The organism is Ensifer sp. GW823-FHT05D09 (assembly GCF_058795755.1).
The window spans coordinates 449,067-504,013 of the sequence record NZ_JBXAIA010000003.1; the positions used below are offsets into that span (position 1 = coordinate 449,067).

Sequence of the window (54,947 nt, forward strand, 5' to 3'; positions counted from 1 at the left end):
TCGTATCTTCGATCTGCTCGGAGGTGACTTCTTCGGACGGCAGGACGGAGTTCAGCTCGTCCATCGTCACATAGCCGCGCTTCTTGGCGGCCTTGATCATCTTCTTGACAGCGTCATCGGAAAGATCGAGAAGCGGGCCGTCCGGAGCGCCTTCGCGTTCAACGTCAGCTTCTTCGTTTTCTTTGACTTTGGTTGCCATTTAGTTCGTCGCTTTCCTTGTCGCAACCGGCGTGAGCCCGGTGCAAATGCCGCTCGAAGGTCCGGGTGCGCCGCGCACCCGCCACCGAATCATTTCCCCTGACGTAACGGGATGATGTTTAATTCCTGATTAACCACGATAGCGATCGTGGCAAAGCGGACAAGCTTCGACAGTCCTGCCACTGAAGCACTACTGGCATGATATCCTAACCGCCGTGTCATTTCGCCATTTCTTGCTTGGAAATGGTGATTCCCAGAATTTTCGATCCCGTCAAGCATTTCCGCTGAAAAACCGCCTGATTCGGCAAAAATCGCCTCAGTTCACGTTTTCGGGTGTTTATCAGCTTCCGCTGAACATGTAGGCGTTGCCCATAAAAAGACAAGGGTCGATACTGCCTATCGGCAAGGCAAGATTGCGTCGCATCCGCACGCGCAACCATACCTATGCACAATACCGCCGGTCATACCGATAGCCCGTCGTATTTGACGATCTTCACCGCCTCGATATCGAACTCCGGCAGACAGCGCAGGTTGACGGCCGCCATCGGTCCGTTCGGACCGGCTCCTTCGCCGAAAGGCGCGATACCGCAATGGCTGCAGAAGTGATGTTTGATGACATGCCTGTTGAACTCATAGGTCGAGAGATCGGCTTCCGATGTCTTCAGGCTCAGACTGTCGCGTGGAACAAAGGCCAGCAGGCCGCCCCGCCGGCGACACATCGAACAATTGCAATCGATCGCCTCGGCGAAGTCTCCCTCGACCTCGAAAGCGATTTTGCCACAATGGCAACTTCCCTCGTAACGCATGCACTGGCTCCTTTGGCCGCCACAACCGTCGATCGCGGTCGCCCGCAACTGTCGGCAAAGATAGTGCGTGAACACGGGCGAACAAGCCGGATTGAACAACGCGTGCCAAGACGCAAAACAATTCCCGAAAACCCGAACTTCGCCCGCGTGTTCGCAACATTATTCCGGTTTTCCGCTTGCCCTCGACCCGATCTCGACTGACCTTCCGACCGAGAAAATGGAGGCACTCTTGAACATCAAGGAAACCGGCGCAATGCGCGTCATCAGCATTCAACGCAGGCTGACGATTCCCGACGTCAGACATGCAAGCGCAGAGCTTGCGCCGCTGATCGACGCGGAAATCGACCGCGCAGGGCTGAAGCCCTCAGGGCCATGGATCTTCATCGCGCAGAACCTGCCGAAAAACGCCAAGGCCGCATTTGACTGGCGCATCTGCCGGCCGGTGGAAGACGGTGAAGCCTATGACGGCACGCTCGACATGATCGAGCTGGAGCCGATCATGGTCGCCTCCACCCTGCATCAGGGGCCGATGCGAAGCCTCTTCACCCAGGGCTATGCGCCGCTCGTCGAAAAGATCGAGATGAGCCGGCACAATTTCTCCGGCGAAAGCCGCGAGATCTATCACCGCTGGGCTGGCCCCGGCTCTCGCTACCACGAGATCGAGATCCAGTTCGGCCTTGCCAATTGACAAAAAGACCGCGCATCGATGGCGATACGCGGCCTTGTGGATTTCAGCGTTCTGGCGAAGCGAGCCGCCTCGCCGGTCCCCGTTCACCAGTCCATGACGACCTTGCCGGAGTTACCGGAGCGCATGGCCTCGAAGCCGTCGCGGAAGTCGTCGATGCCGATGCGGTGGGTGATGACGGGCGAAAGGTCGAGCCCGCCCTGGACGAAGGCGATCATCTTGTACCAGGTCTCGAACATCTCGCGGCCGTAGATGCCCTTGAGGTTGAGCATCTTGAAGATCACCTTGTTCCAGTCGATCTCGAAGCCGGCCGGCGCAATGCCGAGAATGGCGATCTTGCCGCCATTGTTCATCTTGTCGATCATGTCGCGGAACGCCGGTGCCGCGCCCGACATCTCCAGCCCGACATCGAAACCCTCGGTCATGCCGATCGCCTTCATCACGTCGGCAAGGTTCTCCTTCGATGCGTCGACGACATGGTCGATGCCGAGGTTGCGGGCAAGTTCAAGCCGTGTCGGGTTGATATCGGTGATGACAACCTTGCGCGCGCCCGAGCGCTTGGCAACCAGCGCCCCCATGATGCCGATCGGGCCCGCACCGGTCACCAGCACGTCCTCGCCAACAAGATCGAAGGAAAGGGCGGTGTGCACTGCATTGCCGAAGGGGTCGAAGATCGCTGCGATCTCGTCGGGAACGTCTTCAGGGATCGGCACGACGTTGTATTCCGGCAGGCAGACGAATTCGCCGAACGAGCCCGGCCGGTTGACGCCAACGCCGAGCGTGTTGCGGCAGAGATGGCCGCGACCGGCGCGGCAGTTGCGGCACTTGCCGCAGACGATATGCCCCTCGCCCGAGACGCGCTCGCCGACGTGGTATTTCGTCACCGCCGAGCCGACCTCGGCGATCTCGCCCATGAACTCGTGACCGACGACCATCGGCACCGGAATGGTCTTTTGGGCCCACTGGTCCCAGTTCCAGATGTGCACGTCGGTGCCACAGATCGCCGACTTCTTCACCTTGATCAAAACGTCGTTCGGTCCGACCTCCGGCACCGGCACGCGCTCCATCCACAGCCCGACCTCAGGCTTCGTCTTCACCAGCGCCTTCATCATGTTCGTCATCGATCGCCTCCAAAATCATCGCCGTTCAGGCGCCGCGCCTCTCTCGGGCGCACAAACCTTGCCGTCGCGCCTTTAACCGCAGCCCCTCATCCGCCCGGTGAGGGTGCCCCTCATCCGGCTGCCGCCACCTTCTCCCTGCTCGCGGGGAGAAGGACGATGCCGCAAACTTCGCGTCCCTCTTCAACCACCGACCAGAGATAAGTCCCCTCTCCCCGCCTGCGGGGAGAGGGCTAGGGTGAGGGGCCGAATTGCCCTCAGATCACGCCAAGCTCGCGGCCGACCTCTTCGAAGGCGGCAATCGCCCGGCGCACGTCGTTCTCGCTGTGGGCCGCCGACATCTGCGTGCGGATGCGCGCCTGCCCCTTCGGCACCACCGGGAAGGAGAAGCCGATGACATAGACGCCCTTCTTCAGCATGCGCGCCGCCATCTCCTGGGCGAGTGCCGCATCCCCAAGCATCACCGGGATGATCGGGTGCCCCTCGCCGGCAAGGGTGAAGCCGAGCTTCGACATCTCGGTGCGAAACAACGCCGCATTGGCATAGAGCCGCTGACGCAACGCATCGCCGTTGTCGATCAGGTCGAAGACTTTCAGCGAGGCTGCGGCAATCACCGGCGCCAGCGTGTTGGAGAAGAGATAGGGGCGCGAGCGCTGTCTAAGCCACTCGACCACCTCGGCCTTGCCAGAGGTGTAGCCGCCCGAGGCGCCGCCGAGCGCCTTGCCGAGCGTGCCGGTGATGATGTCGACCCGGCCTTCGACGCCACAATGTTCGGCCGAGCCGCGACCATGTTTGCCGACGAAGCCAACCGCATGGCTGTCATCGACCATGACCATGGCGCCGTATTTCTCGGCGAGATCGCACACGCCGCCGAGATTGGCGATGATGCCGTCCATCGAGAACACGCCATCGGTGGCGATCAGCTTGAAGCGACTGCCTTCGGCCTTCTTCAGCTCTTCTTCAAGTGCTGCCATGTCGTTGTTGGCATAGCGGAAGCGCTTGGCCTTGGAGAGGCGCACGCCGTCGATGATCGAGGCGTGGTTCAAGGCATCGGAGATGATCGCATCCTCTTCGCCCAGCAGCGTCTCGAACAGGCCGCCGTTGGCATCGAAGCAGGAGGAATAGAGGATCGTGTCTTCCAGGCCGAGGAACGACGAAATGCGCGCCTCCAGCTGCTTGTGCTCTTCCTGCGTGCCGCAGATGAAGCGCACCGACGCCATGCCATAGCCATAGCGGTCGAGCGCTTTTTTTCCAGCCTCGGCCAGCTCCGCGTTGTCGGCAAGGCCAAGATAGTTGTTGGCGCAGAAGTTCAGCACCCGCTCGCCCGAGGCAACCTCGATCTCGCCCGCTTGCTTCGAGGTAATCACCCGCTCCGACTTGTAGAGACCGGATGACTTCAGGCCATCGAGTTCAGAACGAAGGTGGGACAAAAAGGCTGAGGTCATGGCTGGCCGCTTTCACTGTGAAAAGGACGTTTCGTGTCAAACGAGTACCACGCCAGCTTTCCCGTTGCAGCAAATTCCAGCGGATCCAAAGCTCCGGGCGGCATTCCCTAGGCAAAACGACAGGGCATTGCATGGCGAGACGGTTTGCTCGACATTTTATGTCGTAGCCTTCGTCGTGCAAGACAGATTGCTACGGTTGCCGTTAGGCTTGAGTGCGCGGTCGGCGAGGCTGGAACCGTGTGTCCACTTGGGCACCATCTATCGCGCCGCGTCGGCGGCGCGATAGATGCAACGGACGAATGCCGCTCCAGACAGCGCTCCGGCGGGCAGCGTCACCCCTCCAGATATCCGTCGATGACAGCGAGAAACGCCTCGCCGTAGCGCTCGCGTTTGCTTTCGCCGATGCCGGGAATATCGAGCAGTTCGTCGAAGCCGCGCGGGCGCTCCTTGGCGAGCGCGATCAGCGTCGCGTCCGGGAAGACGACATAGGGCGGCACGTTCAGGTCCTTGGCGATGGTAAAGCGCTCGGCACGCAGCCGTTCGAACAGCTCGAGATCGGAGCCGGCAAGGTCGGCGCGTTCGCGCTGGCTGCCGGATTTTGCCTGCCGTGCCGCCTTGCCCGTCTGCGGGCGGTCCTTGCGAAACAGCACCTGGCGCTCGCGCTTGAACACGGCGCGCGCTTCCGGCTCCAGCTTGATCGCGCCGAAGGCCGTGTGGTCGACACTGACGAGACCGGCGGCCAGCAACTGTCGAAACACCGATTGCCAGGTCCGAGCCGGCAGATCCTTGCCGGCACCGAAAACCGGCATGTCGACATGGCCAAAACGCTCGGTCTTTTCGTTGACGGTCCCCATCAACACATCGACGACATGCCCGGTGCCAAAACGCTCGCCCGTACGGTAGACGGCGGCAAGCGCCTTGATCGCAGCCTCGGTTCCGTCCCAGGTTTCCACTGGCTTCAGGCAGGTGTCGCAATGGCCGCAGCGCCCGGGATGGGCCTCGCCGAAATGCGCGAGGATCGCCTGGCGGCGGCAGCCGGCCGTCTCGCAGATCGCCAAGAGCGCGTTGAGCTTGCCGCGCTCGATGCGTTTGATGTCGTCGGCCGCACCGCCCTCGTCGATCATCCGGCGGCGTTGCAAGACGTCGGCCATGCCATAGGCCATCCAGACTTCGGACGGCTGACCATCGCGGCCGGCGCGACCGGTCTCCTGGTAATAGGCCTCGATCGAACCCGGCAGATCGAGATGGGCGACATAGCGCACGTCGGGCTTGTCGATGCCCATGCCGAAAGCGACGGTCGCGACCAGGCAGAGACTTTCTTCCTTCAGGAACGCGTCCTGATGAGCGTCGCGCAGCGTCCTGTCCATGCCGGCATGGTAGGGGAGCGCGCGGATCCCCTGCCCGTTCAGCCACTCCGCCGTGTCCTCGACCTTGGCGCGCGACAGGCAGTAGACGATGCCGGAGGAACCGCGAAAGCGGCTGAGGAACCGCAACAACTGCTGGCGTGGCTGGTCGCGCTCGACGATTTCATAGGCGATGTTTGGACGGTCGAAGCTGGTGGTGAAGACTTCAGCACCCTGCAGCGACAACCGCTCGATAATGTCTTCGCGGGTGTGCGGATCGGCCGTCGCCGTCAGCGCGATGCGCGGCACGCCGGGATAACGCTCGGCAAGCAGGCCGAGCGTGCGGTATTCCGGCCGGAAATCATGGCCCCACTGTGAAACGCAATGCGCCTCGTCGATGGCGAAAAGCGCAATGCGAGCATTGCCGATGAGGTCGGCGAAACCGTCGGTCACAATGCGCTCGGGCGTGACGTAAAGCAGCTCAAGCGTGCCGTCGGCAATCTGCCGGCGCACCGCGACCGCCTCTTCGCGTGTCAGCGACGAATTGAGCGCGGCCGCATTGACGCCAAGCTGCTTCAACGCCTCCACCTGATCGCGCATCAGCGCGATCAGCGGCGAAACGACGATACCAAGGCCGGGACGGCAGAGAGCAGGAATCTGGAAGCAGAGCGATTTACCGGCGCCGGTCGGAAACAGAACGACGGCATCGCCACCGCCGGCAACATGCTCGACCACTTCCTGCTGCCGGCCGCGAAAGGCCGAATAGCCGTAGACGCGCTTGAGCACATCGAGCGGCGCTCGGCCGGCGTCGTCGAAGAGTTGGCTGGCAGCACTTCTGTCGTGCTGCGCACGTTCGACGAACTCCATTGCATCTCCTTCGGGGAATCACACACTGCCATCATCGCCAGATGCGATGGCAATGCCATAGGCGTCACCCTATTTGAAGACGCAAGGGGGATATCCGGTAGGATCGGCAGGCGTTTTCGGTCGGGGATTGGCGCTTTTGACAGCGCGGCCTTATTGATGCATCGGTACTTTAGGGAACCGATATAACCGGAAGGGCATCATGGCGAACATTCTGGCGGCAAGCGGCGGCGTCAAGCAAGTGATCTGCATCAACTGGGGTACGAAATACGGCGTTCCGTTTATAAACCGGCTCTATGCCATGGTGGCGCGCAACATCACCCCACCCTTCACCTTCACCTGTTTTACCGACAATCGCGACGGACTGCGCGGCGAAATTCTCTGCGAGGATCTGCCGCCGCTCGACATTGAGAACATGCCCACAAAGACGCCGGGCATCTGGCAGAAATCGCGACTGTGGGGACCTAATCTCGGCAATCTCAAGGGACCGGTCCTTTTTCTCGATCTCGACATCGTCGTTGTCGGATCGCTCGACTGTTTCTTCGAGATGGAGGGACCTGACGATGTTGTCCTGGCGAGAAACCAGACGACGCCTTTCGAGCGCCTCGGTCAAACCTCGGTTTTCCGCTTCCCTGTGGGCAAGCTCGTGCCGCTTCAGGAAAAGTTCAGGGCCAACCCACAGGCTATCGCGGACGAATATCGTTTCGAGCAGCGCTTCGTGACACGCAATGCGCCGGGTGGCGTGAAGCTCTATCCCAGACGCTGGGTGCTGCATTTTCGACGGGACTGTCGCCACGTCTTTCCTCTGAATTACTTCCTGGAACCGCGCCTGCCGGCCGATGCGCGCGTCGTGCTCTTCCCTCGCAACCTGCTGCCGCAACATGCGATCGACGGGCAATATGGCGAACGCGGCCGCGTGGACACGCCGCTTGGGCACATTCGCCGGCTGTTTACCGGCGACTACCGCGAAAAGAGCCCGATCAGCCACCTGCGCCACTACATCCACCCGGCGCGATGGGTGGCCGAACACTGGCGCGAATAATCGGGATCCTGCCCGGATCAGGATCGGACCGGATCTCGACCTCGCTGAACGGCTTTTCGGCGGTTACACCGACCTGCGCCGATATTACCGGGCCGCCGGCCCCTTCACCCGGCCCGAAAGCACGCCAAAACCTTCGATGATCGCTTCCTGGTTCTCAAGCCGGGTCACCTCGAACTGAACCTCCTGCAGAGTGCGCAGCAGTTGAGGCACGGCGTCAAGGTCTCCCTCCTCCGTTGCGTGCGCCAACTCCCGCTCCAGTTCGCGCTTTTGCCAATGCAGCGCCTTGGAGCGCTGGTGCAGCGCCAGCGCCTGCAAATAGCCTTCGCGCGCATCTTCTGGTGCGGCAGCGGCGGTCGCCGTCCAAAGCCGGGCATAGCGGATCTGCTGGTCGATCGCCGCGATCAGATGGGCAAAGCCTTCGGCGTCGAGCTGCTCCACCAACCCCTCGCGCGTCAGGCGCGGGCCGTTGGAGGCAGCGGCGTTGAGCACCGCCGCCCAGCAGCGCTGCAGATCGCGGTGATCGAACTCGATGGTCGAGATCTCGTCGTATTCGTCGAACAGCAGCTGCGGGTGATTGACGATGGTCAGCGCCAGCACGCTTTCGCGCAGCGACGGCACGGCCTGCTGGCCGCTGACCAGCGACGAGCGCGCCAACCGATCCGAAATCGCCGTCGGGCCTGACGTGTTCTGCTGGCGCCCGCCCTGCCCGCCGCGCTGGCCACCACCCTGTCGGCCGCCGCGCTCGAACTGCCGCCGCTCGCCGCCGCGGCCGGGGCTTGCCGCCTGCAGGAAGGCGTGCAGCCGGTCGCGCATGTCTTGGCCATAGTGACGCCGCACGCTCTCGTCGGCGATGACGGCGGTGACCTGCTTCAGCTTCGCTTCGAGCTCGGCGCGTTTTTCCGGCGTGTCGAACGAACCGCCCTGGATTTCACGCTGCCAGACCATCTCGGCAAGCGAACGGGCATTGGCCAGCACCTGATCGAACGGCGCCCGCCCCTCCTGACGCACGAGGTCATCCGGGTCCTTGCCGTCGGGCAGCATGGCAAACCGCACGGAGCGTCCGGGCTTCAGATGCGGCAGCGCCAGATCGACGCCGCGGTTGGCGGCGCGAATGCCGGCCCCGTCGCCATCGAAGCAGAGCACGGGCTGCGACGTCATCTTCCAGAGCAAATCGAGCTGGTTTTCGGTGAGCGCAGTTCCGAGCGGTGCGACGGCATTCTCGACGCCCGCCTGGTGCAGCGCGATCACGTCCATGTAGCCTTCGACCGCGATGATCGTCGCGGCACCATTTTCGTTGTGCCCGGCGTCGCCGGGGCGGCTGGCTCCGGACATCGCCCGTCGCGCCCGGGCAAAGTTGTAAAGCACGTTGCCCTTGTGGAAGAGCTCGGTCTCGTTGGAATTGAGATATTTCGCCGGCGCATCGGGCGACATGGCGCGGCCGCCGAACGCGATGACCTTTTCGCGCGACGACAGGATCGGAAACATGATGCGGTCGCGGAAACGGTCGTAGGAAACAGGCACGTCGGGGCCATGCACCACCAGGCCACAGGCTTCGATCTGCTCCTTGCCGATGCCCTTGCCAGCGAGAAATTCCTTCAGCGCATTGCGGCTGTCGGGCGCAAATCCCAGCCGGAAGGTCTCGATCGTGCGGCCCGTCAGCCCGCGCTCGCGCAGATAGGCGCGCGCCTTGGCGCCATTGGCCTGCTGCAGCTGATCCTCGAAGAATTGCGTCGCCAGCTCCATCACGTCGAGCAGGCTGGTGCGCTCTTTCTCGCGCCTCTCGGCCTGCGGGTCGGGCTGCGGCATGGCAACACCCGCCATGTCGGCGATCTGCTGCACAGCCTCCGGGAAGCTCAGGCCTTCGAGATCGGTGAGGAAACGGAAATGATCGCCGGTGACGCCGCAGCCGAAGCAATGGTAGCGGCCCTTGCGGTCCTCGCAATGGAAGCTCGGCGACTTCTCGCCATGGAACGGGCAGCAGGCCCAGTAGTCGCCGCGCGAGACATTGGTCTTGCGCCGATCCCAGCTGACGCGCTTGGCGATCACGTCCGAAATCGGCACGCGGTCGCGTATCTCGTCAAGAAAGGTCTGTGAAAAGCGCATGAATACCTCTGGTCGATCCTCCATATAAGCGGGCAGACCGCCGGACGCCACAGGGCACAATCGCCATGCCCGCAATTCACAGGCCATGACAACGGCAATTGTAAACCCGGCTTGCTGTGCGCCGCGATCAACACACGTTAAACGAGAATTTATTTCTACACGCAGGCCGTGTCTCGACCTTGACTCCGGTCCGGCCCGATAGGATGAATTCGCCTCCTGCCCTCGGATCCCGCATCATGGCCCTCTCCGTAGACGCACTTGCATCCAGCGCCGGCTTCTTCAACGCCGTGCTCAGCTATGCGCGCGGCATGGTCGCGATGTATGGCGCAAACCCGCGGCTGGCTTCGATCTTCGCCTCGCAGCAGCGCTGGCTGATGGCACAGTCGGGCCTCGCGCTCTACCACGAGCGCAACCCGCAGGATCCGGCAAGCGGTCTCTATTCCGGACGGTTCATCGACTATATCGTCACAAACGAGATCGCCAGCCGCAACACGGCCGCCTCGTTCACGCAGGAGATGGTCGCCTATCGCTTTGCTCGCCATATCGCCGATCGGCCGGACAAGCGAGCCCGGCCGCTGGAGCCGACCGAGGCAGCCCTCGACTACGTCTGGAAATGGCTGCACGCCCATTTGACGATTTTGGACGCGCTCGACGGCGGCACAAGGACGGTTACGCTCGAGCAGACCCCTCACCTGTTTGCCCGGCTGCAGCCGGCCATCGCCCACGCCCTCGTCGGCAACGACCGGGTGCGCCGGCCCGGGCCGACCTTCGATCTCTTCACCTGGGTCAATTCCGGCGGCGTCGTCATGGACGACCTCTTCTCGCGCATCACGGCGTTTGATCCGGAGGCGGGAAGCGCCGATATCGGCGCCGTCTCATCGAGCGATCTCAGCGAGCGCTTCATGATCTCGAAGACGCATCTGAAGCGCATCTTCGGCAAGGCGTCGGAACTTGGCAGCATGGGGTGGGATGGCCTGCCCGGGCGTGGCAGCGTCTGGCTGTCCAAGGGCTTCATCCGGGAATATTGGGATTATCAGGCGGAGAAATTCGCGCTGATCGACCAAGCCTATGCAAGGCTTGCCGGCACGATCAGTGCCGCAACGGCGCCCGCTGCAGGTGAGCGGGCGCTGTCGATTACTTCAGCAGGTCCTTGACCAGGCCCGAAGCCTTGGCGAAGTCCATCTGGCCGGGATAGCGCTCCTTGAGAGCGTTCATGCACTTGCCCATGTCGCGCAGGCCATGCGCACCGGTTTCCTGGATGACGGAGGCACAGAGTTCGCGAACCTTGTCTTCCGGCAGCTGCGCCGGCAGGAACTGGTTGATGATGACGATTTCCTGGCGCTCCTGCTCGGCAAGCTCCGGCCGGCCGCCCTGATCGTAGATCCGGGCCGATTCCTCGCGCTGCTTGATCATCTTGGCGAGGATCTGCAGGATCTCTTCATCGCCGACCGGATCCTTGCCGAGACCGCGGTTGGCGATATCACGATCTTTGATTGCAGCCTGGATCAGTCGCACGGTCGAGGTGCGCCGCGTATCCTTGGCCTTCAGGGCTTCTTTCAGTACCTCAGCGAACTGGTCGCGCATGTCTTTCTCCATGTCGAAGCCGGCCCGCGGTGCTCATGCCCGGAACCGGTTCGATGCGTCAATGTTGTCGTCGTCTTAAACCAGTGTGGCAGGTGCAATCAAACGGATTACACAACCGCTTGAATTATAAGGAATTTTATTTCCGGACAATTCACGGCGGCCGGTTGACCGGGCTTTGCGCTTTGGCTATTTTCCCGCACCTGCACGACATCGGCATGTGAGCACTTTTCGCGGGGATTCCGCGCGTCCATGCCTGAGCACATGAAATGGCGATCAGCCGCCGGGCTTTCAAGCCCCGCGCTCCACGCCACAACGGGATAGGAACGATGACCGCGACACCCGCATGGACCACTGAAAAACCCACCGCTCTGCTCGTTCTTGCCGATGGCACCGTCATCGAAGGCAAGGGCATCGGCGCAACCGGCAAGGTGCAGGCGGAAGTCTGCTTCAACACCGCACTGACCGGCTACCAGGAAATCCTGACGGACCCTTCCTATCTCAGCCAGATCGTCACCTTCACCTTTCCCCATATCGGCAACATTGGCGCCAATGACGAGGACATCGAAGACCTGACGCCGGCAGCACGCCACGGCGCGGTCGGCGTCATCTTCAAGGCCGACATCACCGAACCGTCGAACTACCGTTCCGTCAAACACCTCGATGCCTGGCTGAAGGCTCGCGGCATCATCGGCCTTTGCGGCATCGACACCCGGGCATTGACCGCCTGGATCCGCGAAAACGGCATGCCCAACGCCGTCATCGCCCACGACCCCTCCGGCGTCTTCGACATCGAGACGCTGAAGGCGGAAGCCAAGGCCTGGAGCGGTCTCGAAGGCCTCGACCTTGCCAAGGTCGCCACGTCAGGCCAGTCGTCGCAGTGGACCGAGAAGCCCTGGGTCTGGGACGAAGGCTATTCCACGCTCGGCGAGACCGAGGCCGCCTATCACGTCGTCGCACTCGACTACGGCGTCAAGCGCAACATCCTGCGCCTCTTCACCGGCCTCAATGCCCGCGTCACCGTGATGCCGGCAACGACGAGCGCCGAAGAAGTGCTTGCCCAGAAGCCGGACGGCATCTTCCTCTCGAACGGCCCGGGCGACCCGGCGGCAACCGGCAAGTATGCCGTGCCGGTCATCCAGGACCTGTTGAAGAGCGACATTCCGGTGTTCGGCATCTGCCTCGGCCATCAGATGCTGGCGTTAGCGCTCGGCGGCAAGACCGAAAAGATGCACCAGGGTCACCATGGCGCCAACCACCCGGTCAAGGATCACACGACGGGCAAGGTCGAAATCGTCTCGATGAACCACGGCTTCGCGGTCGATTCGAAGTCGCTGCCGGAAGGCGTTGAAGAGACTCACATTTCGCTGTTCGACGGCACCAATTGCGGCCTGCGCGTCGCCGGCAAGCCGGTGTTCTCGGTGCAGCATCACCCGGAAGCCTCGCCGGGCCCGCAGGACAGCCACTATCTTTTCCGCCGGTTCATGAACCTCGTGCGCGAGAAGAAGGGCGAACCGGCGCTGGCCGAGCGCTAAACGCGCGACCGAGACAAGCTTTGAAGGCCCGCCACGCGCGGGCCTTTTTCATGATGGCGAGCCGTTGGCATGCCGAAAAAGCGTGAAGCTCGTTCAGTCCACCCTCATTCCGGCCTTGTGCCGGCCGCAACCGGGCTAATTGTGTCGGCCGTCTCAGGGTCTGTCTCGAACGGGACTTTTCGAGTAGGCGCCTTCACTGCCGCCCAACCTCACCCTTGCGGCACATGCGCGACAATAAAGTCGACCACGGCGCGCACAGATGGCAACTGCCCACGCCGGTGCGGCATCAACAGCGTCGTCGTCACGCTGCCCGCTTCCCAGTCCGCAAGCACGCGCACCAGCCTGCCCGCCTCGATTTCCGCCCGGCAGATCTTGCGCGGCAGCGCGGTGATGCCGAGACCTGACACGGCGGCCGACAGCAGCACATCGGATTCGTCGGCCACGAAGCGCGGCATGGGGCGAACCCGGACGACCACGCCTGCTTCGTTGCGCATCGTCCATCCCTCCGAGGTCAACGATACCAGGAGGCCGTCGTGACGGGAAAGGTCGCTGGGGTCGCGCGGGTGTCCGCGATTTTCCAGATAGGCCGGTGACGCCACCAAGAGGATCGCATCCGTCGCCACCCGCCGCTGCACCATGCCGGAATCGGGTAACGGCGCGAAGTGATCGCGCACGGCGATGTCGAACCCCTCCTGCACGACATCGACGAAGCGGTCGGTCGCGTGCAGCATCACCCGCATCTTGGGGTATGCGAGCGCCAGCGGCGGCAGGAGGTCCGCCAGCATCATCTGCGCCGTCGGCACCGAAGCGGTGATCCTGACCGTTCCGCTCGGCTCGGCAAGCCGCCCCTTGACGACGGCTTCGGCGGCTTCCGCCTCGATCAGCATCGCCGCGGCATGGCGATAGAAATCCTCGCCGATCTCCGTCACGGTAAAGCGACGCGACGTGCGGTTGATCAGCCGGACGCCAAGCGTCTTTTCCAGTTCGGCCACGCGCTTGCTGAGCGTCGATTTCGGCACATTCAGCGCCCGTGCCGCCGGCGCGAACCCCTTGTGGTCGACCACATGGGCAAAGACGATGAAGTCGTTGAGATTGAGCATTGCAGGCTCCGCTGTCTACAAACGTGGACGATACATCCACATTCGCGGAGCTTCCGCAATATCGTCCACGAATCTATCTCTTTCTCATCGAAACCGAAAATCGAAGGAAGAAAAGATGGGTATCTATCAGAACAAGAAAGCAGTCGTCATCGGCGGCACGCACGGCATGGGCCTGGCGACGGTCGAGCGCCTCGTCGACGGCGGCGCCGAGGTGCTTTTGACCGGCAACAACGAGGCCAACCTCGCCCGGATCCAGGAGCGCTTCGGCTCACGCGTCCATGCGGTCAAATCCGATATCTCCGATCTTGGCGCAATCGCCGTGCTCGGGGCGACTGTCGGGCAGAAGCTGGGCTCGATCGACCTTTTGCACGTCAACGCCGGTACATCACTGCTCGAGCCCTTCGATCAGGTAACGGAGGCCTCCTATGATCGCCAGTTCACCATCAACACCAAGGGCGCCTTCTTTACCGTCCAGCGGCTGACGCCGCTGATCCGCGACGGCGGCTCGATCGTCTTCACCTCGTCTGTCGCCGATGTCGGCGGCCATCCGGGCATGGCGGTCTACAGCGGCAGCAAGGCGGCGCTGATCTCGTTTGCCTCGGTCTTTGCCGCCGAACTGCTGCCGCGCGGCATAAGGGTGAATTCGGTCAGCCCCGGCTTCATCGATACGCCCACCAAGGGCGTGTCTGGCATCACCGACGCCGAGCGCGCCGAGTTCAAGGCATTGGGCGATGCGATCACGCCGATGGGCCGCAACGGCACAGCCGATGAAGTGGCTCGCGCGGTGCTGTTCCTTGCCTTCGACGCAACGTTCACCACCGGAGCAAGACTGACCGTCGATGGCGGCCTCGGCCAGCAACTCTCATCTGCGGCCTGAAACGCGCGGAAACGGAAAACAAGATGTTGAAGACCATCTCCATCATCGGCCTCGGCGCGATGGGCACGGCGCTTGCCAATGCCCTCATCGACGCCGGCAACCGGACGACCGTCTGGAACCGCACGGCAGCGCGAGCTGACGCTCTCGTTGCCCGCGGCGCCCACCGGGCCGAAACGGTCGGTGAGGCCATCGCAGCAAGCGATCTGATCGTCCTTTGCCTCACGGACTACGTCGCCGTCGAAGCCACGCTTGCCGAGGTCGCCCCCATGCTTGCCGGCAAGACCGTCATCAACCTCACCAATGGTCGTCCGGACGAAGTCCGGGCGGTCGCCACCCGACTAGGCGGACACGGCGCGCGCTATCTCGATGGCGGCATCATGGCGACGCCACCGATGATCGGGACGCCGGACGCCTTCATCCTCTATAGCGGCAGCAGCGATGCCTTCGAGACGGCACAGGAACAACTGGCTGCCTTCGGCCAGAGCCACTATCTCGGCGAAGACCCCATCCTTGCCGCGGTCAGCGACCTCGCTCTGCTGTCGGCGATGTACGGCCTCTTCGGCGGCTATCTGCACGCAACAGCGCTTGCCGGTAGCGTCGGCTTTACGGCAAGGCAGTTCCTGCCGCTGGTAGAGCCCTGGCTTGCCGCGATGATGACGGCGCTGCCCGACTATGCCGAGCGGATCGACAGCGGCGATCATGCCCGCGACGTCATGTCGAACCTCGCGATGCAATCGGTGGCAATCAGCAACATTGTCGCGACGAGCCGCAGCCAGGGTATCGATCCGGCATTCATGGAGCCGATCGAAAGGCTGGCGCAAAAGCGTCTTGCAGGCGGCTTCGGCAGCGACGAGATCTCCGGCATCATCGAGGCGATGAGAGGAAAAGAGGACGCTGGCCTCAGCCGGTAGCAAGGCACGGGCAAAAGTCCGCTTGGCCGATCACCGACAGACCGGCTCGGACAAACGGCGCAGCAAGGGCCCGCGGTCGAAACGCCGCGGCGCCCTTGCTTGCAGTTGACCCGCTGCAGCCCTTCGCGCATCCTCCCTGCAACTGGAGGTGACGATGATTACAGGTTCACAGTGCCGCGCCGCACGGGCGCTGATCGAGATTTCGCGCGAAATGCTGGCGAGCTTTTCAGGCGTCAACGAAGATACGATCCTGAAGTTCGAGCGCAAGCTGGAGACGCCCGCCGACACGGTGGTCCAGTCGCTAACCCATGCGCTCGAAAATGCTGGCGCCATGTTCCTGCCGGAAGGTGAGCGTGGCATTGGCGTCTGCCTGAAGTTCACCCGCTCCGAGGCCCGCCGCCTTTCCATCCTCGAAAGCGAAGGCGGTGTCGTTGGCGACGACGAAGTTCCGGGCGCGTAGAGCAAGTTCCGATTCAAAACTGATTTCAACGCCTTAACCGGTCGACCTGAATCAGTTTGCCCGTGTCTTGAATCCTTTTACCAACAAAAAAGCCCGCCGTCGCCGGCGGGCTTTTTCTATGTATTGCAGTGCCTCAAACTTACTTGCAGGCTGCGCAGAAACGCTGGATGCGGCGGCAGGCTTCCTCGAGCTGCGTTTCCGACGTCGCGTAGGAAATACGGAAGTTCGGGCCGAGGCCAAAAGCCGAGCCGTGCACGACGGCAACGCCTTCGGATTCGAGCAGCTCGGAGACGAAGTCTTCGTCTGTCTCGATCACCTTGCCCGAAGGCGCGGTCTTGCCGATCAGGCCGGCGCAGGACGGATAGACGTAGAAGGCGCCTTCCGGCGTCGGGCACGCGATGCCCTTGGCCTGGTTCAGCATCGACACCACGAGATCGCGACGACCTTCGAAGATCCTCTTGTTCTCGGGGATGAAGTCCTGCGTGCCGTTCAGCGCCTCGACGGCGGCCCACTGCGCGATAGAGGTCGCACCCGAAGTCTGCTGGCCCTGGATCATGTCCATGGCCTTGATGAGCTGAAGCGGGCCGGCGGCGTAGCCGATGCGCCAGCCGGTCATGGCATAGGCCTTGGAGACGCCGTTCATCGTCAGCGTGCGGTCATAGAGGCCGGGCTCGACTTCGACCGGGGTTGCGAACTTGAAGTCGCCGTAGGTCAGGTGCTCGTACATGTCGTCGGTCAGCACCCAGACATGCGGATGCTTCATCAACACGTCGGTCAGCGCCTTCAGTTCGGCATGGCTGTAGGCAGCGCCCGACGGGTTGGACGGCGAATTGAAGATGAACCACTTGGTCTTCGGCGTGATCGCCTTGTCGAGATCAGCCGGCTGGAGCTTGAAGTTGTTTTCCTGCGTCGTCGCAACGGTCACCGGCGTGCCGCCGCACAGCGCCACCATCTCCGGGTAGGAAACCCAGTAAGGTGCCGGGATGACGACTTCATCGCCAGCGTTGAGCGTCGCCATGAAGGCGTTGAAAAGAATCTGCTTTCCGCCGGTGCCGACGATCGTCTGGGCGGCGGTGTAGTCGAGGTTGTTCTCGCGCTTGAACTTCTTGGCGATCGCCTCGCGCAATTCCGGAATGCCCGAAACCGGCGTGTACTTCGTCTCGCCGCGGTTGATCGCGTCGATCGCCGCCTTCTTGATATTGTCAGGCGTATCGAAATCCGGCTCCCCTGCACCAAGGCCGATCACGTCGCGTCCCTTCGCTTTCAGCTCGCGGGCTTTCTGCGAAACGGCGATGGTGGCGGAAGGCTTTACACGGGAAAGAGCATCGGCAAGGAAGGCCATGATGAAAGGTCCTGATCGTTTCGAGACGCGGTGAGCGCTACGGAACGAAAAAGCCAGGCTCCATAGCGGTTAGGTCTATGTCGAAAGACGCCCGGTCTTGCAAGCGCCAGAGCCTGAAAAACCGCGCGAATGCGGGCAAAATGCGTCACCATGACAAAGTTTCATGAGTGTCATCAGGATTGTCGATGACCTGGACGGCGCACCACGAACCGCACACCCTACTCGTAGATCGCCGCTGCATGGAACATTCGAGCGACATCTCGCCAGGTCAAGGACACCGCTTCCTGTTTTCCCTGGCTCTGCTCGTAGTTCCCCATATCGTTGACCCACGCCTCCAGCGCTTCGAGAAAATCGTCCAGGTTAACGTTCTCCCAGCTCTCCGAGCCGTCACGCAGGCTTAGCCGCAACGCGCTGATGAAGTCGCAAAACTCCTGACGAGTCGTAATCTCACTGTAGTCGACGTCACTCATCTTTCACCTCACACGTATGACACTCTTCGGCAAGGACCGAAGGCAGCTGGCATTTTCAGTCGTCAACCGAGCATTGCCAAAGCGGAATTATGGCCGCTGGTTGAGAGACCACGAAACGTATCAGCCAGAAACGGTTCTTGATTGCGATTTATTCAAAAAAATCAGCGGAATTCTGCAATTTTAAGAATGCCATAATTTGGCCACGACAACTGTCGCGGTCCGCCGCAATTCCGTCCCGCAACAGCCGGTTTCCGGGCCTTTCCTCGCATGATCCGAACGCATGGCATCACGGGGGTATGCAATGTTTCTCGACGACGAAATCGCTGAATCACGAACACGACAAAACGAAGCACGCTGGGGCATGTATCTGGCGCTGGCAGCGCTTGCCGCCTGCATCGTGATGTTCCTCGGCCTGATGACCCAGGCCTCCGCCCAGACGGCTAATCCGCAGCCGCAGCAGATGGCCGGCTATGTCAGGCCTAACGACATGGGCACCGGCGCACTGCTCTTCCCATCGAAGGAGCCGGGCTATTTCGTCGAGGCGCCGCGCCTGGCGACCGACGTTCAGATCGACGTCAACGGCCCGATCATGCGCACCCGCGTGACGCAGCGGTTCGAAAACCCGAGCAAGGGCTGGGTCGAAGGCACCTATGTTTTCCCGCTTCCCGATGATTCCGCTGTCGACACCTTGAAGATGCAGATCGGCGACCGTTTCATCGAAGGCCAGATCAAGCCGCGCCAGGCCGCCAAGGAAATTTACGAACAGGCCAAGGCAGAGGGCAAGAAGGCCGCACTCCTCGAACAGCAGCGCCCAAACCTCTTCACCAACCAGGTCGCCAATATCGGGCCCGGTGAAACGGTGGTCGTACAGATCGAATATCAAAGCGGCGTGCACCAGTCGAACGACGCCTTTACCTTCCGTTTCCCGATGGTGGTGGCGCCGCGCTACAATCCGCAGCCGATCGTCCAGACCGTCGATCTCGACAGCCGCTCCGGCTATGCCGTCAGCGATCCGGTTCCCGATCGCCAGAAGATCGAGCCGCCGGTGCTCGACCCGCGCGAAAACGCCAAGATCAACCCGGTGACGCTGACGGTCAACCTCAAGGCCGGCTTCCCGATCGGCGAGGTGATCTCGGCCTTTCATGAGATCGATACGGTCACGATCGATCAGTTGACCCGCCGGATCACGCTGAAAGCCGGCAGCGTCCCGGCCGACCGGGACTTCGAACTGAGCTGGAAGGCGGTCGAAGGCAAGAGCCCCTATGCCGGCCTCTTCCGTGAGACCGTGGGTGGCAAGACCTATCTGCTGTCCTTCGTCACCCCTCCGGTCACAGCGACCGAGGCCGATAAGCCGGTCAAGCGCGAAGTGGTCTTCGTCATCGACAATTCCGGCTCGATGGCCGGCCCGTCGATGGAACAGGCGAAGGAAAGCCTGGCGCTGGCGATCTCACGGCTGAAACCGGAGGACCGTTTCAACGTCATCCGCTTCGACGACACGATGACCGTGCATTTCCCTGATCTGGTCGAAGCGACGCCCGACAAGCGCGAGAATGCCATCGCCTTCGTGCGCGGCCTGACGGCCGATGGCGGCACCGAAATGCTGCCGGCGCTGGAAGCGGCCCTGCGCACGCAGGGACCGGTCGCACCGGGGGCACTTCGCCAGGTGGTGTTCCTCACCGACGGCGCCATCGGCAACGAAGGCCAGCTGTTCCAGGAAATCCAGAGCAACCGCGGCGACGCCCGCGTCTTCACCGTCGGCATCGGTTCGGCCCCCAACAGCCACTTCATGACCAAGGCCGCCGAGTACGGTCGCGGCACCTTCACGCTGATCGGTTCGGAGAGCCAGGTGGCAGCCCGCATGGGCGAGCTTTTCACCAAGCTCGAAAGCCCCGTCATGACCGACATCTCCGCGACCTTCGAAGGTGCGGCCACAGGCGACATCACGCCCAACCCGATGCCCGATCTCTATCGCGGCGAACCGGTCGTGCTGACGGCCGAACTCGCAGGGACTGCACCGGAAGGCACGATCCGCATTGTCGGCAAGGCCGGCGACCAGCCCTTCCGTGTCGAGATGGATATCGCCAAGGCCGCAACCGGCGAAGGCATCGCCAAGCTCTGGGCCCGCCGCAAGATCGATGATCTCGAGGCAAGCGCCTCTGCCATCGCCGATCCAGCATCGCTCGACAGTCAGATCGAAACCGTGGCCCTTGCCCACCATCTGGTCTCGCGCGTCACCAGCCTCGTCGCCGTCGATGCGACGCCGTCGCGGCCCGCCGGTGCAGACCTGACGAAAACCGACGTGCCGCTCAACCTTCCGGCCGGCTGGGACTTCGGCAAGGTTTTTGGTGAGAAACCCGATCCAAACGGGACAGTCGACGAACGTGAGGCTTCGGCCGAAAGTCAGACGAAGCTGGCGATGGTGACCGCCGACCGAATGCTGGCGGCGCCGACCGCGCGCGCGGCCGGCCTGATTGCCGAGGCCAACAACCAGGTGAACCTGCCGCAGACGGCGACCGAGGCAGACAAGCAGATCCTCATCGGCCTGATGCTGCTCGCCTTTGCGCTTGTTGCCGGCAGCACCTTCGTCTTCTGGCGCGGCCAGATCGCCGCCCTCGTCATCGCAGGGGTTCGACGCCATGGCCGCTGACGACGACCTGCCCGGGCCACGCCCGGGCTTCCTCGCGCGTCTCTCGGCGATCGAGACCATCGTCGTCGCGATCATTGCCCTGATCGCCCTTGCCGGCCTGATGCTGGTCGGCAAGGGGTTTTACATGAAGGCCAAGGCCGAAGTTTCCCAGGTGCTGTTGAAGAAGAGTTTCGAGGCACAGTTGCACGGCGAGGCCGACGGCAAGCCCTGGCCCTGGGCCGATTTCGAAACCACCGCCGAAATCACGGCGCCGCGCATCAACCGTTCGGCGATCGTGCTGAAGGGAGCAAGCGGCCAGGCGCTTGCCTTCGGGCCTGCCTGGCTTGCCAACACTCCCCTTCCCGGCGACGAAGGCACCTCCGTTATCGCCGCCCACCGAGACACACATTTCCGCTGGCTGAAGGACGTATCCCCAGGCGATCTCCTGGTGCTGACCCGCAAGGACGGGCGGCGCTTTCTGTTTCGTGCCGGCGAGGGCCGGGTCGCGCGTTGGGACCAAAGCGGCATCAATTCTGCCGCCAGCGGCCACAAACTGGCGCTTGCCACCTGCTTCCCCTTCGATGCGATCGAGCCCGGACCGATGCGCTACATCGTGACCGCCGAACTGGTGGGCGAGCAGCATCCGGTGCCGCTGACCACAGGCTCGATCTCGAAATAAAGCCTTTTTGATCCGATGTGACTTGAACCAAGCGGACGACCGCTCCAGCTTGCCATGCAACGGCATGGCAAGATCGGAGATATCGAATGCGGCAAGCGCAGGCATCCAGGCTGAAAACGGCCCCGATGAAACGGACGGTTCTGCCACTGCTGGCTGGCCTGGCTTTCTTTGCCCCTCCATTTGCCGCCGGCGCGCAGGAAACACGCGAATTCCCCTCTCAGCACGGTGACGTGCTGGTCGAGACGCTGGCCGCCGGGCTCGAACACCCCTGGTCGGTCGAAGTCCTGCCGGATGGCGGCTACATCGTCAGCGAGCGTGCCGGCCGGCTGCGCATCATCCGCGACGGCAAGGCCTCGGCACCGCTGACGGGCGTGCCTGAAGTGGCAGAACAGGGTCAGGGCGGCCTGCTCGACATTGCGCTCGCCCCCGACTTTGCCACCAGCCGCACGCTCTACCTGACGCTTGCGGCCAATGGCGACGGCGGCTTTGGCACGGCGCTGGTAAGGGCGACATTGGCGGTTGATGACAAGAGCCTGACCGATATCAAGGAACTCTTCCGAATGAACAGGCTGACCCGCAAGGGCCAGCATTTCGGCTCACGCATCGCGTTCGCGCCTGATGGCAGCCTGTTCTTCGGCATCGGTGACCGCGGCGATCGAGACCGCGCCCAGGATCTGCACGATCATGCCGGCGCCATCCTGCACATCAACCCGGATGGCAGCATTCCCGCCGCCAACCCCTATCGCGGCGGCACCGAGGGCCTACCGGAAATCTGGTCGAAGGGGCATCGCAATCCCCAAGGGATCGCCACCGATCCGAAGGACGGCACGCTTCTGACCGTCGAACACGGCGCGCGCGGCGGCGACGAGATCAACAACCCGCAGCCCGGGCACAACTACGGCTGGCCAGTGATCACCTACGGCAAGGACTATTCCGGTGCCGAGATCGGCGAAGGCACGGCAAAGGACGGCTTCGACCAGCCGCTCTACTATTGGGACCCCTCGATTGCGCCGGGCGCGCTTGCGGTCTACCGCGGCAAGATGTTTCCGGAGTGGGACGGCAGCCTGCTGGTCGCAGCGTTGAAGTATCAGCTGCTCGCCCGGCTGGAACGGGACGACACCGGCGCAGTCATCGCCGAAGAGCGGCTGTTCGACGGCGAGTTCGGCCGCATCCGCGATGTCATCGTGGCGCCTGATGGCGCGCTGCTGATGGTCACCGACGAAGAGGATGGCGCGCTGCTCAGGGTCTCCAAGGCGCCGACGCAGTAAGAGCCTCGACCTCACAGGCCGGCGCGAACATTTTTGCGGAACATGAACTTCAGGCCGGACCAGACCGCGTCGACGGCACAGACCTTGGTATCGACAAGCCCGAGCGGCAGGAAGATCTCACGCAAGACGTCCTCCGTCAGCGTCGTCGGTACCTTCGACGCACGCTTCGGCCACGAGATCCACATCATGCCGTCAGGCTTCAGACTTGCGGAAAGACGCATCGCCGAGGCCTCCAAATCTGCCCTCTCCACGGCGAAGACGTGTATGTAGTCGTGCCTGCGTAAGGCCGGGCCGTCGATGGCGGTGTCGCAGATGGCGAACCCGGGAAAGCCGGCGATGTCGTTGAGGTTATCGGGAACGCAAAGCAACAACGCCGACTGGCCGTCCCTTAAGCCCAGCTTGCCGACAAGCGGTGTTCCGGAATAGCCGCTGTCGCCCATTTCCCCCTCCCCGTCATCGCGGGCGTTTCCGGCATCTCGCGCAGCCCGGTCAGCAACGATGAGCCTTGCCCGGAAAAATCGCAACTGATAGACGGCGATGCATCTGAGGAGATGCAATCATGACCCGCGTTCAGGCCAATCTGTTCCTGCTGTTTTCCGGTGCCATCTGGGGTGCCGGTTTCGTCGCCCAATCGACGGCGATGCAGGCGATCGGCCCGCTCTGGTTCATCACATTGCGTTTTGCGATCGCAACGCTGGTCGCGCTACCGCTTGCCATCGTCGAAACCCGGCGGGCACCGCAGCCTTTGACCGGCACGACAGTGCGCAATTTCGCGTTTGTCGGACTTGCGCTTTTCGCCGGCGCAGTCACCCAGCAATATGGGCTGCTGACCACCAGCGTCACCAATTCCGGTTTTCTGACCGGCCTTTATGTCGTTTTCGTTCCGGTGCTGACGGTGATCTTCCTCCGCCGCAAGCCGCACTGGATCATCTGGCCCGGCGCACTGATGGCGCTGTTCGGCATCTTCCTGCTGAGCGGCGGGGCGCTGTCGAGCCTGACCGGCGGTGACTATCTGACCATTGTGTGCGCGCTCTTCTGGGCACTGCAGATGATGCTGGTCGGCATTTTCGCAGCCGGCAGCGGCCGACCGATGATGCTATCCCTGACGCAGTTCGCCGTCGTGGCCGTGCTGTCCTGTGCCGTCGCTTTGGCAAGTGAACCCTTGAGCATGGAGGCGATCAAGGGCGCGCTGCCGGAAATACTCTATGCCGGTATCTTCTCCAGCGGTGTCGCCTTCATCTGCCAGGTCGTCGGCCAGCGCTATACCACGGCACCGCAGGCAGCGATCTTCCTGTCGAGCGAGGCGCTGTTTGCAGCCTTGTTCGGCGTGCTTTTGCTTGGAGAAATCATCACGCCCATCGGCTATGTCGGCTGCGCCATCATTTTTGCGGCAATGCTGGTGGTCGAACTCGTGCCGGAGCTGACAAGGAACCGGCGCGCGCAGGCTCCCGCCTAAGGCGAGACACGCCCTGGTCGGGAGATAGGCAGAACTATAACCGTTGAATTTGACGGGTACTGAACTGCTGCGTTACTTGTTGCTGCTCCCACCTAGAAAGCTGTTGCTTGACTTTGAAGGGCTTCCGCGCGCCGCAGAATTTTTCCATTATTACTTGCATGTTTTCTGCAGAGAAGACTGAAGACGCGAGTCGGGGCAGCGCGACAGCAAGAAGCTTCAAACATATCAGTCAGTTGCGAATTTATGCTGCGCACAGCGCGCCGATGGCGGTCACGACTCTTGCGGCAAAATTGGGCGCAAACCACTCAACTTCTCGATACATTCGTTCAAAAAGCTGTGATTTCAACAGCTTGCGATGCACCCTAGATATCACCTGAAAAAACCGCAACTGATCGATTTTTGAGCAATGGCAAGACGCAATACCACTTCTAAAAAGTTTTGCTTGCCAATTCAAAATAAACCCATCAATCTTACTCTGTTCGGGCAATCTACGAGCACGGGAAGATCTTGAAATAAAAGCGGGCCGGAGACGCAAAAACTCCGGGTGGCCAGACTGGGGGGACGCTTTTTGCAACCTTTCCGATGGCTGGCTGCGGTAACAGGAACCTTTCCTCAAATATCGAGAACTGCCTGCCCAACGCCCAACCGGGCAAACTGCAATGCTACCCGTCCGTCAAACGGGTGGAGAGAAAAGGACCTGACGCATGGCCGAAACTGGCACTGTAAAATTCTTCAACACCGACAAGGGCTTTGGTTTCATCAAGCCTGACAACGGTGGTGCGGATATCTTCGTACACATCTCTGCTGTCCAGGCTTCCGGCCTGAACGGCCTGTCGGAAAATCAGAAGGTAAGCTTCGACACCGAACCGGATCGCCGCGGCAAAGGCCCGAAGGCGGTCAACCTGCAGGTCTCCGGCTAACACCGGATACTGCTGAAAGATTCAAGTTGAAGCCCGGCAGCGATGCCGGGTTTTTTTTGTTCAGGCCCCGTTCAGTTTGGCGCGGTTAACCTTCTTTCATCATGAAGGCCGGAACCACTCCGGTCCATGCACAGGATTGAAGCCATGAACAAGTTCATCAAAGCGACGGTTCTCTCGGTCATCGCCGCCGCCTCGGTTCTCCCGACCCTCAGCACGGCTGAGGCTGGTGATTGGAACCGCCACCGGCACCATGACAACGGTGACGCCGTTGCACTCGGCGCACTTGGTCTGGCGACCGGCGTGATCATCGGTGGCGCGATCGCCTCGCAGCCACGCTACAGCGAACGCGTCTACGTCGACCCGGAACCCGATTACTATGAGCCGCGCCCGGTCTACCGTCCGCGCCCCGTCTATCGCCCGCGTCCCGTGGTCGTCGACAACTACGGCGGCGGTTACGGCTCGCTCGAGCCCTGGACCCCGTCCTGGTACCGTTACTGCTCGCAGCGTTACCGCTCGTTCAACCCTGACAACGGCACCTTCCGTGGCTACGACGGCCGCAGCTACTTCTGCAACGCTGGCTGATCGAACAGCCCGCTAAGCGGACAAATAAGAAAGCGCATGCCTTTCCCGGGCATGCGCTTTTTTCATTGCTGCCGGTCGATATCCTCGAAACAGGATCGCCGCCTTACTGCATAATTTACAGTGTTACAGCGCCGCGCGCCGTATTTGGCGCGCGGCGCTGTAAGGGGTCAGAGACCACGCAGATAGGGGTTGGTACGCCGCTCCTCGCCGATCTGGCCGCCGGGACCGTGCCCGCAGATGAAGCCGACGTGATCGCCAAGCGGCAGGATCTTGTCGCGGATCGAATCAAGCAGTTGCTGGTGATTGCCGCCGGGAAGATCGGTGCGGCCGATCGAACCGTGGAACAGCACGTCGCCGACATGAGCGAAGCCCTGCGCCCGATTGAAATAGACCACATGGCCAGGCGCATGGCCGGGGCAATGCAGCACCTCGAACACATGGTTGCCGAAAGAGACGGTATCGCCGTCCTCCAGCCACTGGTCGGGCACCACGTTTTCGACCTTCATCGCCAGACCGAATTTCTCGGCCTGCTCTTCCAGCCGCGACAGGAGCGGCAGATCGTCCTTGTGCGGACCGATGATCGAAAGCCCGAGCGCTTCCTTCAACTCCTTGGCGCCGCCGGCATGGTCAATATGGCCGTGTGTCAGCCAGATCGCCTTGAGCGCGATGCCGTTCTCCTTGATCGTCTGCAGGATCACGTCGACGTCGCCGCCAGGATCGACGATCACGCCTTCCTTGGTTTCTGCGTCGAAAAGAACCGTGCAGTTCTGCTGGAAATGGGTAACCGGGATGATGCCCGCCTGTAGCATGCCGTCAGCGCCTCGCTCAGATGTCGTTGCCACACCTATAGCGCCAAACGACAGAAGGCACAGTGCCCTTTAACGTAGGCTGGCAATTTCCGCTGAAGGGGATTGGGGTGTGGGCAGTTGGACGGTGGTGAGCAGCAAGGCTGCAACGAACACCTCGGCGGCAACGACGATCGCCACCACCGGGCGCAATCCGTTGACGGCGGGGTTTACCGGATTAACAGCTGAATTCGACATCGAACCTCCCTCTCCTGCCTCCGCTCATGGTCTTTTCGCGGGGCATATCGCTGATCATTTCCCTCGGGCACCCGCCCGACATGGACAGGAGAACACTTCGATCGCGAAACGGTTCCCTGCATCGAACGCCGGGTCGACCGTTGCAGCTTGAGTATGTCGCACCTTCACATTTCGTGACGTTCCCCAGGGAACATCCCCACCATCGCCGCGTTTGCCCCTCAGCCATAACGAAGGAGCATGATGATGAAGAACCTTACCCGCCCCCTGTTGCGAACTGCCGCGGCTGCGGGTTTCGTACTCGTAGCCGGCTCGGCCGCCTTCGCGGCCATGACCGCCACCACCGTCACCGACCTCAACGTCCGCGCTGGCCCCGGCCCGCAATATCCGACCGTTGGCTTGGCCACACGCGGCAGCACGGCCGTGCTTGACGGCTGCATCGAAGGCAGCAAGTGGTGCCGTATCGACGTCAACGGCCTTCGCGGCTGGGTTTATGCCCAGTATCTGACAACCGATCTCGGCGGATCGGCCGTCGTCGTTCAGGATCGGCGCTCCGATCTTGCCGTGCCCGTGGTGACCTATGAGGTGCAGGCAGGCGACCCGCCGATGCCCGCGCCCGGGGATGAGTTGCTTGGCCCTGTCGAAGACGTCGAACCGATCGTGCCACCGGACACCGTGCGCACCTATATCACCACCAATCCGGGCGATACCGTCTATCTCGACGGAGAAGTCGTGGTGGGCGCCGAGCTTCCGCAAGCTGTCGAAGTGCGCCGCGTGCCCGACTACACCTACGATTATGCCAGCATCAACGGCCAGCCGGTTCTGGTCGAGCCGGCGACGCGCCGTATCGTTTACGTCTATCGATAAGCAAGACGCGCCCTGGGTGGGCAATCACAATCAACTCCAGCGGCCCGCGCCGCTGGAGTTTTCGTTTGCACCGCAGCGAATCACCCGGATCTATAGCTGCGGTTGCCCGCGCCTCTACTCAAACCCTGTAGTAATTCTGTCACTTTTCGCGTGGAAGAACGCGAAATGCGCCATTTTCCGCGTGAAATCGCAACATTTTGGCGAGCAAAGCCTCCCCTGAAGACACCCGTGACTTCCCTAAATTGACAAGACTCAAGATTCGGCTTCAACCTGTCCTTGCCGGATCATCGGCATATGGCGGCTCGTCTTCGACGGGCCTCGATACGGAGGGATCAATGGAAGCATTAATGCCAATCATTACCCAATTGATCGCGGGGGCGGCCGGCGGAAACGCGGCCAGCGCAGTGTTGAAGCAAGGGGCATTCAGTGTCGTCGCACGCACGATCGTCGGCGCCATCGGCGGCCTCGGTGGGGGATTCCTGATCCAGATGCTCGGCGGCGAAGCGGCCGCGACCGGTCTTGCGATGCAGGCGCTTGGCAGCCTCGTCGGCGGCGGCGTGCTCAGCGGCATTGTCGGTCAGTTCCTCGGCAAACAAGCCTGACGCCTTCCGAACGATATCCGTAGCAAGACAAAAGGCGGCCAAGGGCCGCCTTTTCTGCACTTAAAGCGCGTCGCGATGGTTCAGATTCGCTTGGCTCGCTTTAAGTTCTTGTTTTTGCGCATGTCGTTATCGCAAAACCGCGGCACACTTTTGCGCGACATGCATTAGGTTATGACCGGTTATTCAGCCGCTGCTGCAACCGGATAGACTTCCTTCATGTAGTCGTTCATCAGCGTTTCGCAGATGGTGGCCGGCGTGAAGCGATAGGGGCCGATCTCGGAAACCGGCGTGACCTCGGCGGCAGAACCGGTGAGGAAGCACTCGCTGAAATCAGACAATTCTTCCGGCATGATCGCCCGCTCAACCACCTGGTAGCCGCGGCGCTTGGCAAGCTCGATCACCGTGCGGCGGGTGATGCCGTCGAGGAAGCAGTCCGGCACCGGCGTATGGATGACGCCGTCCTTGACGAAGAAGATGTTGGCGCCGGTCGCCTCGGCCACCTGGCCGCGGTAATCGAGCATCATCGCATCGGCATAGCCCTTGGCTTCTGCGGCGTGCTTGGAGATGGTGCAGATCATGTAGAGGCCGGCAGCCTTCGATTTCGACGGCGCCGTCTTCGGGTCCGGGCGGCGCCATTCGGCGATATCGAGGCGAATGCCCTTGAGCTTCTCAGTCGGGTTGAAATAGCTGCCCCACTGCCAGATGGCGATGGCCACGTTGATGCGGTTGTTCTGGGCGGAAACGCCCATCATCTCGCTGCCGCGCCAGGCGATCGGCCGGACATAGGCTTCGGAAAAGCCCTGGCGCTTCAGAAGCTCGACGCTTGCAGCATCCAGTTCCTCGACCGAATAGGGGATCTTGAAGCCCAGGATGTCGGCGGAGTTGTGAAGGCGCTGGTTGTGTTCCGTCAGCTTGAAGATCCGGCCGCCATAGGCGCGCTCGCCCTCGAACACCGCACTTGCATAGTGCAGCCCGTGGGTCAGCACATGAATCTTGGCATCCTTCCACGCGACGAACTCGCCATTGAACCAGATTTCGCCGTCCAACTGATCAAAAGGAACCGCTGCCATGATGTCGTCCTCCGGCGCTGGTGCGCCATTCTTGCTGTTGATTATCGTCCCGCTTTCAGTTTATCGGCAAACTGATTGTGGGAAAATTCAATTTCGAGATTTTGGATTTGCGATCAGTGCGGCGCGGCATATCCTCCTGAGGTGTTACCGCCGCCAAATGTCTCGCTTACCGAGCATGGACGCTACCAACGCCGTAAAAATATGTCAATAAGGCTGACATATTTTTACGATTGTTTCGTAAGTTGCAACTTGGCTGAAAGGAAATGACCGCGTGGCCGGCCAATCCAAAGAAAACACCCGATATGTGGGCGACACGGTCGCGCACGACGATGATACGATCGACTTCGAAATCATCGAGCTGCTTTTCTTCGCCTATCGCGACTTCACCTCCGACCCGGATGCGATCCTGGAAAAAGGCGGCTTTGGCCGCGCGCATCACCGCGTCCTGCACTTCGTCGACCGGGAACCCGGCATGACGGTCGCTAACCTGCTCGACACGCTGAAGATCACCAAGCAGAGCCTGGCCCGCGTGCTCAAGCAGTTGATCGATTCCGGCTACATCCGTCAGGTCACAGGGCCGGAGGATCGGCGGCAGCGCATGCTCTATACCACCGAGGAAGGCCAGGCGCTGGCCCGTGCGCTTGCCGAGCCACAGTCCCGCCGCATAGCCCATGCATTGGCAAAGACGGGTCCCGGCGCGCGCGAAACCGTCAAACGCTTCCTTGCCTGCATGAAGAACGGCGCCGGGGACTGAAATGTCGAAAGCCCGCGATCGGCGGGCGACGGGGGGAATGCTAGGCATGACAACAAAAGCGACAGTCTCCGACGATGCGGCCCATCTTCTGGTCGTCGATGACGACCGGCGTATCCGCGATCTGCTCAACCGCTATCTGGTCGAACAGGGTTTTCGCGTGACGACCGCTGCCGACGCGGATGAAGCGCGGCGCAAGCTGGTCGGTCTCGATTTCGACCTGTTGATCGTCGACGTGATGATGCCCGGCGAAAGCGGGATTTCGCTGACGCAGAGCCTGCGCCAGATCAAGACCGTGCCGATCCTGATGCTGACGGCACTGGCGGAATCGAATTCTCGCATCGAGGGCCTTGAGGCAGGCGCGGACGATTATCTGTCAAAACCCTTCGAGCCGCGCGAACTGGTTCTGCGCATCAGCAATATCCTCAGGCGCAACCAGCCGGCGCAGGCGCCCAAGGTCGACCAGGTGATCTTCGGCCCCTACACCTTTTCCGTGGTGCGCAAGGAGCTTCGGCGCGGCGCCGATCATATCCGCCTGACCGACCGGGAGCAGGAGATCATGACGCTGTTTTCCCAGCGCGCCGGCGAGACGATCCCGCGCCATGAACTGATCGGCGACGACGCCGAGGTCGGCGAGCGCACCATCGACGTCCAGATCAATCGCCTGCGGCGCAAGATCGAGGACGATCCGTCCAATCCCGTTTGGCTGCAGACGGTCCGCGGGATCGGCTATAGGTTGAGCGTGGACTAAAGCATGGCGCGCAAAAGTGCGCAGCGGTTTTGCGATAACGGCATGCGCGGAAAAAAGAAATTGAGGCGCATGGAGCGACCGCCAGCGGTCGCGGTGCGCTTTAGGGTGGTGATCTCCTAGATGAGCGTAGCGGAAACCGATGGCAAGCTTTGACAGCATCCGGCGCGAGACGGCAGGCCCGGCCGACAACCCGTGGAAGCGCTTCACCCGCTGGCTGCGCCGAAGGCTGCCGATGGGCCTTTATGCCCGCTCGCTGCTCATCGTCATCATCCCGATGGTTCTCCTTCAGTCGGTCGTCGCCTTCGTCTTCATGGAGCGGCACTGGCAACTGGTGACGCAGCGCCTGTCGGCCGCCGTCACCGGTGATGTCGCCGCGATCGTCGATCTCATCGCCACCTTCCCTGCCGATCGCGATATCTCGGAAATCGTCCGCATCGCCCGCGATCAGCTCGATCTCAGCATTTCGGTCGAACCGGGCGGCGAACTGCCGCCGCCGCGACCCAAACCCTTCTTCGAGATCCTCGATCAGATCCTGAGCGAGGAGATTTCCAACCAGATCCGCCGCCCCTTCTGGATCGATACCGTCGGCAATTCCAATCTCGTCGAAATCCGCATCAAGCTCGACGATGGCCGCATGCTGCGCGTCTATGCCCGCCGCAACCAGGCCTATGCTTCCAACACCCATATCTTCATCGTCTGGATGGTCGCCGCTTCTCTGGTGCTTCTGTCGATCGCCATCCTCTTCCTGCGTGGGCAGATCCGGCCGATCCTGGCGCTGACCAAAGCCGCGGAAGCCTTCGGCAAGGGCCAGAAGATCGACGATTTCGCCCCGCGCGGCGCCGTCGAAATCCGCCGCGCCGGCCTCGCCTTCATCCAGATGCGCGAGCGCATCGAACGCCAGATCGAGCAGCGCACCGCCATGCTCACCGGCGTCAGCCACGATCTGCGCACCATCCTCACCCGCTTCCGGCTGCAGCTGGCGCTTGCCGGCAACAACCCGGATCTCGACAGCCTCAACCAGGATGTCGACGATATGCAGAACATGCTCGAAGGCTATCTGGCGTTTGCCCGCGGAGAGGCGGAGGAAGACGTCGGGCAGTTGAAGCTCAGTGACCTGATGACGCGCCTTGCCGTCGAAGCGGAGCTGCACGGCAAGACGCTGACGACATCCATCGAGGGCGAGGACGAGGTCCGCGTCCGGCCGAACGCCTTCACGCGCCTTGTCGCCAATCTCGCCTCCAACGCCTATCGCTACGCCAACCGCGTCAACATCGACGCGCGCCACAGCGCCAAATGGGTGACGATCACCGTCGACGACGACGGCCCCGGCATTCCCGAACGCTCGCGCGAGGACGTGTTCAAGCCGTTCTTCCGCCTGGACGAGGCCCGCAATCTCGACAGTTCCGGAACCGGCCTGGGTCTCGCGATCGCCCGCGACATCGCCCGCAGTCACGGCGGCAATGTCACGCTCGGCGACAGCCCGCTTGGCGGTCTGAGAGCAATTGTGCGCGTGCCGGCGTGACCATCCCTGTTTCGGCAACAGCTTCGTTTACACATGCCAAGCCTGAGGAGACGCCGGACGTGCCCGACACTTTAGACTGGGACGATTGGGAGCAGCGGCTGGCCCTGCATTGGGCCGATTTCGGCCGCATCGATGCAGGAATGTTCGTCGAGCGGCTCGACGCGCTGGCGGTGGAGTTGCCTCACGGCGACCCTGTCGGCCTCTTCGAGCGCGCCTCGGCTCAGGATTCCCTCGGACACGAGGCGAATGCCGCCCCCCTCTACCGCCAGGCGCTTGCCGGCGGTCTCACGGGTATTCGCCGTCGCCGCGCGACCATTCAGCTTGCAAGCACACTTCGCAATCTCGGGCAGATCGACGAGAGCATAACCTTGTTGGAAGCCGAGCGCACGATGCCGTCGGACGATCTCGATGATGCCGTCGCCGCCTTTCTGGCGCTCTTGCTCGTCGATGCAGGGCGGGCGCGCGAAGCAGCAGGCTTGGCGCTCGGCCGGTTGGCGCGTCACCTGCCCCGCTACAATGGCTCGCTCAGGCGCTACGCCGACGCGTTGCTGCCGGACGCATGAGCGACACAGAGCGAACTCGGCTCGCTAGCGCGTATAGATGGAAACCAGGCCACGCCGCTCGTTGAAGCGATGCCACGCATCGATGCGACGCGGGTGCCGTGCGCGCATGGCATCGAGCGGAGCAAGCAGCCGGCCTTCGCGACCGAGCGATGCATCGAGGATTTCGATGATCCTACGGTTCGGCCAAGGCTTTCTGGTAATCGTCAGCAGCGCCCGGAAAGCCTCGTCCTCGCGGCCGGCACCGAGCTGGTGGGCGATCAGGCCGTAGGCAAAGGCGGTCGACCGGCTGACGCCGGCGTGGCAATGCACCAGAATGCGGCTCGACGCATCGTCGGCGGCCGGCCGCATCGCTTCGAACACTTCCAGCACCAAATTAGGGAAGTGCTGCGTGGCGACGGCGTTTTCCTGGTCGCGCATGCGCACGACGCGGTGGCTTGCGTCAGCGATGACAGGCACGTCTGTCTCGGGCAATTCCGGATCGAGCAGCGAGAGGACATGACTGGCACGCCAGTCGCGCGCCGCGTCGGATGCACGCCAAAGGCAGGAGACCTTCACGCGCTCGGGTATCAGATCAACATGGATTGTCATCGGGTCACATCAGCTTTCGGCCGTTGGGGATCGGCTTGTCGATGGCAGCCAGCACGATCGCGCCGGCCTCGTCTTCAAAGCCCAGCGTCAGGACCTCGGAACGGACAGGGCCGATCTGGCGTGGCGGAAAATTGACCACCGCCATGATCTGCCGGCCGATGAGATCCTCGGGCTGGTAGTGCACGGTGATCTGCGCTGATGACTTTTTTATGCCGATCTCGGGGCCGAAATCGATCTTCAGCTTGTAGGCCGGTTTGCGCGCCTCGGGGAAAGCCTCGGCTTCGATGATGGTACCGACACGAATGTCGACGCGTTCGAAATCTGGAAAAGTAATCGTTTCCGACATGACAATGCTCTGGAATTATCCGGCCAGTTCCTCGGCGCGCTGACGCGCAGCGGCGATGGCCTTATCGAAAAGCGGCTGCATGCCGTCATCGGCCATCAGCACCGCGAGGGCTGCGGCGGTTGTGCCACCGGGCGATGTTACGTTCTGGCGCAGCTTCGAAGCGTCGTCGGGGGACTGATGAAGCAGTTCACCAGCCCCCGCGACGGTTTCCCGCGCGAGCCGCATGGCGAGGTCCGCCTGGAGACCGGCCTTGCGCCCGGCCTCCGCCATGCACTCGACGAGGTAGAAGACATAGGCCGGGCCACTGCCGGAAACGGCGGTGACGGCATCGATATCGGCTTCGGTCTCGACCCACTCGACCGGGCCGCTGACCTTGAGGAGATCGTGCACCTGGCTGCGCTGTGCCGCGCTGACGCGGGCATTGGCAAAGGCGCCGGTGACACCGCGGCCGATCATGGCCGGCGTGTTGGGCATGGCACGCACCGTGGCGGCGGCACCCAGATGGCTTTCGATGAAGGCAAGCGTCTTGCCGGCCGCGACCGAGACGATGACCGTGCTCGCACCAACCAGCGTCTTCAGCGGCGGCAGCACCGCTTCCATGACCTGCGGCTTGACGGCAATGAAGATCACCGCAGCCTCGATGCCTTCAGGGGCAGAGGTCGCGTGGCGGACGCCATTGTCGGCGATCAGCTGTGCCATCGCCGGTGGCGGGCCGGGATCGATCACCAGAATGTCGGCGCCCTTGACGCCGCTCTTCAACCAGCCGCTGAGCATGGCGCCGCCCATGTTGCCGGCGCCGATGAGAACGATGGGACCGGAAGCGACGGCAGTCATGTCAGGCCTCCCCGACCGTTTCGAACAACACCGCGTCGACGGCGCGCTGCGCATCCATGCCAGACCAGACGACGAACTGGAATGCCTGGAAATAGGATTCGCAGGCATCGAGCGCGCTCGAGAGCAGAACCTCGACCTGCTGGTTGGTGGGCTCGGCACCACCGGCGAGCAGCAGCGACTGGCGGAAGATCACGACCTCCTCCTGACGCCACAGATCGAAATGCCCCATGAGCACCTGACCGTTGATGTGCGACAGCAGACGGATGACTTCGTTGACGCGGCTGTCGGGAACCTTGATGTCGAAGGCGCAGGCAAGATGCAGCGCCTCGAACTCTTCCATCCACGAGAAGGACACGTGGTAATCCGCCCACTTGCCTTCGACGGTCATGGCGATCTCGTCCTCGCCCGACCGTTCGAATGACCAGTCATTGGTGGCGGCCACAAACTCGATCATATCGACCGGGTTGGACTGACGCTCGATTTCCATTTCCAAAAGGCTCATGCATCACCCTAGTAGGCGCGACACAGGCGCGCGTTATCACGTTCACAAGACGCAACTCTGCAAACCTGGCACTGAATAAGAACACAATATGATTGCTGAACTCACATCCATCCTGGCTGACTTACCCTGCCTGGAGCTTGTGTGGTCCGTTTCGAATCATCATTTAAAATCAGTGTATAATGGCGGAGTCAGGCTGCCAGCCCCCCGACCCAAAAATAGCCGGGTACAACCGGTTGCGCGTTGTCATTTCCATTCAGCCCGGATGCTTAAGCGACTCTGGCATAAGGGTTTTTTGCCAGTGTCCACAGGTGGAAAACTTTTCAGGTTTTATTAACCTCCCTGTGCGGCGTTTCACACGGCCAAGCATATCGACAGCAAAACGCCCGCAGAATCGATCCGCGGGCGAAGTAAAAACGTTGAAAAGCCGTTATTTGGCAGGAATCGCGTTACTTGCCGCTTTCGGCGAAACGCGCTTCCAAAGCCTCGATACGCGCCAGCAGCGCGTCGTTTTCCTCGCGCGCCTTGATCGCCATTTCCTTCACCGCCTCGAATTCCTCGCGCTTGACGACATCGAGCGAATTCATCGCGCGTTCGGCCTGGGCGCGAAAGGCGGTCTCGACTTCGCGGCGCACACCCTGGGCTGCTCCTGCGGCATCGGTCATCAGCTTGGCAAAATCATCCATGATGCGGTTGGCGCCTGTGCTCATCGTCCTGATCTCCATGTTCAGCCGCCGCTTCGCATTGCGATGCGGTCCTGGTTTTCAGGTAGGGTCAGGCGCGGACGGATGCAAGAAAAATCACCAAACTGTGCCCGGCCACCAGTGGTAACCGGCCTTGACCCCGCCGGATTCGATCGCCATGTTCCGGCAAAACAACCGGTCCGGAACGAGAAGACATTTTGGAAACCATCGCGACCCGCCTCGCCATTCTCCCCTTCCCTGAAATCGACCCCGTGATCTTCCAGATCGGCCCGCTTGCCGTCCATTGGTACGGTCTTGCCTATGTCGCCGGTATCCTGATCGGCTGGTACTACGCCCGGCGCCTGGTTCAGAACACGCCACTCTGGCGCAATGGCGAACCGGCAGCGACGCTGGCGCAGCTCGACGACTTCCTGCTCTGGGCGGCCGGCGGCATCGTGCTTGGCGGCCGCATCGGCTACATTCTCTTCTACGATCTCGGCTCCGTCCTCGAAAACCCGATCCGGGCGCTGGAGATCTGGAACGGCGGCATGTCGTTCCACGGCGGCTTCATCGGCACGACGCTGGCGATGATCATCTTTGCGCGCCGCAATGGCATTGCCATCTGGAGCATGTTCGACATCGTCGCGGCCGTGGTGCCGATCGGCCTTTTCTTCGGCCGCATCGCCAACTTCATCAATGGCGAACTGTGGGGCCGGCTATCGTCGGCGCCCTGGGCCATGGTGTTTCCGACCGGCGGCCCCTTTGCCCGCCACCCGAGCCAGCTTTATGAGGCGGCCCTCGAAGGCTTGGTGCTGCTCGCCGTCATCGCCTGGTTCATCTATCGCCGCCATGCGCTGAAATCGCCGGGCCTTGTCACCGGCATCTTCGTGCTCGGTTATGCCGCGAGCCGCATTTTCGTCGAATTCTTCCGTGAACCGGACGCGCAGATCGGCTATCTTGCCGGCGGTTGGCTGACCATGGGCATGCTTTTATCGCTGCCGATGGCGCTTGCCGGCATCTGGGCGATTGCCCGGGCACGCCGGGCGGCCGTCGCCGCCGCATAACGGGACGGACGCATGACGACACCACTCGCGGACAAGATCAAGACGCTGATCCGGACCAACGGCCCGATCAGCGTTACCGACTATTTCTCGCTGTGCCTGGCGGACCCGGAGTACGGATATTACCGCGTCCGCGAACCCTTCGGCAAAGCGGGTGACTTCACCACGGCGCCGGAGATCAGCCAGCTTTTCGGCGAGATGATCGGCATCTTTCTGGTTCATGCCTGGCAACAGCACGGCACGCCGGAGCAAACAGTGATCGTCGAGATCGGCCCCGGCCGCGGCACGATGATGGCGGACGTCCTGCGGGTCGTCAGGCGCCTTTCACCCGAGCTCTATGCCGCCGCCAGCGTGCATCTGGTCGAGACGAGCGATCGGTTGCGCAAGGTCCAGGCGGAGACGCTGGTGGCCCATGGCGAGAAAGTGCAATGGCACGGCAGTTTCGACACCCTGCCGGAAGGTTTCCTGCTGCTGGCCGCCAACGAGCTTTTCGACGCCATTCCGATCCGCCAGTTCGTGCGCACACCGCAGGGGTTCCGCGAACGCATGGTCGGCCTTGATGCCGAGGATGAACTGGCGTTTGCGGCTGGCATCGCCGGCATCGACCCCACATTGTTGCCATCGCCCCCGCACGCGGCTGCCGAAGGCACGATCTTCGAGATCGCCCCAGCCCGCGACGCCGTCATGGCAGCCCTTTGCGAGCGGTTGAAGATCGGTGGTGGCACCGCCGTCATCATCGACTACGGATACCTGGCCACCAATTACGGTGACACGCTGCAGGCGCTGCTCGATCACCAGTATGACCCGCCACTCGCCAATCCCGGCCGCGCCGATCTCACCAGCCACGTCGATTTCGAGCAACTCGCACGCCGCGCGAAGAACGATGGCCTGCAGATCAACGGCCTTGTCCACCAGGGCGATTTCCTGATCGGCCTCGGCCTTCTTGAACGTGCCGCAGCACTCGGTCGCGATAAGGATGCCGTGACCCAGGAGGGCATCCGCCAGGATGTCGACAGGCTCGCCGGATCCGGCGAAGGCAAGATGGGCGAACTCTTCAAGGTGCTTGCCGTCAGCAGCCCGCCGATCGCGCTTCCGCCGTTCCGAAAACCCAAGAGCTGAATGCACCGGGCGCAGCCGGCCAGATGTAAATTCGCCGGCCGTCCTGGGGTATCCGCAGCACCCATTGTTCCAGGAGTTTGACGTTCGCCGCCACGGTCAAGGCGCCTCCTTCGGACGGCCCCCCTGTCGTTCGGCAATTGACAGCCCAGCCGTCGCGGGTCAACATCGCGCCGGCAAATCAGCCGCCATTCACCGGGCCGCACGTGCCCCCAACCCCATTTGAAACTCACGTCAAAGCAAAGGGCGAAGACACCGATGCAGCACGATGCCGCGCTTTCCCCCGTGCAGAGCTCGCTCTTCAGCGACAAAGCCGGTCCGGCGATCGCACATGGTTATTTCACCCGCCAAGGCGGCGTTTCCGAAGGGATCTATCGCGGTCTGAATGTCGGCCTCGGTTCGAACGACGACAAGGCCAGGGTCGGTGAAAACCGCGCCCGCGTCAGCCGCTGGTTCGGCGCCGATCCGGAACGGCTCGCCACCGTCCATCAGGTCCATTCTCCCGATGCGGTCGTCGTCGACGACAGCTACAACGGCAGCCGGCCGGATGCCGACGCGCTGGTGACGGCAACGCCCGGTGTGGTGCTTGGCGTGCTCTCGGCCGATTGCGGGCCGATCCTGTTTGCGGACGCCGACGCCGGCGTCATCGGCGCCGCCCATGCCGGCTGGAAGGGCGCGCTTGGCGGCGTGCTCGAAAGCACCATCGAGGCGATGCTGACGCTCGGTGCGCGTCGCAGCCACATCGTTGCTTGTCTCGGCCCCTCGATCAGCCGGCGCAACTACGAAGTCGGCGCCGAGTTCGTCGACCGGTTCCTCGCGACCGATGGCAGCTATGACAAGTTCTTCGGCCCATCGGAGCGCGATGGGCACGCGATGTTCGACTTGCCCGGCCTGACGATTGCGCGCCTGACGGCTGCCGGCGTTACCGCCGAAAACCTCGACATCTGCACCTATGCCGACGAGGACCGCTTCTTCTCCTACCGTCGCACCACGCATCGGCAGGAGCCGGACTACGGCCGGCAGATATCTGCAATTTGCATACGGGAGAGCTGACATGGCGCTGCAATTTGCCCAGGAGGAGTATGCCGCCCGCCTTGAGCGGCTGACCGCGAAGATGCGCGAAGACAAGCTCGACGCGGTCCTGCTCTTTGCCCAGGAAAGCATGTACTGGCTGACGGGCTACGACACCTTCGGCTACTGCTTCTTCCAGACCCTGGTGGTCAAGAAGGACGGCTCGATGGTGCTTCTGACGCGCTCGGCCGACCTGCGCCAGGCCCGCCACACCTCCAACATCGAGCGCATCGAGATCTGGGTCGACCGGGTCAACGCCGACCCGACGATGGACCTGAAGAACCTCTTGAGTGAAATGGATCTGCTCGGCAACCGCATCGGCGTCGAGTACGACACCCACGGCATGACCGGCCGCACCGCGCGCCTCGTCGACCACCAGCTTTCGACCTTCGGCGAGCTGATCGATGCCTCGTTGCTCGTCAGCCGCCTGCGCCTGATCAAGAGCCCGGCGGAAATCGCCCATGTGGAAAGGGCGGCAAGCCTTGCAGACGACGCGCTCGACGCGGCACTGCCGCTCATCGGCCCCGGGGGCAACGAGGCAAATATCCTCGCGGCAATGCAGGGTGCGATCCTTGCCGGCGGCGGCGACTACCCGGCCAACGACTTCATCATCGGCTCCGGCGCCGACGCGCTGCTCTGCCGCTACAAGGCCGGTCGCCGGCTGCTTGATAGCCAGGATCAGCTGACACTCGAATGGGCCGGCGTCAGCGCCCATTACCACGCCGCCATGATGCGCACTGTCGTCATCGGCGAGCCGACCAACCGCCACCGCGAGCTTTACAGCGCCTGCCGCGAAACCATCCAGGCGATAGAGATGGTGCTGCGCCCCGGCAACACCTTCGGCACCGTCTTCGACGTGCATGCCAAGATCATGGACGAGCGCGGCCTTGCCCGGCATCGGCTGAACGCCTGCGGCTATTCGCTCGGCGCGCGCTTTTCACCCTCGTGGATGGAGCACCAGATGTTCCATGTCGGCAACCCGCAGGAAATCGAGCCCGACATGTCGCTGTTCGTGCACATGATCATCATGGATTCCGACAGCGGCACCGCCATGACGCTTGGCCAGACCTACATCACAACCACCGATACGCCGCGCGCCCTTTCGCGTTATGGGCTGGACTTCATTTCTGCTTAGGGAAATCCGCCTACACTGCCGCTGAAATGGCAGACAACAGGAGATGACTTCACAGGCCTGCCGCGAAGGAAAGACGGACGGTTTGAACGATGCGAAAGCTTCTCACGCCCATTGCAAGCCTCAGCCTTGTCATCGCCCTGGCAAGCTGCAACAGCACGGACGCGCTGATACCGCAGGTCGACGTCGGCGGAGGAACGTTCCGCTCGCCGCCGGTGACGCAATCCGATCTCGAGTCGATGTCGACGCAGACGGCCGTCGTTCCGGTGCAAAGCTCGCCGGTGCAACGGACCCAGGCCTTCGCCTCCCAGCCGGCGCCCGCCAGTATGCCGACACAATATGCGACCGGCGACAGCACCTACACCGATCCCGCCGGCTCGCTTGAAGCGCAGGCGAACCGGCTCGCCTCCGGCACCGAACCGGTCCAGAACACGGCGATGCTCGCCGAACCCGCACCGGTCGAAACATCCGAGCCCGTCGCGGAAGCGGTTCAGGAACAGCCGCAACAGCAGCCGGCCGTCGCCTCCGTTCCTTCCGCCAGCACGGCGACGGGCGGCACGATCCGCTTCCTGCCGATCATCGGCGCACCGGTTGAAGCCGTGACGCCGCTTTCGAAACAGCTCGGCACAGAGGCGCGCAGCCATGGCCTGACGATCAAGGGGTCGGCCGACGCCAGCAGCGAACACATCCTCAAGGGCTATTTCTCGGCGCTGAAGGACAACGGCAAGACGACGGTCGTCTATGTCTGGGATGTGCTCGACGGCAGCGGCAATCGGCTCCACCGCATTCAGGGCCAGGACTCGGTGGCAACCGCCGGTGCCGATCTGTGGGAAGGCGTTCCGGCCGAAACCATGCAGGCCATCGCCACCAAAACTATCAACGCCTATCTCGAATGGCGGCAATCCAGACCCGGTTGATACAAAGTTTTTAGGATAATGCGCTTCGCGGCGCAGCATTCCGCTTGCATTCAAGTTCAGTGTCGCTAAAAAGCGGCCGATCAGCTCTGAACGGCGGCCATCCCGCAAAGATTGTCCGCGATTGGAATGGCTCTCGGAATCTGCGCGGAAAATGCCGCTCCCGGATGAACCCGGACGGTAGCCGCGCCAGCTCAAGGCGGTCCGTCAATGAAGGTTTTCGCAGGCAATTCGAACCGGCTGCTGGCCGAAGCGATCTGCAACTATCTCAACCTGCCTCTTGGAAAAGCGACCGTAAGGCGGTTTGCCGACCAGGAGATTTTCGTCGAGATCGGCGAAAACGTGCGCGGCGAGGATGTCTTCATCATCCAGTCGACCTCGTTCCCCACCAACGATCACCTGATGGAACTGCTCATCATGATCGATGCGGTGCGCCGCTCCTCGGCCCGTCGCATCACCGCGGTACTCCCCTATTTCGGCTATGCCCGCCAGGACCGCAAACCCGGTCCGCGCACGCCGATCTCGGCCAAGCTGGTTTCCAACCTGATTACCGAGGCCGGCGCCGACCGCGTTCTGACGCTCGATCTTCACGCGGGCCAGATCCAGGGTTTCTTCGACATCCCGACCGACAACCTCTATGCGATCCCGATCCTGGCGCGCGACGTCAAGGAAAACTATGACCTGAAGAACGTCATGGTCGTTTCGCCCGACGTTGGCGGCGTGGTGCGCGCCCGTGCGCTCGCCAAGCGTCTCGACTGTCTGCTGGCGATCGTCGACAAGCGCCGTGACCGTCCGGGTGAATCGGAAGTCATGAACGTCATCGGTGACGTGAAGGGCAAGGACTGCCTGCTGATCGACGACATCGTCGATTCCGGCGGCACGCTCTGCAACGCCGCGGAAGCCCTTCTGAAGAACGGCGCAACCAGCGTCACCGCCTATATCACCCATGGCGTGCTGTCGGGCGGCGCGGTTGCCCGCGTCACCTCGTCGATGCTGAAGGAACTTGTCATCACCGACTCGATCCAGCCGACAACGGCCGTCCAGTCCGCCCACAACATCCGCGTCATCACCACGGCGACGCTGCTCGGCGAAGCGATCAATCGCACCAGCCAGGAGGAATCGGTTTCGAGCCTCTTCGACTGAGGCAGGCTCGACCGCCGGCAAAAGTAACCGCTTTCGTGAAGCGGGATTGGGCCGTCATTTTCCGTGGCTCCGGACCAGCGCGTTGCGTTTAAGAAGCCTTATGCAACGCGCTTCCACAGCTTGATTTCACGTATGTCGTCGTCGCAAAACGGCTGCGCATTTTTGTGCGGCACGCCTTGTCGCATAATTTGATCCTTAAATCGGAAACTATTTAAGGATGAAATTGTGCAACAAATCAAAGTGCTACAGTGATACTCGCGCGTCTGGCCAGGCGGCGGCGCGCTTAATTGCCCACCCCAAGAGTTGTCATCTTCCATCCGTAGGGGTAGCATTTGCCCCCTGCAGGCAACGTCTTTCTCTGCAGACTGCATAGTTCATCGATAAGGTTCTTCTCGAATAGAAGACCTCTTGATACTTCGAAGGATATCTTCGGAAAGCTACTTTCATGCAGCGCCACCCCGGTGGCGGCTCCACCGATCTATGCCGATCACGCACGGATAATTTGGAGGAAAAGATGAGTAATTTTACGCTAACCCTCGTTCTTGCAAGCGGCCTTGCCTTGTCTGGCTGCAATACTGCTACGTCCTCCCGGACGAGCACCGGCGATTTCGGCTGCCTTGCCGGAACCGTCAGCGGCGCAATCCTTGGCGGGTTCGCCGGCTCGGCCATCGGCGCGGGCAGCGGCCAGCTCTGGGCTGTCGGCGGCGGCGCCACGCTTGGCGGTGCGGCCGGTGCTGCCTTGACTTGCCGCTGATTGCGAAAGGTTACGAGATGCGAAAAGTAGCGCTGCTGATGGCATCCGTGCTTTGCCAGTTCGCTCCGGTCGCCGCCCAGGATAGGCCTGCGGCGATGTATCAGGGACAAATGGATCGGCTCGACCGCGACGGAGACGGCGTGATCAGCCGGTCCGAATATCAGGGCTTCATGACCACGGCCTTCGCAAATCTGGACAAGAACAAGGACGGCACCCTGAGCGCCGACGAGGTAGCGCCTGTCCTGAACGCGCAACAGTTTGCCGCCATCAACGTAAATCGCGACGGCAAGATCACCCAGAGCGAGTTCCTGAACAGCGTAATGGCCGATTTCAAGGCCGCAGACCGTGGCGGCGACGGCAGTCTGCAGTAGAACACGCGCGGATCGCACGAAAGCGGTCCGCGCGTGCCGCGCGACCGAGGAACCGGCTTGTCAGGACACCCTGACGGAAGGTGCGGTCATGCGCCGGCGCTTGTGACTGTGGTTGGCAGTGGGCAGGCCTCAGCGCCGCCGAACAGGCGAGAGCGCGTCAGGAAGCGGCTCTCGCGGCCGTTGTCGAGCGAGAACATGCCGCCCCTGCCCGGCACCACGTCGATGATCAGTTGCGTGTGCTTCCAGACCTCGAACTGGCTGGCACTGATATAGACGGGTACGCCGCCGATCTCGCCGAGCTTCACGTCGTTGTCGCCGACGATGTAGTCGTCGGTGGGGTAACACATGGGCGACGAGCCGTCGCAGCAGCCCCCCGATTGATGAAACAGAATGTCCGGATGGTCACGCCTGATCTCGGCGATGAAGTCGAGCGCGGCGTCGGTCGCAAGCACCCGCGGTTCGGTGGCGGTCATATCGAGCCTCCTTGCGCATGTCGCGCAAAAGTGAGCAGCGGTTTCGCGATCGCGACATGCACGAAATCAAGTGTCGCGCCTTTCGGTTTCAAGTTCAGGGGGCCGAGGGCGAGTGCTGGAGGAGAACCCTCGGCCGCACCTGGGAGGCCCTCCCCGCCAAAGGCGGAGAGGGGGATGCAATCGGCTCAGAAGAAGCCGAGCGCCTTCGGGCTGTAGCTCACCAGCATGTTCTTGGTCTGCTGGTAGTGGTCCAGCATCATCTTGTGGGTCTCACGGCCGATGCCCGATTGCTTGTAACCGCCGAAGGCCGCATGGGCCGGATAGGCATGGTAGCAATTGGTCCACACGCGGCCCGCCTGGATCTCGCGGCCAAAGCGGTAGCAACGGTTGGCGTCCCGGCTCCAGACCCCGGCACCGAGGCCGTAGAGCGTATCGTTGGCGATCTCCAGCGCCTCGGCTTCCGTCTTGAAGGTGGTGACGGAGACGACAGGCCCGAAGATCTCCTCCTGGAACACCCGCATCTTGTTGTGCCCGCGGAAGACCGTCGGCTTGACGTAGAAGCCCTCCGCCAGCTCACCTTCCAGCACGTTGCGGCCGCCACCGGTCAGCACCTCGGCGCCCTCCTGCCTGCCGATATCGATATAGGAGAGAATCTTTTCGAGCTGCTCGCTCGACGCCTGCGCGCCGATCATGGTGGCGCTGTCGAGCGGGTTGCCCTGGCGGATCGCCTCGACGCGCTTCAGCGCCCGCTCCATGAAGCGATCATAGATGCTTTCCTGAACCAGAGCCCGGCTCGGGCAGGTGCAGACCTCGCCCTGGTTGAGCGCGAACATCGCGAAACCTTCGAGCGCCTTGTCGAAATAGTCGTCGTCTTCGGCCAGCACGTCGGCAAAGAAGATGTTCGGCGACTTGCCGCCAAGCTCGAGGGTAACGGGAATGAGGTTCTGGCTGGCATATTGCATGATCAGCCGCCCGGTCGTCGTCTCGCCGGTAAAGGCGATTTTGGCGATGCGCGGATTGGTGGCAAGCGGTTTGCCGGCTTCAAGGCCGAAGCCGTTGACGATGTTGAGCACGCCCGCCGGCAGGAGGTCACCGATGAGATCCGCCCAGACGAGGATCGAGGCCGGGGTCTGCTCGGCCGGCTTCAGCACCACGCAGTTGCCGGCGGCAAGTGCCGGGGCGAGTTTCCACGCGGCCATCAGGATTGGGAAGTTCCAGGGGATGATCTGGCCGACGACGCCGAGCGGCTCGTGGAAGTGATAGGCAACCGTGTCGTGGTCGATCTCGCCGATCGAGCCTTCCTGGGCGCGGATGCAGGCGGCGAAATAGCGGAAATGGTCGATCGCCAGCGGAATGTCGGCCGCCATGGTTTCGCGGATCGGCTTGCCGTTGTCGAAAGTCTCGGCACGCGCCAGAAGCTCCAGATTGTCTTCCATCCTCTGGGCGATCTTCATGAGGATGTTCGACCGCTCGGCAGCCGCCGTGCGCCCCCACTTGTCCTTGACCGCATGAGCCGCGTCGAGCGCCAACTCGATGTCGGCTGCATCCGACCGCGCAACCTGGCACAGCACGCCGCCGGTCACCGGCGTCGTGTTGTCGAAGTAGCGCCCGGCCACCGGTTCGCGCCATTCACCGCCGATGAAATTGCCGTATTTCTGCTTGAACGGGCTCTCGACGATCTTCTGATGCAACATGTTCATTCCTCCCTGTGAACCAGCAACCAAAGCTGTGAGAGGAAGGTGATCGCGAACGTGCGTCTTCGATAGGGAGGTGCGAATGCCGGCGACGCGATCTGTTTCAGAAGTGAGACAGGTGGGGTCGGGTCACTGTGCTGCGGTGCAGCATGCAATGCGTCACAGAGACAATCGCTTCGACTCGGACACGCCCCTCATCCCCCTGCCGGGACCTTCTCCCCGTCATCACGGGGAGAAGGGGCAAGCGGTTCGCTCTCCGCGCCACATCAGGCTCCGACCCGCGATGGGCGGGCACGTCCCTTCTCCCCGCTCGGCGGGGAGAGGGTTAGTCCTCGGGTTAAACTCGAGGAGAGGGGCAGCCACGGATGCCTGAGTAAGATCAGTTGACGGAGAGCCGCTTCATCTTGCGGTAAAGCGTGGCGCGGCTGATGCCGAGCAGTTCGGCTGCCATCGAGACATTGCCGTTGGCACGCGAGAGCACGCGCCTGAGCGCGGCACGCTCGGCGTCTGGAAGCTCAGCGCCGTCGTCGGATATGCCTTCCTTCAGAAGGTCGGAGGCTGGAATGCCCGCGGCGATGCGTTTGTCGTCGAGCCCCAGCCATTGCCGCGCCGCGCGCGTCGCGCCCTTTACCAGATCGTCGCGATCGACAGCCAGGAGCGCCGGCCCTGCCCGGTCGACCGGCACGAGCACGATGCGCGAGCCGGCAAAGGCCCGGCGGAATAGCCCTGCCTCGATGCGGGCTGCAGCATCCCGCACCGCCTGCGACAAAAGCGAGAGGGTGATCTCCGACGCGTCGTCGCGGCAGGTGGAGATGTCGATCGCCGCCGCCAGACGGCCGAGATGGTCGCGGATTGGTGCCGTCGTGCAGCTAAGCCCGATGTTGCTGCTGAGGAAATGCTGGTCGCGCTGGATGATGACGGCGCGCTCGTCGGCAATGGCCGTGCCGATGCCGTTGGTGCCGACGCTCGCCTCGCTCCACACCGTTGCCGACCAGAGGCCGACACCGCGGAAATCCGCATCGTCGCCGACCGCCCCGCGCCGCTCCAGCGCCACGCCCTTGTCGTCGGTCAGAAGCAGGCAGCAGCCGGCCTTGCCGACTGTGGCAAACAGCCGGTCAAGCTCGCCGCCCGCCTCGGCGATCAACTCGGCCGAACGCTGTCGCGCCGATCGGAACTCTGTGTCGGACAGTCGAAGCGGCGTTCGCCTCTCCTCGGGCGCCAGGCCATGCAGCGTCATGCAGCGACGCCAGGATGCAGCCACCGGCGAGCTTGCAGCCGCGGAAGACTGGTGCGCAACCTGGTAGACGTATTCCGTATGATCCCTGACGGCAGGCATCGGTTTCCTCCCTGCAAGCGACGTCCGGCAACGGCAGGTCCCGACCGCTCTCCCAAACGGCGGCAACTGCCTGGGCCGCACTATAGGCATCGATTGGACGGGAGGTCCAGCAAGACGAAGGTACACCCTCCATGCCCGCATCAGCGCGTTTGATGCGTTCATCACGCCGGCGGTATCGACACGTCGGCGGAATATGATAGGCGAGTTCAAGCGTCATCCGACGCGCATTCACAACAACCGGTTGCCAGCCATGCTTCGTGACTTCTCGCTCCAGAGCCTGTTCATGGGCCTGCTCATCGCCTTTGTCGGTTTCGCCAGTTCGTTTGCCGTCGTTCTGCACGGACTTGGCGGTGTCGGCGCAACGGAAGCACAGGCCGCCTCCGGGCTGATGGCGCTGTCGATCTCGATGGGCGTCTGCGCCATCATCCTCAGCGCCGCCACCCGGCTGCCGATCAGCATCGCATGGTCGACCCCCGGCGCCGCCCTTCTCGTCAGCTCCGGCGTTGTCGAGGGTAGCTTCAACGCCGCCGTCGGCGCCTTCCTCGTCTGCGGCCTGCTGATCGTCGTTGCCGGTCTCTGGAAGCCATTGGGGCGCATGGTCTCGTCCATCCCGGCCGCACTCGCCAACGCCATGCTGGCCGGCGTGCTGCTCAGCCTTTGCTTTGCCCCGGTCAAGGCAATCGGTTTCAATCCGCTGTTCGGCCTGCCCATCCTCTTGGCCTGGGCCATCGTCGGCAGCGTCAACAAGCTCTATGCGGTGCCGGCAGCACTGCTTGCCTTCGTGCTCGTCATTGCCTTCGGTGTCGACATGCCTGTCGATGCCTTGGGCGCGCTGTCTTCGGCGCTGGTGCCGCAGCCGGAGTTCGTCATGCCGTCGTTCACGACGCCGGCGATGATCAGCATCGCGCTGCCGCTGTTCATCGTCACCATGGCGTCGCAGAACATTCCCGGCATCGCCGTCATGAAGGTCAACGGCTATGACCCCACGCCCGGTCCGCTGTTTGCGACAACAGGCCTTTTTTCGATGCTGAGCGCGCCCTTCGGCGGCCACGCCGTCAACCTTGCGGCGATCACCGCCGCCATGGGCGCCGGCGCCGACAGCCATCCGGATCCGGCGCGACGCTACTGGTCGACCATCATTGCCGGCATCTTCTATGTCATCTTCGGCCTGCTCGCCGGCGCCGTCACCACCTTCGTCAGCCTCGCACCGTCGGTCTTGATCGAGGCGGTCGCCGGTCTCGCCCTGGTCGGCGCCTTTGCCGGCTCCGCCATGGCGGCCTTTACCGATGCCAGAACGCGTGAAGCCGCTGCGATCACCTTTCTGGTGACGGCCTCAGGGGTCAGTTTCGGCGGTATCTCCGGCGCTTTCTGGGGGCTGATCGCCGGCGGGTTGATGCTGGCACTTGCGCGCTTCACACGCAAAAAGGCTTAAGAGCGCCGCCTTCGCCAGTTGAATTCGTGGCGGTCGTTGTCGCAAAACCGCTGCACAGTTTTGCGCGACATGCTTTAAAACCGCGGCAAAGCTTGCATTTGCGGGTGTTCTCGTCTATGCACCGCCCGTCCGCGTAGACACCCTTGGAGGCAACGCGGATGAAGCCCATGCGGCTTCGGTTCTTCTGCCATTGCGGATGAACTCTCCAGAATTAGACACAGAAAGGTCTATCCATGAGCCACGCATCTTATGAGCTCAAGGCCGAGACGCGCGAACGGGTTGGTAAGGGGTCCTCCCGTGAACTTCGTCGCAACGGTCTTATCCCGGCTGTCATCTATGGTGACAAGCAGGCCCCCATCTCGATCGCGCTGTCCACCAAGGACGTGACGATGAAGATCCACGCCGGCGGTTTCATGACCACCGTTGCAGTCATCGACGTCAAGGGCGAAAAGATCCGCGTCCTGCCGAAGGACTACCAGCTGGATCCGGTCCGCGACTTCACCATGCACGTTGACTTCCTGCGCGTCTCCAAGGACAGCAAGGTCACCGTTCAGGTTCCGGTTCACTTCGTCAACGAAGAGAAGTCCCCGGGCCTCAAGGCCGGCGGCGTTCTCAACATCGTTCGCCACGAAGTCGAGCTGGCCGTTGCTGCCGACGACATCCCGGAATTCCTGACCGTTGACCTTTCGGGTCACAAGGTCGGCGACGCGATCCACATCTCCAACATCAAGCTGCCGAAGGGCGCGACCCCGGTTATCACCGACCGCGACTTCACGGTTGCCACGATCGCTGCTCCGGCTGGCGGTCTGAAGGAAGAAGAAGGCGAAGCAGAAGCCTGATTCACCGCAAGGTGAACGGCGGTCGGCATCTGCCGGCCCCTGCGATATCCATTGAAAGGCCCGCCCCGGCAACCGGGGCGGGCCTTTTGCGTTCAACCTGCCGGTTGCGGCGCTGTCGCTCCCATACAATCGATCGCGCCTCCTCACGAATTGTAATGTAGCAATTTCAGCAACATTTAAGGTTTTGATGATGTTCTTGCAGCGGGGAATTTGTAAGCAAGCGTCTAAAGAGAATACGAAATGACACGAGTGGCAACGCCTGGGGGATGCGTCCAATGATGCATTCCGTCGAAAACCGATTTATTGCGATTGTATGCGGTGCGATGCTGGTTTTCGTTGCCCCACTCTTCGTGCTTTTCCTCAGTATCTCCAGCGAACGCGTCGCACGCGAGCGCCTGCACAACATCGAGCTGCTGATGGGCGCAAGCGCCGAGGCGCTCGGCAAGCCCATCTGGGATTTTGACAGCGACGGCATCAAGCGCATCGCCCGCTCGCTGATGAACGACACCGATATTCTGGCCGTCACCATCCGCGACAATTCCGGCTCGATCCTCGCGCAGATGCCCTCCGGCGGCCTCGGCGCCGATAGCGACAGCCGCACGCTGAAAACACCCGTATCCTACGATGCAATCGACGGCACTAAGGAAATCGGCAGTCTCGAAGTGCGCGCGCCGACACCCGGTCTGCTGTCGCAGTTCAGCAAGGACGAGCTGGCGATCCTCGCCATCCTGCTCATTGCCGTCGCCACCGTTTTTGCCGCCGCGCTCATCGGCAACCGCTTCACCGTCATCCGTCCTTTGATGCGCCTCACGGCCGCTATCGAGGCAACGCGGCGCCTGGGCTCGCGCCACCGCGTCGACTGGACCGCGGACGACGAAATGGGAGCGCTTGCCGCCAACTTCAACGAGATGCAGGACCGGCTGGAGCGGGAGTCGATGGAGCTGAAGAGCGCCCATGAGCGCGCCACCGACATCTACAACCTCACCCCGGCCATGCTGTTTTCGCTCGATACCGACAATCGCCTCTGCGCCGTCAGCGATTACTGGCTGCTGGCGACCGGCTATGCCCGCGAACAGGTGATCGGCGAGAACTTCACCGATTTCATCGATCCGCACTGGCACGAGACCTATCGCAGCCATGCCAAGGCAATCGCCGTCGGCGACCACAACATCTGCGAGGTCACCGTCCCCTTCCGCAAGGCGGACGGCGAGTTCATGACCGTGCTGATCCTGGAGACGGAAACGACCGGCGATGGCGACCTGTCGCTGTCGGTCATGACCGACGTCACCGCCCTCAAGCAGGCCGAAAGCCGCAACCATGCCCAGGCGATCACCGATCACCTGACCGGACTTCTCAACCGCCAGGGCTTCGAGGCAGCGCTCGACGAAGCGATCGTGACTGCCGATGCCTCCGGTATCCAGGTCGGCTGCCTGTTCATCGATCTCGACCGCTTCAAGTGGATCAACGACAATTTCGGCCATGCGGCGGGCGACGAGGTTCTGCGCCAGACCGTCGAGTTGATCCGCGCCACCCTGCGCCCTGACGACATCATGTCCCGACTCGGCGGCGACGAGTTTGCAATCCTGGTCTCGGACCTGGATGTCGCGGCACTCGCCAGCGAAATCGGCGAGCGCATCGTCAATGCGCTGCGCGAACCCATGCACATTGCCGGCAACGAGCTGTTCGTCAGCGCCAGCGTCGGCATCTCCGTTTATCCGGAGCACGCCGAAAACGCCTCCGACCTGCTGCTCAAGGCCGACATGGCGATGTATGCCCGCAAGCATGACGGCAAGAACGGCCTGCAGGTGTTCGACGCCAGCATGCTCGATACGGCGCGCGAGCGCCACGAGATCGAGCAGTGCATCGAAGCCGGCCTCAAGGACGATCACTTCGAGGCCTGGCTGCAGCCGATCGTCAGCCTTAGCGATGGCCAGATCGCCGGCTTCGAGGCGCTGATGCGCCTCAATCATCCGGAAAAAGGCATCATGCCCCCCGGCAAGATCATCGGCATTGCCGAGGAAACCGGGACGATCGCCCGCATCGGCGACTGCATTCTGGAAAAGGCGATCCGGCATCTGGCTGATATCTCCGCCCTCGACGGCACGCAGAACACCTATCTTGCCGTAAATTTCTCGCCGCTGCAGTTCGAGCTGACGCTGCCGCACAAGCTCGCCGCCCTGCTCCTCAAGCACCACATTTCACCGAACCGGATCGTCATCGAAATCACCGAAGCGGTGCTGATGCTCGACAATCCCGAAGTGCATGGCGTGCTGAAGCAGCTCAACGAATTCGGCTGCCGGATTGCGCTTGACGACTTCGGAACGGGCTACTCGTCGCTGAGCTATCTCAACCGTTTCCCCGTCGATATCGTCAAGGTGGACCAGTCCTTCACGCGCTCGCTCAGTTCAGGCACAGCCGATGTCCGCCGCAAGAGCCGGATGCTGATCAAGGGCATCCGAACGATCTCGCATCAGATGGGCTGCACCGTCGTCGCCGAAGGCATCGAGACCCAGGAGCAATGGCAACTCCTGCGCAAGCTTGGTGTGGATTGTGGGCAGGGTTATCTTTTCAGCCGCCCCATGCCGATCGGCAAGATGCTGGCCATGCTGGAGAGCGACTCCGAAGTCAAAACAAACACTCAACGATAGCGGCCGGACACTGGCGCAAAGGAGCAGGGCGTGAAAGAGCTGATACTGGCATTCTTCCTCGGCCTGTCCACTGCCGCCGAAGCGCAGACGATCAAATTCGTCACCGAGGAATACCCGCCCTACAACTTCTCGACCCCGAGCGGTGCCAACGGCTCCTCGGTCGAGCAGGTAGCGGCAATCATGGACGCACTCAAACTCCCCTATACGATCGAGGTCCTGCCCTGGGCGCGAGCCTACATGCTGGCTGAAACCGATGCATCCCATTGCGTCTTCACCACCGGCCTCAACGCCGAGCGCGAGAAGCGGTTTCAATGGGTGCAGCCGCTGCTCGTCGACCACATGATCATGGTCCGGCGCAAGGGATCGGACATCGCCCCCGATACCATCGATGCGGCAAAGCGGTTCACCATCGGCACCCAACGGGAAGATTTCTCCGCCACCTACCTCGTGGAACACGGCTTTCAGAAGATCGACTATGCGACCAACCTGGACTCGACGCTGAAAAAGCTGATCGCCGGCCGCATCGATCTGATGATGACGTCGGAAAAGACCTTCGAAAGCATGCGCTCAGAAGGCAAGCCCGTCGAGGCGGCGCTGATGCTGGAAGGAAAATACTACGGCATCGCCTGCCACCGCGACATGGACAAGCAAACGGTCGAGAAGATGCAGCGCGAACTCGACCGCCTGATCGGCAACGGCACCCAGGATGCGATCTTCGATCGCTACGGCCTGCGGCCGAGCGGAAGCGTGCAGGCGACGAAATAAGGATTGACTCCGGCGGCGTTTCGCGGTCGTGAAGCGGGGAAAGCCCGACGGAGCGTAACGACATGCTGATCATCGCAGGACTTGGCAATCCAGGTTCGAAATATGCCTCAAACCGCCACAATATCGGTTTCATGGCCGTCGACGTCATCCATCGCCGCCACAATTTTTCCTCCTGGTCGAAGAAGTTCAAGTCCGAGATCGCGGAAGGCGAGATCGGCGGAGAGCGCGTGCTGCTGATGAAGCCGCAGACCTTCATGAACCTCTCAGGCGAGGCGGTCGGCGAGGCCATGCGCTTCTACAAGCTCGCACCGAAGGACATCACCGTCATCTATGACGAGCTGGATCTGCCCGCCGCGAAAGCGCGCATCAAGGTCGGCGGCGGTCACGGTGGCCACAACGGCATCAAGTCGATCGATGCCCACTGCGGCAAGGAGTATCGTCGCCTGCGGCTCGGCATCGGCCACCCTGGCGTCAAGGATCTCGTCCACGCCCATGTGCTTGGTGATTTTGCCAAGGTGGATCAGACCTGGCTGGTGCCGCTGCTCGACGCCATCGCCGACAATGCCGACATGCTGGTGCGCGGAGAGGACTCGCAGATCCTCAACAAGATCGCACTTGCCACCGGCGGCAAGGCGGACGAGGACAAGCCGCAGGCCCAGAAGAAGCCGGGCGCTCAATCCCATATCCATCAGGCGCGCAATTCGGCCCAGCCGAAGAAGCTGCCGACAAGCGGCCCGATGGCCGACATGCTGAAGAAGCTGTTCGGCCCGAAGGGCGACTGAACCGTGTCGCCTGCGCCCTTCTCGATCCGTGCCGCGCAGGCAGTCGATCTGCCCGGACTGCTTGCGCTTTATGGCGAGCTGAACCCGGACGACCCGGCGCTGGACACAGCAGTCGCCACCGACCGCTTCGCGGCGATCCTTGACCATCCCGGCATGACGATTTTCATCGGCCTTGCCGGCGATATCGCCGCCGCATCGGTCACGTTGGTGGTCGTACCGAACCTGACGCGGGGCGGCGCACCCTATGCCCTGATCGAAAACGTCGTCACAGCCTCCACATTCCGCAGGCGCGGTTTTGCTGGCGCGCTGATCAGACACGCCTTCGCCACGGCCTGGGCGGCCGGCTGCTACAAGGTGATGCTGCTGACCGGATCGAAGGATCCGGCGACGTTGCGTTTCTATGAGAACTGCGGCTTCCGGCAGGACAAGACCGGTTATCAGATCCGCCGCCCCTGACCGTCCCCCTGGCCGTCATTCCTCCGGCTCGGTCATGAACATCAGCGGGAAGCCGGCATCCTTGGCAAGATCGGTCGCCTCCTTGGCTTTGGTCTCGGCGATATCGCGCACGCAGACGACGACGACGGAAACGCCGAGCTTGTGCGCCGTCATCATCACCCGGTAGCCCGCCTCTTCGCTCATATGGAAAACCGCCTTCAGCACCATCACGACAAATTCGCGCGGCGTGTAATCGTCATTGACGAGAATGACCTTGTAGAGCTTCGGCCGCTCCAGTTTCGGTTTCGGCTTCAGCTTCGGTTTTGCAGCAAGACCATCGTCACTCATCGGAAATCCACCCGTTGATGACAGGAAAGGCGGTCGCAGTCGGCCATGCGGCCCCGGCACGCTGACGTTCAATATCCTACGCTGAGCGCCGGCAATCAAGCAAAAGCCCGCTCCTTCGCCGCGTCGAACCGCGCGAAGGCTTGACCGTTCGGCTCCTTTATCCCATAGCCACGCCCAACGAATTCGAGAACGACAGGTTTTAGCCATGGGCTTTAAATGCGGTATTGTCGGGCTGCCGAACGTCGGCAAGTCCACCCTCTTCAACGCGCTCACCAAGACGGCGGCGGCTCAGGCTGCCAACTATCCGTTCTGCACGATCGAGCCGAACACCGGCGAAGTCGCGGTTCCGGATCCCCGCATGCGCAAGCTGGCCGACATTGCCAAGTCGAAGGAAATCATCCCGACGCGCATCTCCTTCGTCGATATCGCCGGCCTGGTGCGCGGCGCGTCGAAGGGCGAAGGCCTCGGCAACCAGTTCCTCGCCAACATCCGCGAAGTGGATGCGGTCGTGCACGTGTTGCGCTGCTTCGAGGATGACGACATCACCCACGTCGAAGGGCGCATCAACCCGGTCGCCGATGCCGAGACGATCGAGACCGAGCTGATGCTCGCCGACCTCGACAGCCTCGAGCGCCGCACCGACCAGACCCGCAAGCGCGCCGGCGGCAAGGACAAGGATTCGGTCGCTCAGCTGCCGATCATGGAAGCCTCGCTGAAGCTGCTGCAGGACGGCAAGCCGGTGCGCACGCTGCTTGCCAAGCTCGACGCCGAAGAGCTGCGCATCCTGCAGGGCCTCAACCTGCTGACCGCGCATCCGGTGCTCTACGTCTGCAACGTCGCGGAAAGCGATGCCGTCGACGGCAACGAACACACGCGTGCGGTTGCCGAAATGGCCAAGGCGCAGGGCGCTGAAAGCGTCGTGATCTCGGCGGCGATCGAATCCGAAGTGGCCCAGCTGCCGGAAGAGGAAGCCAAGGAATTCCTGAGCGCGCTCGGCCTGGAAGAAGCCGGCCTCGACCGGCTGATCCGCGCCGGCTACAAGCTGCTCGACCTCATCACCTACTTCACCGTAGGTCCGAAGGAAACGCGCGCCTGGACGATCCAGC

The 54,947-nt window shown here is 62.3% G+C and carries 57 protein-coding genes (2 of these 57 cut by a window edge); 34 read left to right on the forward strand and 23 right to left on the reverse strand.

Translation table 11 applies throughout. The features are described 5' to 3' along the window. Together rpoD and AC1Q80_RS12495 are read right to left on the reverse strand one after the other, a co-directional pair. Nucleotides 1–199: the 5' portion of an RNA polymerase sigma factor RpoD gene (gene rpoD / locus AC1Q80_RS12490; RefSeq protein WP_173420764.1), read on the reverse strand. Its footprint begins 1,862 nt before the window's first position; 199 of the gene's 2,061 nt are visible here — the first part of the coding sequence; its start codon is at nt 197–199; the stop codon falls past the left edge of the window. A 460-nt stretch (nt 200–659) separates the two neighbouring features. Beyond that, nucleotides 660–1,004 carry a GFA family protein gene (locus AC1Q80_RS12495; protein WP_173420765.1) on the reverse strand — a complete coding sequence of 115 codons (345 nt, stop codon included), beginning with the start codon at nt 1,002–1,004 and terminating at the stop codon, nt 660–662. A 229-nt stretch (nt 1,005–1,233) separates the two neighbouring features. Between AC1Q80_RS12495 and AC1Q80_RS12500 the strand changes: the two genes are divergently transcribed. Continuing rightward, nucleotides 1,234–1,692 carry a GyrI-like domain-containing protein gene (locus AC1Q80_RS12500; protein WP_210264400.1) on the forward strand — a complete coding sequence of 153 codons (459 nt, stop codon included), beginning with the start codon at nt 1,234–1,236 and terminating at the stop codon, nt 1,690–1,692. Nucleotides 1,693–1,775: 83 nt separating this feature from the next. On the opposite strand, the gene tdh is transcribed toward AC1Q80_RS12500, so the two are convergent. From tdh to recQ, 3 genes are all read right to left on the reverse strand, one after another. Continuing rightward, entirely contained in the window at nt 1,776–2,810 is a 1,035-nt protein-coding gene (gene tdh / locus AC1Q80_RS12505) for an L-threonine 3-dehydrogenase (protein WP_115419638.1), read from the reverse strand. A 254-nt stretch (nt 2,811–3,064) separates the two neighbouring features. Continuing rightward, nucleotides 3,065–4,252, reverse strand: coding sequence for a glycine C-acetyltransferase (locus AC1Q80_RS12510; RefSeq protein WP_492360620.1), 1,188 nt, complete (start codon nt 4,250–4,252; stop codon nt 3,065–3,067). A gap of 332 nt (nt 4,253–4,584) precedes the next feature. Then, nucleotides 4,585–6,462 (reverse strand): DNA helicase RecQ, encoded by a 1,878-nt coding sequence (gene recQ / locus AC1Q80_RS12515; RefSeq protein WP_492360621.1) that lies wholly within the window; start codon nt 6,460–6,462, stop codon nt 4,585–4,587. Between the two features lie 199 nt (nt 6,463–6,661). Here recQ and AC1Q80_RS12520 point away from each other — a divergent pair, with 199 nt between their 5' ends. Then, nucleotides 6,662–7,501: a glycosyl transferase gene (locus AC1Q80_RS12520; RefSeq protein ID WP_492360622.1), complete on the forward strand. Its 840-nt coding sequence runs from the start codon at nt 6,662–6,664 to the stop codon at nt 7,499–7,501. 84 nt (nt 7,502–7,585) lie between these two features. Here the strand turns inward: AC1Q80_RS12520 and dnaG are convergent, their stop codons facing one another. Further along, the gene (dnaG, locus tag AC1Q80_RS12525; RefSeq protein WP_492360623.1) at nt 7,586–9,604 is read right to left on the reverse strand and encodes a DNA primase; all 2,019 of its coding nucleotides are present in this window, start codon (nt 9,602–9,604) and stop codon (nt 7,586–7,588) included. Between the two features lie 236 nt (nt 9,605–9,840). On the opposite strand from dnaG, the gene AC1Q80_RS12530 reads away from it, so the two are divergent. After that, a complete protein-coding gene (locus AC1Q80_RS12530; protein WP_492360624.1) occupies nt 9,841–10,758 on the forward strand; it encodes a hypothetical protein in 918 nt (305 codons plus the stop codon). Here AC1Q80_RS12530 and AC1Q80_RS12535 read toward each other — a convergent pair. Next, nucleotides 10,739–11,188: a GatB/YqeY domain-containing protein gene (locus AC1Q80_RS12535; RefSeq protein WP_173420771.1), complete on the reverse strand. Its 450-nt coding sequence runs from the start codon at nt 11,186–11,188 to the stop codon at nt 10,739–10,741. The genes AC1Q80_RS12530 and AC1Q80_RS12535 overlap by 20 nt on opposite strands. Before the next feature lie 326 nt (nt 11,189–11,514). On the opposite strand from AC1Q80_RS12535, the gene carA reads away from it, so the two are divergent. Next, complete coding sequence (carA, locus tag AC1Q80_RS12540) at nt 11,515–12,720, forward strand: glutamine-hydrolyzing carbamoyl-phosphate synthase small subunit (RefSeq protein WP_173420772.1); 1,206 nt, start codon at nt 11,515–11,517, stop codon at nt 12,718–12,720. Between the two features lie 209 nt (nt 12,721–12,929). Here the strand turns inward: carA and AC1Q80_RS12545 are convergent, their stop codons facing one another. After that, on the reverse strand, nt 12,930–13,820 hold the full coding sequence (locus AC1Q80_RS12545) for a LysR substrate-binding domain-containing protein (RefSeq protein ID WP_492360625.1): 891 nt from the start codon (nt 13,818–13,820) through the stop codon (nt 12,930–12,932). A gap of 115 nt (nt 13,821–13,935) precedes the next feature. Between AC1Q80_RS12545 and AC1Q80_RS12550 the strand changes: the two genes are divergently transcribed. From AC1Q80_RS12550 to AC1Q80_RS12560, 3 genes are all read left to right on the forward strand, one after another. Beyond that, entirely contained in the window at nt 13,936–14,697 is a 762-nt protein-coding gene (locus AC1Q80_RS12550) for an SDR family oxidoreductase (RefSeq protein ID WP_209790948.1), read from the forward strand. Nucleotides 14,698–14,720: 23 nt separating this feature from the next. Then, entirely contained in the window at nt 14,721–15,608 is an 888-nt protein-coding gene (locus AC1Q80_RS12555; protein ID WP_492360626.1) for an NAD(P)-dependent oxidoreductase, read from the forward strand. A 154-nt stretch (nt 15,609–15,762) separates the two neighbouring features. After that, nucleotides 15,763–16,068: a helix-turn-helix domain-containing protein gene (locus AC1Q80_RS12560; RefSeq protein WP_173420776.1), complete on the forward strand. Its 306-nt coding sequence runs from the start codon at nt 15,763–15,765 to the stop codon at nt 16,066–16,068. Nucleotides 16,069–16,207: 139 nt separating this feature from the next. Here AC1Q80_RS12560 and AC1Q80_RS12565 read toward each other — a convergent pair whose 3' ends face one another. Continuing rightward, entirely contained in the window at nt 16,208–17,410 is a 1,203-nt protein-coding gene (locus tag AC1Q80_RS12565; protein ID WP_492360627.1) for a pyridoxal phosphate-dependent aminotransferase, read from the reverse strand. 218 nt (nt 17,411–17,628) lie between these two features. After that, nucleotides 17,629–17,880 carry a DUF7660 family protein gene (locus tag AC1Q80_RS12570; protein ID WP_492360628.1) on the reverse strand — a complete coding sequence of 84 codons (252 nt, stop codon included), beginning with the start codon at nt 17,878–17,880 and terminating at the stop codon, nt 17,629–17,631. A 301-nt stretch (nt 17,881–18,181) separates the two neighbouring features. On the opposite strand from AC1Q80_RS12570, the gene AC1Q80_RS12575 reads away from it, so the two are divergent. The 3 genes from AC1Q80_RS12575 to AC1Q80_RS12585 all read left to right on the forward strand — a co-directional run bounded on the left by AC1Q80_RS12575 (nt 18,182) and on the right by AC1Q80_RS12585 (nt 22,453). Then, nucleotides 18,182–20,527 carry a marine proteobacterial sortase target protein gene (locus AC1Q80_RS12575; RefSeq protein WP_492360629.1) on the forward strand — a complete coding sequence of 782 codons (2,346 nt, stop codon included), beginning with the start codon at nt 18,182–18,184 and terminating at the stop codon, nt 20,525–20,527. After that, the gene (locus AC1Q80_RS12580) at nt 20,517–21,185 is read left to right on the forward strand and encodes a class GN sortase (RefSeq protein ID WP_209790950.1); all 669 of its coding nucleotides are present in this window, start codon (nt 20,517–20,519) and stop codon (nt 21,183–21,185) included. Before AC1Q80_RS12575 ends, AC1Q80_RS12580 begins: the two co-directional genes overlap by 11 nt. A gap of 125 nt (nt 21,186–21,310) precedes the next feature. Further along, a complete protein-coding gene (locus tag AC1Q80_RS12585) occupies nt 21,311–22,453 on the forward strand; it encodes a PQQ-dependent sugar dehydrogenase (protein WP_492360630.1) in 1,143 nt (380 codons plus the stop codon). A gap of 11 nt (nt 22,454–22,464) precedes the next feature. Here the strand turns inward: AC1Q80_RS12585 and AC1Q80_RS12590 are convergent, their stop codons facing one another. Continuing rightward, nucleotides 22,465–22,893, reverse strand: a complete 429-nt coding sequence (locus AC1Q80_RS12590) for a hypothetical protein (RefSeq protein WP_492360631.1) — start codon at nt 22,891–22,893, stop codon at nt 22,465–22,467. A 119-nt stretch (nt 22,894–23,012) separates the two neighbouring features. Between AC1Q80_RS12590 and AC1Q80_RS12595 the strand changes: the two genes are divergently transcribed. The 3 genes from AC1Q80_RS12595 (at nt 23,013) to AC1Q80_RS12605 (ending at nt 25,411) form a co-directional block, all read left to right on the forward strand. Continuing rightward, complete coding sequence (locus AC1Q80_RS12595) at nt 23,013–23,909, forward strand: DMT family transporter (protein ID WP_492360632.1); 897 nt, start codon at nt 23,013–23,015, stop codon at nt 23,907–23,909. A gap of 704 nt (nt 23,910–24,613) precedes the next feature. After that, nucleotides 24,614–24,829 carry a cold-shock protein gene (locus AC1Q80_RS12600; protein WP_077504822.1) on the forward strand — a complete coding sequence of 72 codons (216 nt, stop codon included), beginning with the start codon at nt 24,614–24,616 and terminating at the stop codon, nt 24,827–24,829. A gap of 144 nt (nt 24,830–24,973) precedes the next feature. Further along, nucleotides 24,974–25,411 (forward strand): BA14K family protein, encoded by a 438-nt coding sequence (locus AC1Q80_RS12605; RefSeq protein ID WP_173420783.1) that lies wholly within the window; start codon nt 24,974–24,976, stop codon nt 25,409–25,411. Nucleotides 25,412–25,578: 167 nt separating this feature from the next. On the opposite strand, the gene AC1Q80_RS12610 is transcribed toward AC1Q80_RS12605, so the two are convergent. Both AC1Q80_RS12610 and AC1Q80_RS12615 read right to left on the reverse strand, forming a co-directional pair. After that, complete coding sequence (locus AC1Q80_RS12610; RefSeq protein WP_173421065.1) at nt 25,579–26,220, reverse strand: MBL fold metallo-hydrolase; 642 nt, start codon at nt 26,218–26,220, stop codon at nt 25,579–25,581. 69 nt (nt 26,221–26,289) lie between these two features. Continuing rightward, the gene (locus AC1Q80_RS12615; RefSeq protein WP_209790955.1) at nt 26,290–26,454 is read right to left on the reverse strand and encodes a hypothetical protein; all 165 of its coding nucleotides are present in this window, start codon (nt 26,452–26,454) and stop codon (nt 26,290–26,292) included. 243 nt (nt 26,455–26,697) lie between these two features. Between AC1Q80_RS12615 and AC1Q80_RS12620 the strand changes: the two genes are divergently transcribed. Then, entirely contained in the window at nt 26,698–27,318 is a 621-nt protein-coding gene (locus AC1Q80_RS12620; RefSeq protein WP_173420785.1) for a DUF1236 domain-containing protein, read from the forward strand. A gap of 335 nt (nt 27,319–27,653) precedes the next feature. Next, nucleotides 27,654–27,920 carry a hypothetical protein gene (locus AC1Q80_RS12625; RefSeq protein ID WP_173420786.1) on the forward strand — a complete coding sequence of 89 codons (267 nt, stop codon included), beginning with the start codon at nt 27,654–27,656 and terminating at the stop codon, nt 27,918–27,920. A gap of 179 nt (nt 27,921–28,099) precedes the next feature. Here the strand turns inward: AC1Q80_RS12625 and AC1Q80_RS12630 are convergent, their stop codons facing one another. Next, the gene (locus tag AC1Q80_RS12630; protein ID WP_173420787.1) at nt 28,100–28,990 is read right to left on the reverse strand and encodes a branched-chain amino acid aminotransferase; all 891 of its coding nucleotides are present in this window, start codon (nt 28,988–28,990) and stop codon (nt 28,100–28,102) included. Nucleotides 28,991–29,261: 271 nt separating this feature from the next. Between AC1Q80_RS12630 and AC1Q80_RS12635 the strand changes: the two genes are divergently transcribed. The 4 genes from AC1Q80_RS12635 (at nt 29,262) to AC1Q80_RS12650 (ending at nt 32,577) form a co-directional block, all read left to right on the forward strand. Further along, nucleotides 29,262–29,744 (forward strand): MarR family winged helix-turn-helix transcriptional regulator, encoded by a 483-nt coding sequence (locus AC1Q80_RS12635; protein ID WP_077504817.1) that lies wholly within the window; start codon nt 29,262–29,264, stop codon nt 29,742–29,744. 46 nt (nt 29,745–29,790) lie between these two features. Then, entirely contained in the window at nt 29,791–30,492 is a 702-nt protein-coding gene (locus tag AC1Q80_RS12640; protein WP_065786378.1) for a response regulator, read from the forward strand. Between the two features lie 139 nt (nt 30,493–30,631). After that, complete coding sequence (locus AC1Q80_RS12645) at nt 30,632–32,014, forward strand: ATP-binding protein (RefSeq protein WP_173420788.1); 1,383 nt, start codon at nt 30,632–30,634, stop codon at nt 32,012–32,014. Nucleotides 32,015–32,073: 59 nt separating this feature from the next. Further along, nucleotides 32,074–32,577, forward strand: coding sequence for a tetratricopeptide repeat protein (locus tag AC1Q80_RS12650; protein WP_492360633.1), 504 nt, complete (start codon nt 32,074–32,076; stop codon nt 32,575–32,577). A 24-nt stretch (nt 32,578–32,601) separates the two neighbouring features. On the opposite strand, the gene AC1Q80_RS12655 is transcribed toward AC1Q80_RS12650, so the two are convergent. From AC1Q80_RS12655 to AC1Q80_RS12675, 5 genes are all read right to left on the reverse strand, one after another. Beyond that, complete coding sequence (locus tag AC1Q80_RS12655; protein WP_492360634.1) at nt 32,602–33,165, reverse strand: protein tyrosine phosphatase; 564 nt, start codon at nt 33,163–33,165, stop codon at nt 32,602–32,604. A gap of 4 nt (nt 33,166–33,169) precedes the next feature. After that, on the reverse strand, nt 33,170–33,511 hold the full coding sequence (locus AC1Q80_RS12660) for a tRNA-binding protein (protein WP_209790957.1): 342 nt from the start codon (nt 33,509–33,511) through the stop codon (nt 33,170–33,172). 15 nt (nt 33,512–33,526) lie between these two features. Continuing rightward, nucleotides 33,527–34,345 (reverse strand): pyrroline-5-carboxylate reductase, encoded by an 819-nt coding sequence (gene proC, locus AC1Q80_RS12665; RefSeq protein WP_173420791.1) that lies wholly within the window; start codon nt 34,343–34,345, stop codon nt 33,527–33,529. A gap of 1 nt (nt 34,346) precedes the next feature. After that, a complete protein-coding gene (locus AC1Q80_RS12670) occupies nt 34,347–34,847 on the reverse strand; it encodes a type III secretion system chaperone family protein (protein WP_025427918.1) in 501 nt (166 codons plus the stop codon). Between the two features lie 446 nt (nt 34,848–35,293). Further along, entirely contained in the window at nt 35,294–35,554 is a 261-nt protein-coding gene (locus tag AC1Q80_RS12675; RefSeq protein ID WP_173420792.1) for an accessory factor UbiK family protein, read from the reverse strand. A gap of 191 nt (nt 35,555–35,745) precedes the next feature. On the opposite strand from AC1Q80_RS12675, the gene lgt reads away from it, so the two are divergent. The 8 genes from lgt (at nt 35,746) to AC1Q80_RS12715 (ending at nt 43,089) form a co-directional block, all read left to right on the forward strand. After that, on the forward strand, nt 35,746–36,591 hold the full coding sequence (gene lgt, locus AC1Q80_RS12680; protein ID WP_173420793.1) for a prolipoprotein diacylglyceryl transferase: 846 nt from the start codon (nt 35,746–35,748) through the stop codon (nt 36,589–36,591). A gap of 12 nt (nt 36,592–36,603) precedes the next feature. Further along, entirely contained in the window at nt 36,604–37,707 is a 1,104-nt protein-coding gene (locus tag AC1Q80_RS12685) for a class I SAM-dependent methyltransferase (protein WP_492360635.1), read from the forward strand. A 255-nt stretch (nt 37,708–37,962) separates the two neighbouring features. Beyond that, nucleotides 37,963–38,757, forward strand: a complete 795-nt coding sequence (pgeF, locus tag AC1Q80_RS12690) for a peptidoglycan editing factor PgeF (RefSeq protein ID WP_492360636.1) — start codon at nt 37,963–37,965, stop codon at nt 38,755–38,757. 1 nt (nt 38,758) lies between these two features. Beyond that, nucleotides 38,759–39,910, forward strand: coding sequence for a M24 family metallopeptidase (locus AC1Q80_RS12695; protein ID WP_173420796.1), 1,152 nt, complete (start codon nt 38,759–38,761; stop codon nt 39,908–39,910). A gap of 89 nt (nt 39,911–39,999) precedes the next feature. Further along, nucleotides 40,000–40,824, forward strand: coding sequence for a hypothetical protein (locus AC1Q80_RS12700; protein WP_492360637.1), 825 nt, complete (start codon nt 40,000–40,002; stop codon nt 40,822–40,824). A 207-nt stretch (nt 40,825–41,031) separates the two neighbouring features. Continuing rightward, nucleotides 41,032–41,964: a ribose-phosphate pyrophosphokinase gene (locus AC1Q80_RS12705; protein ID WP_025427925.1), complete on the forward strand. Its 933-nt coding sequence runs from the start codon at nt 41,032–41,034 to the stop codon at nt 41,962–41,964. 514 nt (nt 41,965–42,478) lie between these two features. Beyond that, nucleotides 42,479–42,718 carry a hypothetical protein gene (locus AC1Q80_RS12710; RefSeq protein ID WP_173420798.1) on the forward strand — a complete coding sequence of 80 codons (240 nt, stop codon included), beginning with the start codon at nt 42,479–42,481 and terminating at the stop codon, nt 42,716–42,718. Nucleotides 42,719–42,735: 17 nt separating this feature from the next. Next, a complete protein-coding gene (locus AC1Q80_RS12715; protein ID WP_209791130.1) occupies nt 42,736–43,089 on the forward strand; it encodes an EF-hand domain-containing protein in 354 nt (117 codons plus the stop codon). An 86-nt stretch (nt 43,090–43,175) separates the two neighbouring features. Here the strand turns inward: AC1Q80_RS12715 and AC1Q80_RS12720 are convergent, their stop codons facing one another. From AC1Q80_RS12720 to AC1Q80_RS12730, 3 genes are all read right to left on the reverse strand, one after another. After that, complete coding sequence (locus AC1Q80_RS12720; protein WP_492360638.1) at nt 43,176–43,562, reverse strand: DUF779 domain-containing protein; 387 nt, start codon at nt 43,560–43,562, stop codon at nt 43,176–43,178. 185 nt (nt 43,563–43,747) lie between these two features. Next, nucleotides 43,748–45,256, reverse strand: a complete 1,509-nt coding sequence (adh, locus tag AC1Q80_RS12725) for an aldehyde dehydrogenase (RefSeq protein ID WP_492360639.1) — start codon at nt 45,254–45,256, stop codon at nt 43,748–43,750. A 379-nt stretch (nt 45,257–45,635) separates the two neighbouring features. Beyond that, entirely contained in the window at nt 45,636–46,592 is a 957-nt protein-coding gene (locus tag AC1Q80_RS12730; protein WP_173420801.1) for a helix-turn-helix domain-containing protein, read from the reverse strand. 250 nt (nt 46,593–46,842) lie between these two features. Between AC1Q80_RS12730 and AC1Q80_RS12735 the strand changes: the two genes are divergently transcribed. The 6 genes from AC1Q80_RS12735 (at nt 46,843) to AC1Q80_RS12760 (ending at nt 53,514) form a co-directional block, all read left to right on the forward strand. Beyond that, the gene (locus tag AC1Q80_RS12735) at nt 46,843–48,024 is read left to right on the forward strand and encodes a benzoate/H(+) symporter BenE family transporter (protein WP_492360640.1); all 1,182 of its coding nucleotides are present in this window, start codon (nt 46,843–46,845) and stop codon (nt 48,022–48,024) included. 233 nt (nt 48,025–48,257) lie between these two features. Beyond that, nucleotides 48,258–48,863, forward strand: a complete 606-nt coding sequence (locus tag AC1Q80_RS12740) for a 50S ribosomal protein L25/general stress protein Ctc (RefSeq protein ID WP_173420803.1) — start codon at nt 48,258–48,260, stop codon at nt 48,861–48,863. Nucleotides 48,864–49,138: 275 nt separating this feature from the next. Further along, nucleotides 49,139–51,511 (forward strand): putative bifunctional diguanylate cyclase/phosphodiesterase, encoded by a 2,373-nt coding sequence (locus tag AC1Q80_RS12745; protein ID WP_492360641.1) that lies wholly within the window; start codon nt 49,139–49,141, stop codon nt 51,509–51,511. 30 nt (nt 51,512–51,541) lie between these two features. Then, a complete protein-coding gene (locus AC1Q80_RS12750; protein WP_173420805.1) occupies nt 51,542–52,276 on the forward strand; it encodes a transporter substrate-binding domain-containing protein in 735 nt (244 codons plus the stop codon). A gap of 62 nt (nt 52,277–52,338) precedes the next feature. Beyond that, on the forward strand, nt 52,339–53,058 hold the full coding sequence (gene pth, locus AC1Q80_RS12755; RefSeq protein WP_173420806.1) for an aminoacyl-tRNA hydrolase: 720 nt from the start codon (nt 52,339–52,341) through the stop codon (nt 53,056–53,058). A gap of 3 nt (nt 53,059–53,061) precedes the next feature. After that, a complete protein-coding gene (locus tag AC1Q80_RS12760; RefSeq protein ID WP_173420807.1) occupies nt 53,062–53,514 on the forward strand; it encodes a GNAT family N-acetyltransferase in 453 nt (150 codons plus the stop codon). Between the two features lie 15 nt (nt 53,515–53,529). On the opposite strand, the gene clpS is transcribed toward AC1Q80_RS12760, so the two are convergent. Then, on the reverse strand, nt 53,530–53,841 hold the full coding sequence (clpS, locus tag AC1Q80_RS12765) for an ATP-dependent Clp protease adapter ClpS (RefSeq protein ID WP_173420808.1): 312 nt from the start codon (nt 53,839–53,841) through the stop codon (nt 53,530–53,532). A 205-nt stretch (nt 53,842–54,046) separates the two neighbouring features. Here clpS and ychF point away from each other — a divergent pair, with 205 nt between their 5' ends. Next, nucleotides 54,047–54,947: the 5' portion of a redox-regulated ATPase YchF gene (gene ychF / locus AC1Q80_RS12770; protein ID WP_077503441.1), read on the forward strand. It continues 203 nt past the right edge of the window; 901 of the gene's 1,104 nt are visible here — the first part of the coding sequence; its start codon is at nt 54,047–54,049; its stop codon lies beyond the right edge, outside the window.

What these genes read in the sequence shown, in the direction of transcription:
- AC1Q80_RS12495 (WP_173420765.1), bottom strand. Translation starts at nt 1,004, where the DNA reads ATGCGTTACGAGGGAAGTTGCCATTGTGGCAAAATCGCTTTCGAGGTC.
- tdh (WP_115419638.1), bottom strand. Translation starts at nt 2,810, where the DNA reads ATGACGAACATGATGAAGGCGCTGGTGAAGACGAAGCCTGAGGTCGGG.
- AC1Q80_RS12510 (WP_492360620.1), bottom strand. Translation starts at nt 4,252, where the DNA reads ATGACCTCAGCCTTTTTGTCCCACCTTCGTTCTGAACTCGATGGCCTG.
- recQ (WP_492360621.1), bottom strand. Translation starts at nt 6,462, where the DNA reads ATGGAGTTCGTCGAACGTGCGCAGCACGACAGAAGTGCTGCCAGCCAA.
- AC1Q80_RS12520 (WP_492360622.1), top strand. Translation starts at nt 6,662, where the DNA reads ATGGCGAACATTCTGGCGGCAAGCGGCGGCGTCAAGCAAGTGATCTGC.
- dnaG (WP_492360623.1), bottom strand. Translation starts at nt 9,604, where the DNA reads ATGCGCTTTTCACAGACCTTTCTTGACGAGATACGCGACCGCGTGCCG.
- AC1Q80_RS12530 (WP_492360624.1), top strand. Translation starts at nt 9,841, where the DNA reads ATGGCCCTCTCCGTAGACGCACTTGCATCCAGCGCCGGCTTCTTCAAC.
- AC1Q80_RS12535 (WP_173420771.1), bottom strand. Translation starts at nt 11,188, where the DNA reads ATGCGCGACCAGTTCGCTGAGGTACTGAAAGAAGCCCTGAAGGCCAAG.
- carA (WP_173420772.1), top strand. Translation starts at nt 11,515, where the DNA reads ATGACCGCGACACCCGCATGGACCACTGAAAAACCCACCGCTCTGCTC.
- AC1Q80_RS12545 (WP_492360625.1), bottom strand. Translation starts at nt 13,820, where the DNA reads ATGCTCAATCTCAACGACTTCATCGTCTTTGCCCATGTGGTCGACCAC.
- AC1Q80_RS12550 (WP_209790948.1), top strand. Translation starts at nt 13,936, where the DNA reads ATGGGTATCTATCAGAACAAGAAAGCAGTCGTCATCGGCGGCACGCAC.
- AC1Q80_RS12555 (WP_492360626.1), top strand. Translation starts at nt 14,721, where the DNA reads ATGTTGAAGACCATCTCCATCATCGGCCTCGGCGCGATGGGCACGGCG.
- AC1Q80_RS12560 (WP_173420776.1), top strand. Translation starts at nt 15,763, where the DNA reads ATGATTACAGGTTCACAGTGCCGCGCCGCACGGGCGCTGATCGAGATT.
- AC1Q80_RS12565 (WP_492360627.1), bottom strand. Translation starts at nt 17,410, where the DNA reads ATGGCCTTCCTTGCCGATGCTCTTTCCCGTGTAAAGCCTTCCGCCACC.
- AC1Q80_RS12570 (WP_492360628.1), bottom strand. Translation starts at nt 17,880, where the DNA reads ATGAGTGACGTCGACTACAGTGAGATTACGACTCGTCAGGAGTTTTGC.
- AC1Q80_RS12575 (WP_492360629.1), top strand. Translation starts at nt 18,182, where the DNA reads ATGTTTCTCGACGACGAAATCGCTGAATCACGAACACGACAAAACGAA.
- AC1Q80_RS12580 (WP_209790950.1), top strand. Translation starts at nt 20,517, where the DNA reads ATGGCCGCTGACGACGACCTGCCCGGGCCACGCCCGGGCTTCCTCGCG.
- AC1Q80_RS12585 (WP_492360630.1), top strand. Translation starts at nt 21,311, where the DNA reads ATGAAACGGACGGTTCTGCCACTGCTGGCTGGCCTGGCTTTCTTTGCC.
- AC1Q80_RS12590 (WP_492360631.1), bottom strand. Translation starts at nt 22,893, where the DNA reads ATGGGCGACAGCGGCTATTCCGGAACACCGCTTGTCGGCAAGCTGGGC.
- AC1Q80_RS12595 (WP_492360632.1), top strand. Translation starts at nt 23,013, where the DNA reads ATGACCCGCGTTCAGGCCAATCTGTTCCTGCTGTTTTCCGGTGCCATC.
- AC1Q80_RS12600 (WP_077504822.1), top strand. Translation starts at nt 24,614, where the DNA reads ATGGCCGAAACTGGCACTGTAAAATTCTTCAACACCGACAAGGGCTTT.
- AC1Q80_RS12605 (WP_173420783.1), top strand. Translation starts at nt 24,974, where the DNA reads ATGAACAAGTTCATCAAAGCGACGGTTCTCTCGGTCATCGCCGCCGCC.
- AC1Q80_RS12610 (WP_173421065.1), bottom strand. Translation starts at nt 26,220, where the DNA reads ATGCTACAGGCGGGCATCATCCCGGTTACCCATTTCCAGCAGAACTGC.
- AC1Q80_RS12615 (WP_209790955.1), bottom strand. Translation starts at nt 26,454, where the DNA reads ATGTCGAATTCAGCTGTTAATCCGGTAAACCCCGCCGTCAACGGATTG.
- AC1Q80_RS12620 (WP_173420785.1), top strand. Translation starts at nt 26,698, where the DNA reads ATGAAGAACCTTACCCGCCCCCTGTTGCGAACTGCCGCGGCTGCGGGT.
- AC1Q80_RS12625 (WP_173420786.1), top strand. Translation starts at nt 27,654, where the DNA reads ATGGAAGCATTAATGCCAATCATTACCCAATTGATCGCGGGGGCGGCC.
- AC1Q80_RS12630 (WP_173420787.1), bottom strand. Translation starts at nt 28,990, where the DNA reads ATGGCAGCGGTTCCTTTTGATCAGTTGGACGGCGAAATCTGGTTCAAT.
- AC1Q80_RS12640 (WP_065786378.1), top strand. Translation starts at nt 29,791, where the DNA reads ATGACAACAAAAGCGACAGTCTCCGACGATGCGGCCCATCTTCTGGTC.
- AC1Q80_RS12645 (WP_173420788.1), top strand. Translation starts at nt 30,632, where the DNA reads ATGGCAAGCTTTGACAGCATCCGGCGCGAGACGGCAGGCCCGGCCGAC.
- AC1Q80_RS12655 (WP_492360634.1), bottom strand. Translation starts at nt 33,165, where the DNA reads ATGACAATCCATGTTGATCTGATACCCGAGCGCGTGAAGGTCTCCTGC.
- AC1Q80_RS12660 (WP_209790957.1), bottom strand. Translation starts at nt 33,511, where the DNA reads ATGTCGGAAACGATTACTTTTCCAGATTTCGAACGCGTCGACATTCGT.
- proC (WP_173420791.1), bottom strand. Translation starts at nt 34,345, where the DNA reads ATGACTGCCGTCGCTTCCGGTCCCATCGTTCTCATCGGCGCCGGCAAC.
- AC1Q80_RS12670 (WP_025427918.1), bottom strand. Translation starts at nt 34,847, where the DNA reads ATGAGCCTTTTGGAAATGGAAATCGAGCGTCAGTCCAACCCGGTCGAT.
- AC1Q80_RS12675 (WP_173420792.1), bottom strand. Translation starts at nt 35,554, where the DNA reads ATGAGCACAGGCGCCAACCGCATCATGGATGATTTTGCCAAGCTGATG.
- AC1Q80_RS12685 (WP_492360635.1), top strand. Translation starts at nt 36,604, where the DNA reads ATGACGACACCACTCGCGGACAAGATCAAGACGCTGATCCGGACCAAC.
- pgeF (WP_492360636.1), top strand. Translation starts at nt 37,963, where the DNA reads ATGCAGCACGATGCCGCGCTTTCCCCCGTGCAGAGCTCGCTCTTCAGC.
- AC1Q80_RS12695 (WP_173420796.1), top strand. Translation starts at nt 38,759, where the DNA reads ATGGCGCTGCAATTTGCCCAGGAGGAGTATGCCGCCCGCCTTGAGCGG.
- AC1Q80_RS12700 (WP_492360637.1), top strand. Translation starts at nt 40,000, where the DNA reads ATGCGAAAGCTTCTCACGCCCATTGCAAGCCTCAGCCTTGTCATCGCC.
- AC1Q80_RS12705 (WP_025427925.1), top strand. Translation starts at nt 41,032, where the DNA reads ATGAAGGTTTTCGCAGGCAATTCGAACCGGCTGCTGGCCGAAGCGATC.
- AC1Q80_RS12710 (WP_173420798.1), top strand. Translation starts at nt 42,479, where the DNA reads ATGAGTAATTTTACGCTAACCCTCGTTCTTGCAAGCGGCCTTGCCTTG.
- AC1Q80_RS12715 (WP_209791130.1), top strand. Translation starts at nt 42,736, where the DNA reads ATGCGAAAAGTAGCGCTGCTGATGGCATCCGTGCTTTGCCAGTTCGCT.
- AC1Q80_RS12720 (WP_492360638.1), bottom strand. Translation starts at nt 43,562, where the DNA reads ATGACCGCCACCGAACCGCGGGTGCTTGCGACCGACGCCGCGCTCGAC.
- adh (WP_492360639.1), bottom strand. Translation starts at nt 45,256, where the DNA reads ATGTTGCATCAGAAGATCGTCGAGAGCCCGTTCAAGCAGAAATACGGC.
- AC1Q80_RS12730 (WP_173420801.1), bottom strand. Translation starts at nt 46,592, where the DNA reads ATGCCTGCCGTCAGGGATCATACGGAATACGTCTACCAGGTTGCGCAC.
- AC1Q80_RS12735 (WP_492360640.1), top strand. Translation starts at nt 46,843, where the DNA reads ATGCTTCGTGACTTCTCGCTCCAGAGCCTGTTCATGGGCCTGCTCATC.
- AC1Q80_RS12740 (WP_173420803.1), top strand. Translation starts at nt 48,258, where the DNA reads ATGAGCCACGCATCTTATGAGCTCAAGGCCGAGACGCGCGAACGGGTT.
- AC1Q80_RS12745 (WP_492360641.1), top strand. Translation starts at nt 49,139, where the DNA reads ATGATGCATTCCGTCGAAAACCGATTTATTGCGATTGTATGCGGTGCG.
- pth (WP_173420806.1), top strand. Translation starts at nt 52,339, where the DNA reads ATGCTGATCATCGCAGGACTTGGCAATCCAGGTTCGAAATATGCCTCA.
- clpS (WP_173420808.1), bottom strand. Translation starts at nt 53,841, where the DNA reads ATGAGTGACGATGGTCTTGCTGCAAAACCGAAGCTGAAGCCGAAACCG.